This window comes from Stappia sp. MMSF_3263 (genome assembly GCF_030733745.1).
Taxonomy (GTDB): domain Bacteria; phylum Pseudomonadota; class Alphaproteobacteria; order Rhizobiales; family Stappiaceae; genus Stappia.
The window spans coordinates 56808-102500 of record NZ_JASHIK010000003.1 but is presented as its reverse complement, the minus strand read 5'-3'; the positions used below and the strand labels follow the sequence as shown (position 1 = coordinate 102500).

The window sequence follows — 45693 nt, the reverse complement described above, 5'->3', positions numbered from 1 at the left end:
CCATTCCCAAAAAAAATCGCACAACTCGAAAATTCACCCAAAATCCAAAACACCCCTGTGCAAAAACAACCCCCGACAAACCACAAACGCAAACAATATCAACATACTAAACTATCCACACCACACCCAAACCCAACCAAGGCGCCCCTCAAGCCGCCCCAATCCAACAGCCGAAAACCCGAAAAACAGCCAGAACCAGCCGGCTTCGTCACACGGACGTCGCCGAAACTCCTCACAGTGACCGATCCTCCAGACATCCCAGAGCCCCGCCAGCGGCCCGGTTTCCGCGTTTTTCTTGAACGCGGGCGAGCCCGTTCCCACATTTCCGCTGTTGAAGTACGTGAGAGAGGAGCGCAGATGAGCTACGGATCCACTACCCAAACCGCCGGGGCCGCGTGCCGACCCGCCATCCGGCCCGGCTGGTCTCCCGTGACCATCGCACTGATGGTTCTCGGCTTTGTCGTCTTCTGGCCACTGGGACTGGCGATGCTCGCCTATATCCTGTGGGGCGACCGGCTTCCCGGTCTTGCCCGCGAAGCACGCGCGCAGTGGGACGCAAATCCCGTTCGCCGCGGCTTCGAGACGGGCATGGCCCGCAACACCGGCAATGCGGCGTTTGACGACTACAGGAACCGCGAGCTGGAACGGCTCGAGGAGGAACGTGCCCGGCTCGACCGGATGCGGGCCGAGTTCGACGACTTCCTGCGCGAGTTGCGCCGGGCGCGCGACCAGGAAGAGTTCGACCGTTTCATGGCCAACCGCGGCCGCGGACCGGCAAGCGAGGCGACCTGAACCGGCGGGACGTTCCCTGAAGACATGAAAAAAGCCGCGAACCTCAGGGTTCGCGGCTTTTTCGTTTCATCGATGACCGGCAGTCGGATCAGTTCGGCTTCTGCTCGGCCGCCGCCTGTGCCTGATCGGCATTCTGCCGGTAAAGCGCGGCGAAATCGATCGGGTCCAGCATCAAGGGCGGGAAGCCGCCATTGCGCGAGGCCTCGGCAAGGATGTTGCGGGCGAAGGGGAACAGCATGCGCGGGCACTCGATCAGGACGAACGGATGCAGGTGCTCCTGCGGCACGCCGAGAACGCGGAACAGGCCGGCGTAAACCAGCTCGATGGCAAAGACCGCCATCGTCGAGGTCTTGGCGCTGGCATTGAGCGTCAGGACGACCTCGAACTGGTTCTCTCCCATCGGCTGGGCCGAGACATTGACATTGATGTCGAGCTTCGGCTGCTCCTGCGGCTGCAGAGAGCCGGGCGCGTTCGGGTTCTCGAAGGACAGGTCCTTGATGTACTGGGCGATGATGCTCATGCCCGGCGCACCGCCGGCTTCGTTGCCCTGGCCAGCGGCCGCGTCGTTGGTATCGCTCATTCGTCGGTATCCTGTCTCGGCAGTGATGCAATGTCTGGCGCGGACAAGCCGGACCGGCAAAAGGCCCTGCTCCCCGCGCGGGATCGAAGGTTCCGCTAGCATGCCGGGACGGCGCAGCACAAGGCCTGATTGGCCGTAACCCGGCCGCGCGGCGACCCGCGCGCCCCTCTTCCAGGGCATTTGACGTTGCCTGTCCGGCGCGCCACAAGGTGCAAGGGCAGGCACTTGCCGCCCTGACAGGACCTTGAAGGACATGATGCCGGAAACAGACACGCACGAACTGGGCTCGCCGCACCGCCGGTTGAAACTCGACACGCTGGTGCGGCTGCGGTGGCTGGCGATCGCCGGCCAGACGGCGGCCCTGCTCTTCGTGCATTTCTATCTGGCCTATCCCCTGCCGCTGTCGCTTTGCGCGGCGCTGGTCGCCGCATCCGCCTGGCTCAACATCTTCCTGAAGGTCCGCTCGCCGCAGTCGCAGCGGCTTTCGGAACGCTCGGCCACACTGCAGCTCGGCTACGACCTTGCCCAGATGGGCGGGCTTCTCTACCTCACCGGCGGATTGGGGAACCCTTTCGCGTTCCTGCTCCTGGCCCCCGTGATGGTGTCCGCCACGGGCCTTTCGGCGCGCAAGACGGTCTATCTGGGTTTGCTTGCCGCCGGCATCGCCACCGTGCTCGCCGTGTTCCACCTGCCGCTCCCCTGGCCGGATGACCAGACGTTCCGGCTCCCGCCCGTCTATGCGACGGGCGTGTGGATCGCGCTGGTCTGCTCGCTGTCCTTCATGGGCGCCTATGCCTTCCGGGTGGCCGAGGAGGCGCGGCAGCTGTCCGACGCCCTGACCGCGAGCGAGCTTGTGCTGGCCCGCGAGCAGCATCTCCACGCCCTCGACGGACTGGCGGCCGCAGCGGCCCACGAGCTGGGCACCCCGCTGGCAACCGTCTATCTGACCGCCAAGGAACTGGCGCGCGATTTCGACAGCGCCGCGGGGGACCTGCCCACCCCCGACGCGCTGCGCGAGGATCTGGCACTGATCCTGTCGCAAGCGGAGCGTTGCCGCGACATCCTTTCGAAGCTGTCGTCGCTGCCCGACGACCGCGACCGCCATTTCCGGGGCGAGAAGCTGTCGCACCTGATCGAACAGGTGATCGAACCGGCCCGCGCCTTCGGCACGCGGATCGAGGTCGATGCCGGCGGCGAGGGAGCCGAGCCTCTGGTCTGGCGCAATCCAGCCATCCATTACGGGCTCGGCAATCTTCTGGAGAATGCCGTCGACTTCGCCGACAGCCTTGTCACCATCACCGCCCGCTGGACCGCTGCAAGCGTCGTGATCGAAATCGCCGATGACGGAAACGGTTTTGCGGCCGACGTGATCACCCGCCTTGGCGAGCCCTATGTCACGGCACGAGGCAATCGCGAGGGCCGTCCGGGCCAGGGCGACATTGCCGGGGGCCTGGGGCTGGGTTTCTTTATTGCCAAGACGCTGCTGGAACGCACCGGGGCGGACCTGCGCCTGCGCAACCGTCCCCCCCCCGGGCGCGGCGCCATCGTCCGCGTGGCCTGGCCCCGCGACGGCCGCTCCCCGTGGCAGGAAGGCGCGGGCGCAAATGCCGCAGACATAGGCAGCCACGCGGATTTGCCGCCCGCGCAAACGCACATATAAAGACAGCAGAACAGGATCCGGCATCAGTCGGACCGATACGGGAAAACGCAGGACGGCGGCATGAACGAGCGGTCACAGACAGAAGACGCGACACCGAGAACCCTGCTGATCGTCGATGACGACCGGCCTTTTCAGCAGCGTCTGGCGAGAGCTATGGAAAAGCGGGGCTTCGTCACCGAAACCGCGGACAGCGTGCGCGAGGCGCTGGACAAGCTGAGGATCGCCGCGCCGGAATTCGCCGTCGTCGACATGCGGCTTGAGGATGGCAGCGGTCTCGACGTGGTCGAGGCCGTGCGTGCCCGCAGGCCCGATGCCAGGGTGGTGATCCTGACCGGTTACGGCAACATCGCCACCGCCGTCACCGCCGTGAAACTCGGGGCGGTCGATTACCTGGCAAAACCCGCGGACGCCGACGACGTGCTTGCGGCGCTGACATCGACCGACGAGGAAAAGGCGCCGCCGCCGGAGAACCCGATGTCGGCGGACCGGGTGCGCTGGGAGCATATCCAGCGCGTCTATGAACTGTGCGACCGCAACGTTTCGGAAACGGCCCGGCGGCTGTCGATGCACCGGCGCACCCTGCAGCGGATCCTGGCCAAGCGCGCCCCGCGCTGACCCGCGCCGGGTGCAGGGCCCGTTCAACGAGGCCGATCGTTGGCCAGGTCAGCGGCGGGGCTTCGGGCTCAATCCACCGTTTCGCCATGTCCGTAGAACCGGGGCTTCACGCCAAGCAGGCCGACAAGAATGCCGGCGGCCGCCGCCAGGTCGGCGCCGGCACGCCGCGCACGCCAGCCGGCACGCGGCGACCAGAACAGGTGATTGACCGAATAGGCGAGTTTCGCCAGAAACTCGTGCAGGCCCGCCACCGCCACGCCGGCAAGCGTGGCGTTTTCCTTGCGCGCACGATTTCCGAGATAGACGCCGTCGCGCAGGCCCCGCCGCAGGATGTAGCGCAGGGTCGCGCGCTCGGCCGGCACCATGTCGTAGACGCGCGCCGAAAGGACTGTCCCGTAACGCGCGCCGTTCCTTGAAAGCCTGTCAAGAAACTCGAGATCCTCGCCCCCCGTCACGGCATAATCGGGCTGGAACCAGTCGCCCTCGTTTTGTGGCAGGCAGGCCAGGCGCAGGAACAGGTTTGCCGTTGTCGGCGTCTCGCACGCCTCGGCAAAGAAGCCGCCGTCGACGATCCAGCCGGCCGGCCTTTCCGCAAACCGCGGCTCGATGGGTCCGATCTGGATGTCGGCGCCGCTCAGTTCGGCAGCCGCAAGATGCGCCGCGAGCCAGTCTGTGTCCGCGCATTCGTCATCATCGATGGAGGCAAGGAAGTCCGCACCGCTCTCGCGGGCAAGATGCAGGGCGCGGTTGCGGACGGCACTCAGCCCCGGCTCGCGCACCCGCTCATGGACAATGTCGAGCACGGCTTCGAACGCCTCGACCACGGGACGGGCCGCGATGCGGCCGTTGTCGACGACGAACACCCGAAACCCTGCCTCGATGTTCTGGTCCGCAAGGGACTGCAGCGTATTGTGGAGCTGCTGGTGGCGGTCGCAGGTGCACACAGCCACGCAAACCCGCACATCCGTCCGCTCTGCTCCAATTTCTCTCGCCGGAACTTCCATGCCGGTTCCCCAGTACCCCTGCGTCAATTCCAGTTTAGTTGCAAAGGGCGGCGAGGATTGCAACGGGCAAAACGCGGGATCTCAGCCCGGACCGCCAACGGAGATGCGAAGATCGGGATCCAGCGCATCGTGCAAGCGATTGGCCGCGGCCTGGGCAAAGCGGAGCAGCACCGCCTTGCGCGTCGCCGCCGGCAACCTGTGCTCGGGGGCCGATCGCAGGATCTCCGCGAAATAGCCGTCGGACAGGATCAGGCCCGCGTCCTGCGGAAACACCTCCGCGGGAACATCGGCATGACTTGCAAAGAAAAGCCGGTCGCAATGGGCTCGGTAGTCCGGCCACTTGTTGTCGGCGCGAAAATCGGCGAGCGAGGATTTGACCTCGACGATCCACACGTCCCCTTTCGGTCCGACCGCCGCCAGGTCCGCCCGCCGCCCGGAGGCCAGCGTCAGCTCCCCCACACAGGCAAAACCGGCCGCGCGCAGCATCCGCGCCGTTCCGCGCCAGACCCGCGCGGCGGCATCCGACTGACGTCCGTCAGTCAGCGGGTCGTCCAGCAGAATGCGGTTGGTGATCATGGCCTCGGGCGTCCGCTTGCAAATTCGTTCCGTCTTTGTTCCAAAAGAACACTAACCCTGCATGTCCGCATGTGGCAAGGGCCGTACCGGAGATCCGGCACGGCCCTTTTCCTTCACTTGCTGTCGCGATGTCCGCGCTTTGCTCAGCGGCCTTCCAGGAAGCCCATGATGCGACGGGCATCGCGCAGCACCGGGCCGGCGATCTCCGAAGCGCGACCGGCGCCGTCGCGCAGCACCGCATCGATATGGCCGGGGTCGTCGAGCAGGCGGTTCATCTCGCCGGTCATCGGCGACAGCTTGTCGACCGCAAGATCGGCGAGTGCCGGCTTGAAGATCGAGAAGGGCTGGCCGGCGAACTCCGACAGCACAGCGTCCTTCGACTTGCCCGACAGCGCGGCATAGATGCCGACGAGGTTGGCCGCCTCGGGACGCTCAGCAAGGCCGTCCATCTCGCTCGGAAGCGGCTCCGGATCGGTCTTGGCCTTGCGGATCTTCTTGGCGATCTCCTCGGCCGAATCGCGCAGGTTGATGCGCGACAGGTCCGACGGGTCCGACTTCGACATCTTCTTGGTGCCGTCGCGCAGGCTCATGATGCGGGTCGCGGGCCCGGCGATCATCGGCTCGGTCAGCGGGAAGAACAGCTCGTCCGGCAGTTCCGGGCTCGGCGTCGGGTTGGGAATGCCGAGGCCGAGCTCCTTGATGCGATCGGCGAAGTCGTTGTTGAACTTCTGCGCGATGTCGCGGGTCAGTTCCAGGTGCTGCTTCTGGTCGTCGCCCACCGGCACATGCGTGGCGCGATAGGCCAGGATGTCGGCCGCCATCAGCGTCGGATAGGCGAACAGGCCGACCGAGGCATTCTCCCGGTTCTTGCCCGCCTTTTCCTTGAACTGGGTCATGCGGCTGAGCCAGCCGATGCGCGCGATGCAGTTGAAAATCCAGGCAAGCTCGGCATGCTCCCGGACCTGGCTCTGGTTGAAGATGATCGCCTTCTTCGGGTCGATGCCTGCGGCCAGATAGGCGGCGGTCACCTCGCGCGTCGTCCCGGCGAGGAGCGCGGGATCGTGATTGACGGTGATCGCATGCAGGTCGACGACGCAATAGATCGCCGGCATCTCGTCCTGCAGCGGCACGAAACGCGAGATCGCGCCGAGATAGTTGCCAAGATGGAGATTGCCGGTGGGCTGTACGCCGGAGAATACGCGCGGCTGGAACTGATTCAAGAAACTGTCCCCCAGTTTGGACCTCGGGTTGAACGCGGCCGGGCCTTTCCCGTACCGCGCGCGGCAGAGTTGTACCGCGTTTGGCGGGTTATGGCGAAGCCGTTGCCCGAGCGCAAGGCGGAAGCCGGGACGGCGGCGTTTTCCGCAGTTCCCTTGCGTCGACGCCACAATACCGAACTTCCGAGCGCGTCGGCCGGCCCGCGATCCGGCGCGCCTGCGTCGAAACGACCCTTCAGGGATATTCCCAATTCACCTTGACCATGTATATGGGCTATAGACTGGAACGAGACTAAAGTGCGAGCGTTTGAATGCACGCGGGAATCGGCGGACAATCTTCGCCAGGGTGGTAGCAAGAGGTCCCGGAGGCCGGAATGGATTACGAGAGCTTCTTTCGACGCGAGATCGAAGGGCTGCATACAGAAGGTCGGTACCGGGTTTTCGCGGATCTGGAGCGTCATTCCGGAAGCTTTCCAAAGGCGACCCGCTATACACAGGACGGGACCCACGAGGTCGCCGTGTGGTGCTCGAACGACTATCTGGGCATGGGCCAGAGCCCGATCGTGACCGACGCGATGCATGAAGCCATCGACCGCTGCGGCGCGGGAGCGGGCGGCACGCGCAACATCTCGGGCACCAACCACTATCATGTCCTGCTCGAGCAGGAACTTGCCGACCTGCACGGCAAGGAAGCCGCCCTTCTGTTTACCTCCGGCTACGTTTCCAACTGGGCGGCGCTTGGAACCATCGCCGCGCACCTGCCGGGTTGCGTGGTGCTGTCCGATGCGCTCAACCATGCCTCGATGATCGAGGGCATCCGGCATTCGCGTGCCGAAAAGCGTATCTGGAAACACAACGACGTCGCCGATCTGGAGCGCCAGCTCGCCGAGATCGAACCGGGCCGTCCCAAGCTCGTCGCCTTCGAGAGCGTCTACTCCATGGATGGCGACATCGCGCCGATCCGGGAGATCTGCGACGTTGCCGAGAAATACGGCGCCATGACCTATCTCGACGAGGTCCATGCCGTCGGCCTTTACGGCCCGCGCGGTGGCGGCATCGCCGAGCGTGAAGGGCTGATGGACCGGCTGACGGTGATCGAGGGCACGCTCGGCAAGGCCTTCGGCGTGATGGGCGGCTATATCGCCGCCTCCGCGGCGCTTTGCGACTTCGTGCGCTCCTTCGCCTCGGGCTTCATCTTCACCACCGCCCTGCCACCGGCGCTGGCTGCCGGCGCGCGCGCCTCGATCCGCCACCTGAAGTCGGCGGAAGGCGAGCAGTTGCGTGCCCGTCACCGCGAGCGCGTCGCCACATTGCGGCGCAAGCTCGATGCGGCCGGTATCCCGCACATGGTCAACCCGAGCCATATCGTCCCGGTGATGGTCAAGGACCCGGTGAAGTGCAAGATGCTCTCCGACGTCCTGCTCGACACCTACGGGATCTACATCCAGCCGATCAACTATCCGACCGTGCCCAAGGGGCTGGAGCGGCTGCGCATCACCCCCTCGCCGCTGCATGGCGACGGCGACATCGACCGCCTTGTGCGCTCGCTTGAGGCACTGTGGTCGCAATGCGCGCTGGCAAGGGCCGTCGCCTGACACGCCGACATCGCGTTGACGAAACGAAAAAGCGCCGGATCCTCCGGCGCTTTTTCGTTTCAGACATGGCACCGCCTGATCGCAGCGGCATCAGCGGCTATAGGCCGGCATCTGGGCGCATGCGGGCCAGGCGGCCCTGAACGCATCATAGACAAGCATCGGGCCGCTGGCCGACACACGCTCGGGATGCTTTTCGAGATGCTCGATCACGACCTGGCGAAGGCCGTTGGCATCGATGCCGGGCGGGATGCAATTGGCGCGCCCCAGCAAGAAGGCGTCCAGCGTTCCCTGAAGATAACCAAGGCAGAACGTCACCGCGACGGCGTTGGCTCGCGGATCGGCCCGGCAGATGCTGGCGACCTGCGCACCGCTTTGCCATCCGTCGGCCCGCGCCGCAGGCGCATCAACCGCACAGGCGAGCGCGGCGAATGCAAGGCCGAGGCAGGTCCCTGCCGCTCGCAATCCGCCCGCGTCCCGCATCACTTTCCCGCCAATCATCCCGTCTGCCCCGGACCGTTTACCTCCCGGTAACAATCCCGGGAGTCGCCGGATCAGGCAAGCCCGCCCTAAACCCAGCGGAAGACGCAACCGGCATAGACGATCGCAATCGCGAGCGGTGCCCAGAGCGGCGTTCCGACGAGCCCCAGCCATGCAAGGAAAATGAACGCGCTGCCGAGCAGCGAGATGAACAACCGGTCCCCGCGTGTCGTGTCGAGCCCGAGTACCCCGTGACGCGGACCGCCGCCAGGGGCGACGTATTCCCACACGGACATCGCGGCAAAGCACAGCGCGACGAAGATGAAGAAGGCGGCGGTCGGCCCGGTCCAGGCCATCCAGCTCAGTCCCATGACATGTCTCCCAGACGAGCCGCCTAGACGCGGCCGAGCGCGAAGCCCTTGGCGATGTAGTTGCGAACGAAATAGATGACGAAGGCGCCGGGGATGATGGTCAGCGTTCCCGCCGCGGCGAGAAGCCCCAGCTCATAGCCGGACGTACTCGCCGTTCGCGTCATCGTCGCCGCGATCGGTTTCGCCGCGACGGAGGTCAGCGTCTTCGCCAGGAGCAGTTCCACCCAGGAGAACATGAAGCAGAAGAACGCCGCGACGCCGATGCCGGCGGCGATGGTCGGCACGAAGATCTTCAGGAAGAACGACCAGAACGAGTGACCGTCCACATAGGCGGTTTCGTCGAGCTCCTTCGGCACGCCGGACATGAAGCCTTCAAGGATCCAGACCGCGAGCGGAATGTTGAACAGCGTATGGGCCAGAGCCACGGCAACCGGCGTGTCGAACAGGCCGATGGCCGAATAGAGCTGGAAGAAGGGCAGGGCGAAAACCGCCGGCGGCGCCATCCGGTTGGTCAGCAGCCAGAAGAACAGGTGCTTGTCGCCGAGAAAGCGATAACGCGAGAAGGCGTAAGCTGCGGGCAACGCCACCACGACCGAGATCGCCGTGTTGATCAACACATAGGTCAGCGAGTTGACATATCCCATGTACCAGGTCGGATCGGTGAAGATCGTCACATAGTTCTCGATCGTGAACTGTTTCGGGAACAGCGTGAAGGAACCGAGAATCTCGTTGGTCGTCTTGAACGACATGTTGACGAGCCAGTAGATCGGCAACATCAGGAAGAGGATGTAGAGCGCCGGGACGAGGCGGGTCATGCGTTTCATCGGTCGGTCTCCGTCACTGCTGCTCATTGCGCATCATCAGGGTGTAGAACACCCAGCTGAGCAACAGGATGATGAGGAAGTAGATGAGCGACATGGCCGCGGCTGGCCCCAGGTCGAACTGGCCGAGCGCGATCTTGACCAGATCGATCGACAGCAGCGTCGTCGCATTGCCCGGCCCGCCACCGGTGAGGACCGAAAGCTCCGTGTAGATCATGAAGCTGTCCATGAAGCGCAGCAGCACCGCGATCGTCAGAACCCGCTTCATCTTCGGCAACTGGATATAGCGGAAGATGGCGAAGGGCCTTGCGCCGTCGATCTTGGCCGCCTGGTAATAGGCGTCCGGAATCGAAACGAGGCCGGCATAGGCAAGCAGGACCACAAGCGAGGTCCAGTGCCAGACATCCATCAGGATCAGCGTGAACCAGGCGTCTCCCGGCTGGCGGGTGAAATTATAGTCAAAACCGAGCGCGTTGAGGCTGCGACCCAGAAGCCCGATATCGGGCAGGGCAAAGATGTTCCACATCGCACCGACCACGTTCCACGGGATCAGCAGCGGCAGGGCCATCAGCACCAGGCAGACGGGAACCCAGGGCCCCTTGCGCGGCATGGTCAGCGCGATGGCGACCCCGAGCGGCACCTCGATGAGGAGGATCGTGAAAGTGAAGATAAGCTGCCGGGTCAGCGCGTCATGGAACCGCGGGGAGCGCAGGATCTGCTCGAACCAGGTCACGCCCGCCCAGAAGAACACGTTGTCGCCGAAGGTTTCCTGGACCGAATAGTTGACCACCGTCATCAGCGGAATGATGGCGTTGAAGGCGACAAGCGCCACCACCGGAAGGACGAAGAACCAGGCCCTGTTATCGTGTGTCTTGTTCATCTCGCTCTCCCCCTCAGGCCACGATCCAGCCGTCGCGATAGACGGCGGTCCGCTCCGGATCGAAGCGCAGGGCGGTCGCCTCGCCCGGAATGTCGGCACCTTCGGGCACCAGCAGCTTGATCGCATGGTCTGCGGCCTGCGCCTCGACGATGCGATAGCGTCCCGCGTCGCTGACCTTCACGACCCGTGCCGGAAGGACACCGTTTTCGCCCTTGTCCGCGAAGGTCACGAATTCGGGGCGAACCCCGACCTCCAGCCTGCCGGCAGCAGCGGCCAGATCGCCCCCGGATGTCGTTTGCAGGGCCACGCCATTGACCCGGGCGCCGCCGTTCGAAGCATCGCACGGCAGGACGTTCATGCCTGGCGAGCCGATGAAATGGCCGACAAACGTGTGCTGCGGCCGCTCGAAAAGCTCGACCGGCGTGCCGATCTGCACGACCTCGCCCTGGTTCATGACGACCACCTTGTCGGCGAAGGTCAGCGCCTCGGTCTGGTCATGAGTCACGTAGATCATGGTGGTACGCACCCGCTGGTGCAGTTCCTTCAGCTTCGAGCGGAGCTGCCACTTCAGATGCGGGTCGATGACGGTCAGCGGCTCGTCGAACATGATTGCGTTGACATCCGAGCGCACAAGACCCCGGCCCAGCGAGATCTTCTGCTTGCCGTCCGCCGTCAATCCGGCGGCTCGGTTGGCCAGCATATGCGTCAGGTCGATCATCTCGGCGATCTCGCGCACACGGTTGTCGACATGCGCCTCGTCGACGCCGCGATTGCGCAGCGGGAAGGCGAGATTGTCGTAGACCGTCATGGTGTCGTAGACGACCGGGAACTGGAAAACCTGTGCGATGTGACGCTCGTCCGGCGGCAGGTCGGTGACGTCGCGCCCGTCGAACAGCACCCGTCCCCGGCTTGGCCGCAGCAGGCCGGAAATGATCGACAACAGCGTGGTCTTGCCGCAGCCGGAAGGGCCGAGCAAGGCATAGGCACCGCCGTCCTCCCATTCGAGATTGAGCTCCTTGAGTGCCCAATCGCTTTCGGAAGCCGGATCGGCCACATAGGCGTGACGCAGGGTATCGAGTAGGATTTTCGCCATGTCCGCTTCTCCCTAGGCCACGATGCGCCGGCCGTCCGCATCGAAGACCATCGCCTTGGCCATGTCGGCATAGAGGCGCTGCCGCGTGCCCACCTCGAACGGGTGGATGCCATGCGACTGCGAGACCCACGTCTGGCCTTGCACGACGAAATGAATGATGCTTTCCGAACCGGAGAGTTCCGTCACCAGAACCTCGCCATCCACAGCAACCGCCATATCGCCTTGCGGTGCCGGCGCCACATGGTGCGGCCGCACACCGATCGTGTAGGCACCATCGGCGAGCCCGGTATAGGCAGCCGGAACCGCGAAGTCCTCTCCGACGGCAAGACGGAACCTGTCGCCCGTCTTGGTGACCGCCGCGACATTGATCGGCGGGTCGGAAAAGACCTGCGCGCTCGTCAGGTCCAGCGGGTTCCTGTAGATGTCGCCTGTCGCTCCGAACTGCGTGACGCGCCCTTCGAAAAGACAGGCGGTCTGGCCACCGAAGAGCAGAGCCTCGACCGGCTCGGTCGTCGCATAAACCACAATGCAGTCGCGGTTGGAGAACAGGCGGGGCAACTCGTCGCGCAACTCCTCGCGCAGCTTGAAGTCGAGATTGGCGAGCGGTTCGTCGAGCAGGACGAGGTCCGCGTCCTTGACCAGGGCCCGGGCCATCGCCGTGCGCTGCTGCTGGCCGCCGGAGAGTTCGGACGGCCGTCGCTGCAGCATCGGCGAGAGCTTGAGCAGCTCGGCCATGGTCCCGACACGGCGCTTGATCTCGTCTTCCGCGACCCGCGCGACGCGCAGCGGCGAGGCGATGTTGTCGTAGACGGACATGTTCGGGTAGTTGATGAACTGCTGATAGACCATCGAGACGTTGCGATGGCGCACGGAAACACCCGTCACGTTCCTGCCCGAGAACCAGACCTCGCCGGAGGTGGGGCGTTCGAGGCCGGCCATCAGTTTCATCAACGTGGTCTTGCCGGCAAGCGTGGTGCCGAGCAGGATGTTGAAGCTGCCCGGTTCGCACACGAGGTCGGTCGCGTGGATATGGGTCTCGGCGCCAGCGCGCAGGCTCACGCGCCTCAGTTCAAGGGACATCTGTCGGCCGCCCTTTTTGGATGTGACGATGATCGTGCCCGGAAAGCGGTTCGCGTGCCGCGCCGGTTCGTGCGACGGCGGACGAAACTCTCCCGCGTCCCGCCAACGGCCGGGAGCGGACACTTGCATGCCCGAAACGGTGCATGCCGGCGCGATCGCCTCTTTCCGGAAGATGGACCCGGGGTCGCCCCCGGGCCACTCAGTCGCGGAAAGCCGCGGTCAGTTGGAGGCCCACTGCTTGACGAGCTCATCGTAGTTGATGGTCTCGCCCTTGGGCTTCTCGTTCTCCAGCTTCGCCTTGGCGCCGCCCTTGCCGAGCCACTCGGACGGATCCTTCGGCTCGTTCAGGCGCGGTCCGCAACCACCATAGGTGTTGCTCGCCTCGTCGGCGCGCTGCATGCGGGCCATGATGGTGTCCATCTCGCCGGCGAGGCGGTCCATCGCCTCCTGCGGCGTGAAGGCGCCAGAGTTCACGTCACCGATCTGCTGCCACCAGAGCTGGGCAAGCTTCGGGTAATCGGGAACGTTGACACCGGTCGGGGTCCACTGGTCGCGCGCGGGCGAGCGGTAGAACTCGACGACACCGCCAAGCTTGGGGGCACGTTCGGTGAAGGACTCGTGCCGGACCGAGCTGTCGCGGGCGAAGGTCAGGCCAAGATGGCTCTTCTTCAGGTCGACGGTCTTGGAGGTGACGAACTGGGCATAGAGCCATGCGGCCTTGGCCCGGTCGGTCGGCGTGGATTTCAGGATCGTCCAGGATCCGACATCCTGGTACCCGACCTTCTGGCCCTCTTCCCAATAGGGACCGTGCGGGCTCGGAGCGGCACGCCACAGCGGCGTTCCCCCGTCATCCACGGTGTTGTTGCCTTCCGACTTGGGCTTGACCATGTCGGCGAGGAACGCCGTGTACCAGAAGATCTGCTGGGCGACATTGCCCTGGCTGAGCGCGGGAAGCGACTGGTAGAAGTCGTAGTCCGCCGCACCCGGAGGCGCGTATTTGCGCAGCCATTCGTCCCACTTGGCGATTGCGTAGACCGCCGCCGGGCCATTGGTCGCCCCGCCGCGCGCAACCGAGGCACCGGACGGATTGCACGACCCCTCTTCCATGCGGATGCCCCATTCGTCGATGGGACGGCCATTCGGCAGGCCCTTGCTGCCGGCACCGGCCATCGACAGCCAGGCATCGGTCATGCGCCAGCCGAGATCCGGGGCACGCTTGCCGTAGTCCATGTGGCCGTAGATGCGAACGCCGTCGATTTCCTTGACGTCCTCGGAGAAGAATTCGGCGATGTCCTCATAGGCCGACCAGTTGATCGGAACGCCGAGATCGTAACCGTACTTCGCCTTGAACTGCTCCTTCAGGTCTTCCCGGTCGAACCAGTCCTTGCGGAACCAGTAGAGGTTCGCAAACTGCTGGTCGGGAAGCTGGTAGAGATCGCCATCCGGCCCGGTGGTGAAGCTCAGTCCCATGAAGTCGTCGAGATCGAGCGTCGGCGACGTGACATCCTTGGCCTCGCCCGCCATCCACTTGGTCAGGTTGACCGCCTGCTGGAGGCGCGAATGCGTGCCGATGAGATCGGAATCGTTGACATAGGCGTCGTAGAGATTGCGGTTCGTCTGCATCTGCGTCTGAACCGCTTGCACCACCTCGCCCTCGCCGAGAATCTGGTGGTTGACCTTGATGCCGGTGATTTCCTCGAAGGCCTTGGTCAGAACGCGCGATTCATAGTCATGTGTCGGAATGCCTTCCGACAGGACGTTGATCTCCATCCCGCTGAACGGCTCGGCTGCCTTGATGAACCAGTTCATTTCCTCCATTTGCTGATCCTTTGTCAGCGCGGAGGGTTGAAACTCGCTATCAATCCACTTCTTGGCTTCCTCGGGGCCGGCAAACGCCGCACCCGAACCGGCAAGAAGCGCGACGGCCGCAACGGCCGCCAGCATCTTATGTCGCATGTGAAGTCCTCCCTTGCATTGCTGCGGCTTGACTATCAAACGAAAAAAAGCGAACGTCAACCCGAAAATCCGCTTGCCATTTTTTACCCAATCGAGGCAAAATCTGGCTGTTCCTAGCGCCTTACTGCACCTGCGAACGAAATCGATGCAAAACAATCAAGAATATCGAAAAAAAACGAAAGGCCGGTAGATGGAGCCGGTTACCCCTCGCCAAACAGAGATTCTCGACCGCGCGCGACGCGCTGGCCGGGTCGACGTGGACGGGCTGGCGCACGAGTTCGACGTCACCCCCCAGACAATCCGGAAAGACCTCAACGAACTGTGCGAACGCGGCATGTTGCAGCGGGTCCATGGCGGCGCGGTGCTGCCGTCGGGGATCGCCAACTATGCCTATGACGCGCGGCGCCAGCTTGCCGCCGACGAAAAACGTCGCATCGGGCTGAGGGCCGCCGGACTGATCCCCGACAACGCCTCGATCATGCTGAACATCGGCACGACGACGGAGCAGGTCGCACGCGCCCTGCGCCAGCATGACGGGATCATGGCGATCACCAACAATATCAATGTCGCCAATATCCTGCGTGCCGCTCCAGCGATCGAGGTGATCATCGCCGGCGGACAGGTGCGCCCCTCGGACGGTGGCATTGTCGGCGAGGCGACGGCCGACTTCATTCGCCAGTTCAAGGTGGACTACGCGCTGATCGGCGCCTCCGCGATCGACGCGGACGGAACCATCTTCGACTACGACTTCCGCGAGGTGCGCGTGGCCCGCGAGATCATCACCCATGCCAGGCAGACCATCCTGGTCGCCGACAGCATGAAGTTCGAGCGCAGCGCCCCGGTGCGGATCGCCCATATGTCGCAGATCGACATTTTCGTCACCGACAAGATGCCGCCCGGGCCAGTGCTCGACATCTGCCGGGAGCATGGCGTGCGTGTCGAGGTGGCCGGAGAGGGTGCCACGGAGACCGCCGCGGCGGCATTGGAAGACGGGCCGGGAGGCCACATGGAATGAACGAGCCACGAAAACGCAGCGACTTCGACATCCTGATCGTGGGGGGCGGCATCAATGGTTGCGGCATCGCACGCGACGCCGTCGGCCGAGGCTATTCGGTTTGCCTGGCGGAGATGAACGACCTTGCCAGCGGCACATCGTCCTGGTCGACAAAGCTCGTTCATGGCGGCTTGCGCTATCTCGAGCATTACGAATTCCGGCTTGTGCGCGAGGCCCTGAGCGAACGCGAGCTGCTATGGGCAAACGCGCCGCACATCATCCGCCCGCTGCGCTTCGTGCTGCCGCACCAGAAAGGGCTCAGGCCGCGCTGGATGCTTCGGCTCGGGCTCTTCCTCTATGACCATCTGGGCGGCCGCAAACTGCTGCCGGGCACCCGCACGCTCGATCTGCGCCACGATTCGGCCGGAGCCCCTCTCAAGGACGGTTTCTCCACCGCCTTCGAATATTCCGACTGCTGGGTCGACGATGCCCGGCTGGTGGTTCTCAACGCCCGCGACGCGCACGCCCGCGGCGCGCAGATCAACACCCGCACGAAGGTTGTCTCGGCCGAGCGCGTCGACGGGCTCTGGCGCGCGACCCTTCAGGACACGCAGGACAACTCCATGCGAGAGGTGAGCGCGCGCCTCCTCGTCAATGCGGCCGGCCCCTGGGTCGACCGGTTGCTGGAGGGCGCCCTGAAGCGCAACGACGCCCACAATGTCCGGCTGGTTCAAGGCAGCCACATTGTCGTTCGCAAGCTGTTCGAGCACGACCGCGCCTATATCTTCCAGAATGCCGACGGGCGCATCATCTTCGCCATTCCCTACGAGCAGGATTTCACCCTGATCGGCACGACCGACCGCGACTACGACGGCGATCCGGCCGACGTGGCGGCGACAGAAGAGGAAATCGTCTACCTGGCGGATGCCGCCAGTGAGTATTTCCGTCAGCCGATCCCCCGAAGCGACGTGGTGTGGACCTATTCCGGCGTGCGCCCGCTCTTCGACGACGGCGCCTCGAAGGCCCAGGAGGCGACCCGCGACTACGTGTTGCGGCTCGACAACGGAGGCAAGGGGAGCGAAGCGCCCCTGATCAACATTTTCGGCGGCAAGATCACCACCTATCGCCGCCTCGCCCTTTCCGTCATGGAGCAGATCGAAGACGCGATCGGCGGCGGCGGTCCGGCCTGGACGGCAAAGGCCGCACTTCCAGGCGGCGACTTCCCGACCGAGGGCCTGGCGGAGCTGACACGCTCCCTGGCGAAGGGGCGCGAGGCGCTGCCCGCCGGACTTGTCGAACGCCTCGCGCGCAACTACGGCACCCAGGCGCATGCGATCCTTGAAGGCGTCGCCACGCCGGAAGACCTGGGCGAGCATTTCGGCGGCGGCCTCTTCGCCCGCGAAGTGACCCACATGATGGACCACGAATGGGCGCGCGAGGCCGAAGACGTCTTGTGGCGACGCAGCAAACTCGGCCTTCGACTTTCGGAAGGGGAAGTCGCGAAGCTTGGCCACTGGATGAAGGAGCGCTATAGCGGAAAGCGTTCCGCGCGCGACGCACGCCAGGCCTGACAGGCCGGCTTGCCCCAGTCGGCGCGGCGAACCGAAAGGCGCTTCATGGACGCTTCGCCCCCCACTCCACTCTCCGGCATCCGCGTGCTTGACCTGACGAATGTGCTGTCCGGGCCGTTCTGCTGCCATCAGCTTGCGCATTTCGGCGCCGAGGTAATCAAGATCGAAGTACCGGGACGCGGCGATCTTGCGCGCCAGCTCGGCGCCGACCCGGAACTCAACGCCGCGGACATGGGCGTCTCCTTCCTGGCCCAGAACGCCGGCAAGAAAAGCCTGACGCTCAACCTGAAAAACCCGAGCGGCGTGGATCTGCTGAAGCGGCTGACCGCCACGGCCGACGTGGTTGTCGAGAATTTCAGACCCGGTGTGATGGATCGCCTCGGCGTCGGCTTCGACGACCTTGCGCCTCTCAATCCACGGCTCGTCTATTGCGCGATATCGGGATTTGGCCAGGACGGGCCGATGCGGTCCATGCCCGCCTATGACCAGATCGTACAGGGACTGTCCGGCGTCATGTCGGTCACCGGCGATGCCGAAACGGCGCCGTTGCGTGTCGGTTATCCGGTCTCCGACACGATCGGCGGCATGACCGCCGCTTTCGCCATCTGCGCCAGTCTTGCCGGACCGCGCGAGAAGCCGGTCTTTCTCGACATATCGATGCTGGAGGCAACGCTCGCAACGATGGGCTGGGTCGTTTCCAACTGGATGATCGCCGGCCAGCGCCCGGCCGCCCATGGCAACGAGAACACGACTTCCGCGCCCTCCGGAGCGTTCCGGGCGCGCGATGCCGCGCTCAACATCGCCGCCAACAAGGACGAACAATGGCGATTGCTGTGCGAGGAGCTGGAGCGTCCGGACCTGCTTGCCGATCCCGATTACGCCACCCGCGAAACGCGCAAGACAAACCGCCATGCCCTGCGCGCCGAGATCGAGAGGAGCCTTGCCGCCCGCGATGCCGCCGACTGGGTCGCGCGGCTCAGCCGGCGCGGGATCCCGGCCGGCGAGATCCTCACGGTTCCCGAGACGCTCGCCCATCCGCAAGTGGCCGGGCGCGGCATGATTGCCGAGTTCGAGGAGGTGCCGGGGGTCGGCCGGCCCATCCGCACGGTCCGCACCGGCATCAAGGTCAATGGCACGCCGCCGTCCGTCGACACGCCGCCGCCGGTGCTGGGGCGCGACACGGTCGATATTCTGGAAGAGCTTGGCATCACCGCCGAGGAAATCGAGCGGCTGCGACGGGAAGGCGCGATATGAGCGAAAGCAGGGACACGGACCCGGTCGCCGACTGGTGGCACACATCCATCATCGACATGGAACCGGGCCGGATCGCCTTCCGCGGCCATCCGGTGGAAGAGCTGATCGGCACGCTCTCATTCCCGCAGATGATCTGGCACATGGTGATGGGCACACCGCTCGATGCGGGTCGCGCCCGCCTTTTCGAGGCCGCTCTCGTCGCCGCTGTCGATCACGGGCCGCAGGCACCCTCGATCGCCGCCGCACGCATGGCCGCCACCTGCGGCGTCGGTCTCAACAACGCCATGGCGACCGGGGTCAACATGCTCGGCGACGTCCATGGTGGAGCCGGTGAGCAGGCCGTGGCGCTCTACCAGGACATCGATGCGCGCACGCAGACCGCCGGGCTGGAAGAGGCCACAAGCCGGGGCCTTGAAGCGTTTCGCGCGATGAGGGGCAAGTTCATCTCCGGCTTCGGCCACCGCTTCCACAAGCCGGTCGACCCGCGCGCGCCACGGCTTCTCGGCCTTGTCGACGAAGCTGCGGCAACCGGCTCGGTCTCCGGCCGGTTCGCCGCGATCGGCCGAGCGGTCGAAGCGCATCTGGCCAAGGAAAAAGGCAAACCCGTGCCCATGAACATCGACGGGGCCACTGCCGTCATATTCGCCGAACTGGGCTGCCCGGCACCCCTGGCACGCGGCTTTTTCTGCCTGTCCCGATCGGTCGGCATTCTCGCCCATGCGTGGGAGCAGACCTGCCAGGGCGGCCGCAACAAGGGACCGACGCCGCCGGCCCATCGCTGGACCTATGACGGCGTCTGATCCGGCGCCGCCGGCAGTGTGATGCGCACTCGCAGCCCGCGGCCGGTGCCGCCTTCGGACAGTTCAAGCCGCCCCCCCGCCAGCGCGGCGATCTCCGCAACAATGGCAAGACCAAGTCCGGCGCCATCCGCATCCCCCTGCGACGACAGCCGTTCGAACCGCTTGACCGCCCGCGACCGGTCCGCGGGACGGATGCCGGGGCCGTCATCCTCCACCTCGAGAACGGCACCTCCTCCCCGGGGCTCGACGCGCACCGTGGCCGAATGTCCCGGACCGGCATAGGCGATCGCGTTCTCGATCAGGTTGCGCAGCATTTCGCCGATCAGCATGCCGTTGCCGCGCACGGCCGGACCGACGGTGCCGGCAGCCGGCCCCTCATAGCCGAGGTCGAGACCCGAACGCGCCGCGACAGGCTCCATCTCGGCCGCCATCCTGCGCGCCAACCGGGCCAGATCGACGCTTTCCCCGCCGGGCCGGTCGACCGAGACCTCGTCGACCCGCGCGAGCAGCAAAAGCTGGGCAAGCGTGCGTTCGCTCTGCGCCACGGCCAGGTCGGCCGTCCTCAGGGCCGTCAGCATCGCGTCGCGCCCCTCGGCCCGGCGGGCAAGCTCGATCTGCGTGCGGATGATCGTGAGCGGTGTCCTGATCTGGTGCGAGGCGTTGCCGGTGAAGCGCCGAAGCGCTGCCAACGAATCCGACAACCTGGCCATGAACCCGTTGATTGCACCGACGAGCCGGTCGACCTCGCGCGGCACCGAATGACGGATCGGACGCAGGTCGTCCGGGCTGCGGCGGTCGAGCGCCTCCTCGAGCCGCGCCAGCGGACGCAGGCCGCGGCGAATGCCGAGCAGGACGGCGACGGCCGCGATGGCAATCAGCAGCACCTGCCGGGCGGCCGAATTCAGAAGCACGTCGCGGGCAAGGTCGCGGCGCGCGGTGGTCGTCTCCGCCACCGCAACCCGATAGGCGATCGAACTGTTGCCGGAGGAGGCGGCTCCCGTGAGGATCACCATGCGGATCGGTTCGCCGCGAAAGACCGCATCGGCAAACCGCGGCTGATGGGCGATCTGCGCCGCCTCGCCCGCTTCGGGCACCGGCAGGTTTCGGTAGCCGGTGACGAAGGTTCCCGGAGGCCCCTCGACACGGTAGAAGACCCGGTCCTCCGCCGCGCTGGTCAGCATTTCCAGGGCGACGTAAGGCACGTCGATCTCGATCGCACCGTCATTGCCGACGGCCACGCGCTCGGCGATCGCCAGGGCCGAGCCGGTCAACACGCGGTCGAGCACGGTATTCACCGTCTCCCGCGCCTCGCGGTAAGTGTCGAACAGATCGAAGACCGCGAGCAGGCTCAGCGGAGCAAGCAGCCAGACCAGCAGGCGGCCGGAGAGCGAGCGCGGACCGCGGCGGCGGCGAGCACGCGCGTCGCGGACCCCGACCTCCTGTTCCGGCGGCGGCTCAGCCATGCCCGTCGGTCGCCTCGAGCGCATAGCCAAGCCCGCGCGCGGTACGGATCCTGAGGCCGCAGGGCTCCAGCCGCTTGCGCAGACGCGAGATATACTGTTCGACCGCATTGTCGGAGAGATCGGCGTCGAACTCGCTCAGTCGCTCGCTGATATGCTGCTTGGACACGACCCTTTCCGGACGCTGAACAAGGATCTGCAGCACACTCAGTTCCCGCGCCGTCAGGTCGAGCGGCTTGCCGTCCACCGTTGCGATGCGCTCGGTCAGGTCGAAGACAAGACGGCCGCATTCGAGGCGGCCGCCCCGGGCACCGGCATGCCGGCGCAGCACCGCACGGATACGCGCTTCCAGCTCGCCGAACTCGAAAGGCTTGGTCATGTAGTCGTCGGCGCCGAGATCGAGGCCCTTGATCCGCTCGTCAAGCGCGCCGCGCGCGGTGAGCACCAGCACCGCGCAAGGCAGGCCACGCGACCGAATCGTGCGCAACAGCGTCATCCCGTCGGTGTCGGGCAGCGACAGATCGAGCAGCACCAGATCGAAGGCATCGGTCGCAAGCGCCGCCTCCGCGTCCTCGCCTTCATGCACGGCATCGACCGCATACCCCGCCCCGCGCAGCATCTGCGTCAGGCCGTCGGCAAGTGTCCGGTTGTCCTCGACGATCAGCAGGCGCACCCAGGCCACCCTTTCGCAATCCGTTGGCGTTTCCAGCCGAAGGTCTCACGCCCCCGTGCGGCGAGTTTAACCGCAGGCGCGCGATGCAGCGCAAGCAGCGATTGGCGCGGGGTTCGCCGTTCGGCTGCGCCCATGCTTGTTTCGCTACGCCGGATCGCCGCATACTCGCGCCCATGATGCGATCCCTCTCGACTTGGGGCATGGCCCTGCTCCTGCTTGCCGGCGCCCACGGCCTTGCATACGCCGACATGACGGAAGCCCCGTCCGTCAGCCTCACACCGCTCTCCCCGTCCGGGGACGCCCGTGTCCTGCGGATCTACTCCTCGCTCGACGCGAAGATCGCCGCCCCCTTGCTCTCCGCGTTCCAGGCGACACGGCCGGGCATCGGCATCGATTATTTCGAGCTCCAGACACAGGACATCTATGCCCGCATCATCGAGGAGAGCGACGAGGCCGGGCTCACCGCCGATCTGGCCTACTCCTCGGCCATGGACCTTCAGGTGAAGCTGGCAAACGACGGCTATGCCCAGAGTGTCCGGTTGCCCAACGCGGGGGCCCTGCCCGAATGGGCGCAATGGCGTGACACGGTCTATGGCACCACCTTCGAACCGGCGGTGATCCTCTATCACAAGCCGTCCTTCCTCAAGAGCGAGCCCCCCCGGACACGCCCGGACTTCGCCGCCTATCTCAAGTCACGGGAGGCGGAAACCTATGGCCGGGTCGGCACCTATGATGTGGAGCGGGCCGGTGTCGGTCTGTTTTTCCTTGCCCGGGACAGGGAGCACAATCGCGAAATCTGGGATCTTTTCAACGCGCTCGGTGCCAGCGGCGTAAAGCTCTATTCCAACTCCTCGGCGATCGTCGAACGGGTCGCCGACGGACGTTTCGTCCTGGGCTACAACATTCTCGGTTCCTATGCGTCCGCCTGGGCCCGCACCGATCCTGACCTGGGGATCGTGCTGCCGGAGGACTATACGGTCGTCATGTCGCGCACGGCACTGGTGCCGCGCAACGCCGCCGCGCCGGATCTCGGCGCCGCCTTTCTCGATTTCCTCGTCTCGCGCGAAGGCCAGAAGGTGATCGCCGAGCAGGTTGGTCTTCCCGTCCTGCATCCCGACCTTGATGGAGAGAACACCGCCAACGCCATGCGGCGCGCCTTCGGCAGTCGCCTGCGCCCCATTCCCGTCGGGCCCGCGCTTGTCGTCTATCTCGACCAGGTCAAACGCAACCGGCTGATCGAACGCTGGAACCGTGCACTGAAGGTCCAATAGGCTGCGGGACCACATCCGCGCTGCGTTGCACCTTTCCTTTTTGCGACGCAGCGTCAGCTTCGCGTCAGCCAGCCATGTCAGTCTTGCTCCATCGGCGCCGACTACGGAGACGGCATTTGCGATCCGCGGAGACGGGAGGAACCGTTCGCCTGCGCGCATTCGCAGCCGCGACCGCGCCGTTTGTGTTTGCAAGGACAACAGACACCGGCCGCCAGCCGCGGCCAGGTGATCCTGGGAGGAAAGACATGACCAAGACGACACGGCGCGGCCTTGCGGCCGCTGCAACCGCGTTCGGCCTCTTGTTTGCGGCCACCACAACGCAGGCTGCGGATATCGAGAAAATCCATTTCATTATTCCAGGCGGTGCCGGCGGTGGCTGGGACAGCACCGCGCGCGGCACCGGCGAAGCCCTGACCAAGGCCGGCCTCGTCGGCCAGGCCTCCTACGAGAACATGTCGGGCGGCGGCGGTGGCCTTGCCATTGCCCATCTGATCGAGATCGCCGGCAAGGCCGATGACACGATCATGGTCAACTCGACCCCGATCGTCATCCGGTCCCTGCAGAAGGTCTTTCCCCAGTCCTTCCGCGACCTGACGCCGATCGCCGGTACGGTGGGCGACTATGCCGCAATCATCGTGGCCAAGGGCAGCGACATTGCCGACTTCGGCAGCCTCGTGAGCGCAGTCAAGGCCGATCCGACCAAGATGCCGATCGGCGGCGGGTCGGTCGCAGGCGGCATGGACCACGTGGTCGCCGCGATGGTGATGAAGGGTGCCGGCGCCAGCCCCACCTCGGTGAAATACGTGCCCTATGACGCCGGCGGCAAGGCCATGGCGGGCCTGCTCTCGGGCGAGATCAAGGCGCTGTCGACGGGCTTCGGCGAGGCAATCGAGCTCGCCAAGCAGGACCAGGTGCGCATCCTTTGCGTCACCGCGGCGGGCCGTGTCGACGCCGCCAAGGACGTTCCGACCTGCGACGAGGCCGGCGCGACCGGCGTCGAGTTCATCAACTGGCGCGGTTTCTTCGGCGCGCCGGGGCTCAGCGCCGACAAGCAGCAGGCCTATATCGCCGCCTTCGCCAAGATGTACGAGACCCCGGAGTGGGAAGAAGTGCGCGCCCGCAACGGCTGGGTGAACATCTTCAACCCGGGTGAGGACTTCTCGGCCTTCCTGGAAAAGCAGGAAAAAGAGATCGCCGACCTGATGAAGGAACTCGGCTTCCTCTGATCGCGGCAGGACGGGCGCGCGCCGGGCCATTCCGGCTCGCGCCCTCTTTGCATGCCCAACTCGTTTCGACCCTCTCGCACAGATCGGCCCAAGCCATGCTGACCCGCGACCGTATCGGCGCGCTTCTCATGCTCGCCTTTTCCATCGGCTACGGCGTGATGATCTTCCGGATCCCGCTGCTGCCGTTCCAGATGAACGACGCCTTCACCGCCCGCTCGATGCCGCAGGCCCTTGCCATTCTGGGCTGCGTGCTGTCCCTCGTCGTCCTGTTCAAACCGATGAGCGAAAACGACCGGACCGAGAACGCCCGCTGGCGGGATGCCATGAAGCGGCTCTCCCGCCCGATCGCCGGCCAGGGCTTCCCCCTGATGCGGGTCATCGTGCTGTGCGTCCTGATGGTCCTCTACGGCCTGACCGTGCGGCCGTTCGGTTTCCTGATCTCGACATCGCTGTTCCTGATCGCAGGCATGCTAGTGCTGGGCGAGCGCCGCCTGCTGATGGTGCTGCTGTCGTCGGTCGGCATCGTCGTCTTCTTCTGGGTGCTGATGACCCAGTTTCTCGGCGTCTATATCGCGCCGCTGCCCGAAATCCTCGCCGACATGATCGGAGGCTGAGCCATGCTTGACGGTATCCTTGTCGGTCTGTCGACCGCCGCCTCGCCGATCAACATCCTGATGGTGGCGATCGGCTGCTTCGCCGGAACCTTCATCGGCATGCTGCCGGGCCTCGGCCCGATCTCGGCCATCGCCCTGATGATTCCGATCACCTACGGTTTCGAGCCCGCGACCGGCCTGATCCTGATGGCCGGCGTCTATTACGGCGCGATCTTCGGCGGCTCCACCTCGTCGATCCTGATCAACGCGCCCGGCGTCGCCGGCACCGTCGCAACGGCCTTCGACGGCTATCCGATGGCCAAGCAGGGTCACGCCGGAAAGGCTCTTGCGATCGCCGCCTATTCATCCTTTTCCGGCGGCACCATCGCGGCCCTGTTCCTGCTTGTCGCGGCGCCCTCGCTCGCCGTGGTCTCCCTCGCCTTCCAGTCGACGGACTATTTCGCCCTGATGGTGCTCGGACTGACCGCCGTTGCCGCCTTCGCCGGACGCGGCAAGGTGCTCAAGGCCCTGATCATGACCGTGCTCGGGCTGATGCTGTCCACCGTCGGCACCGACGAGACGCAGGGCATGCAGCGCTTCACCTTCGGCATTCTCGACCTGATCGACGGCATCTCCTTCCTGCTCCTGGCCATGGCGACCTTCGCCCTGTCGGAGGCGCTGATGTCGGTCCTCAGGCCGAAAACACCGGAAGAAGCCGCGCGCGAGAAGGACGCCAATGCCAGCCTCGGCTCGATGCGTCTCAACAAGGAGGAAGTGCGCGAAATGGTACCGGTCATCGGCCGGTCCTCGATCCTTGGCTTCTTTGTCGGCGTCCTGCCGGGAGCCGGCGCGACGATCGCATCGTTCCTTGCCTATGGCATGGAGCAGCGGATCGCCGGTCCGATCAAGGGCAAGCTGTTCGGCCACGGCTCGATCCGCGGCCTTGCCGCCCCGGAAACGGCCAACAACGCCGCCTGCTCGGGCTCCTTCGTGCCGCTGCTCACCCTCGGCATCCCGGGATCGGGTACCACCGCGATCATGCTGGGCGCGCTGATTTCCTACGGCGTGCAGCCGGGGCCGCGCCTGTTCACCGACAACCCGGAAGTGTTCTGGTCGGTGATCATCTCCATGTATCTCGGCAACGTGATCCTGCTGGTGCTCAACCTGCCGCTGATCCCCTATATCGCCCGCGTCCTGGCCCTGCCGCATACGGTGCTGGTGCCGATGATCCTGTTCTTCTCGCTGATCGGCGTCTACTTCGTCACCTTCAACACGTTCGACATCCAGCTGATGGTGATCTTCGCGGTCGGGGCAATGGTGCTCAGGCTTCTCGACATGCCGATGGCGCCGATGCTGCTCGGTTTCATCCTTGGCGGCATGATGGAGGAGAACCTGCGCAGGGCGCTGATCATCAGCAATGACAGCTGGGCCTTCGTCTGGGAGCGGCCGCTGACCGCCTCGATCCTGGCGATCGCCGTGCTGATCCTGGTCGTGCCGATGCTGACGCCAATGCTCAGCCGGCTGATGGCGCGCCGCCGGGAGGCCGCCGGCGAAGGCGGCTGAGGCCGAACCGTCGCCAGCCGGGCAACACCGCCAAAGACAGAAAGGCCGCCGGGAACGGATCCCGGCGGCCTTTTTGCTTGTCCAAACGATCGGCAGGCCCGCGAAGCGCTGGACCTTGTCCGTTTTCAGAGCTTGTCGGTCACCGCGGTGGTGGTGGCGCCCGAGGGCTCCTTGGTGATCACCGGGTCGGAACCGCCACCCAGCAGCGTGTTCACCGTGCGCTGGTAGTCCTCCATGTCGAGACGACCGTCGGAGCCTTCCGTCAGCTTGTTGATCTCGCGAACCATGCGCTTCTGGTGGGTCTCGGTCTGCGCGCCGGTGGCATCGTTCTCAAGAACGATGTCCGCTGCCTCGTCCGGATTCTCGCGGGCATAGTCCCAGCCCTTCATGGAAGCGCGAACGAAACGGGCCATCTTGTCGACGAAGGCCGGATCGGAGAGCTTCTCCTCGATCACGTACAGGCCGTCCTCGAGGGTCGCGACGCCCTGGTCCTCGTATTTGAAGAGCACCAGCTCGCTCTCCGGGATGCCGGCATCGATGACCTGCCAGTATTCGTTATAGGTCATGGTCGAGATGCAGTCGGCCTGCTTCTGCAACAGCGGGTCGACATTGAAGCCCTGCTTGAGGACCGTCACGCCGTTGTCGCTGCCGTCGGTCGGAATGCCGAGCTGGCTCATCCAGGACAGGAACGGATACTCGTTGCCGAAGAACCAGACGCCAAGCGTGCGGCCGCGAAAATCCTCCGGCTTGGTGACGCCGGTTTCCTTCAGGCAGGTCAGCATCATGCCCGACTTCTTGAACGGCTGGGCGATGTTGACGAGCGGCACGCCGCGCTCGCGACTGGCCAGCGCCGAGGGCATCCAGTCGACGATCACGTCGGCGCCGCCACCGGCGATCACCTGCGGCGGGGCGATGTCGGGACCGCCCGGCTTGATCGTGACGTTGAGGTCTTCTTCATCGTAGAAGCCCTTGTCCTTGGCGACATAATAGCCGGCGAACTGGCCCTGAGTGACCCATTTGAGCTGCAAGGTCACATCGTCGGCGGCATGGGCCGGCCCGAAGGCAAGGGCAAGCGCTGCCGCGGCAAGCAAAGTCTTCTTCATGTCCTACTCCCTCTGGTGTGGCTTCCGCCGCCCGTTATCCCCGGACTGACGGATGCCAGAACGTGACCGCCCGTTCGACGAGGGTCACCAATCCGTAGAAAAGAGATCCGGCCAGCGCCGCAACGGCGATCGAGGCCCAGACCATGTCGACATTCATCCGCCCCACTTCGGTGGAGATGCGGAAGCCCATACCGACGATGGGCGTGCCGAAGAATTCGGCAACAATGGCCCCGATGAGGGCCAGCGTCGAGTTGATTTTCAAGGCATTGAAGATGAAGGGCATGGCCATTGGCAGCCGCATCTTGGCCAGCGTCTGGCGATAGTTTGCCGCGTAAGTGTGCATCAGGTCGTGCTGGATGCGGTCAGCGGCGGCAAGTCCTGTGACCGTGTTCACCAGCATCGGGAAGAAGGTCATGATGATCACCACCGCCGCCTTGGACGGCCAGTCGAAACCGAACCACATGACCATGATCGGCGCGACGCCGATGATCGGCAGGGCCGAGACGAGATTGCCGATCGGCAGCAGGCCGCGGCGCAGGAACGGCACCCTGTCGACCAGGATGGCCACCAGGAAACCCGACCCGCAGCCGACGGCGTAACCGACCAGCACGCCTTTCAGGAAGGTCTGGCGGAAATCGGCCCACAGGATCGCGGGCGAGGCGAGGAGACGCGTCCAGATGTCGGCTGGCGCCGGCAACAACACTTTGGGAACAGCGAAGCCCACCACCAGAACCTGCCAGAGGATCAGCAGCCAGACGCCGAAGGAGAGCGGAATGGCAAGCGACACGAGCCGTCGCAGCAACGGATTGCGCGGCGACAGCGCCGCCATCTCCTCCACCGAGAGCCAGGCCATCGCCCAAGCGACCGCGACATAGGCCCAGAAGCCGTGGCCGGCCATGCCCGGATGGCGGCCGATCAGGGCAATCAGGGCGAAGGCCAGCCCGTAGGAGACGCCGGCAAGCGCGAGGATCGCCGCCGGGCCATGGAAGAAGCGGAACCTATAGGGGGTGAGCACCAGGACCGCGGCCAGCGCCGAAACGGCCAGGAACGGGCTTTCGAACAGGCCCAGAAACACGGCCTCTCCCGAGATCAGCGGCAGCATGCTCGCCATCACCGCAAGGACGAGGGCGGCAGTCGAGAGGAGCCGCGTCACCGGCGACAATTTCGCGCCCATGCCAAGCGAGTCCGGGCCACCTGGAAGCTGTGCCGTGTTCATTGCCCCATCCCCATGCGCTTCAGGACGATCCGCTCGGCCAGCCCGATCAGCGCCACCAGCGACGCGGCGATGACCGCGGCGAGGATCAGCGCCGACCAGATCTGCACTGTCTGGCCGTAGTAGGATCCGGCGAGAAGCCGGGCGCCGAGACCCGCCACCGCGCCGGTCGGCAACTCGCCGACGATGGCCCCGACGAGGCTCGCGGCGACACCGACCTTCATCGAGGCGAAGAGGTAGGGGGCGGCGGAGGGCAGGCGCAGCTTCCACAACGCCTGGATCCGGCTTGCCGAATAGGTCTTCATCAGGTCGAGCTGGATGGTCTCGGGCGAGCGCAGCCCCTTCACCATGCCGACGGTGACCGGGAAGAAGGAGAGATAGGTGGAGATCATCGCCTTGGGCAGCAGGCCGGAAATGCCGATGGCGTTGAGCACGACGATGATCATCGGCGCGATGGCAAGGATCGGGATCGTCTGCGAGGAGATCACCCAGGGCATCAGGCTCTTGTCGAGCACCCGGCTGTGCACCACGCCGATGGCCAGGACAATGCCGAGCCCGGTACCGAGGACGAAGCCGAGAAGCGTCGAGGAGAGGGTGATCGAGCTGTGATAGATCAGGCTGCGCTTCGAGGTCACCGCCTTGTTGGCCGTGGTGTCCCAGAGCTCGACCGCCACCTGGTGCGGGGCAGGTAGCACAGGGCGATCCTGCGACAGCGTGTCGGCGACAAGCTGCGCGAGCGGTGCATTCTCGACCCCGCCGCGCTTGTAGATGTCGCGCTGGAACGGCGTGTTGAGCATCACCGCCGCCAGATACCAGATGGCGATGATCGCCGCGACGACCACGATCACCGGCCCGGCCGTGCCCTGCAGCAGGCCGGCGAAGGGCGAGCGGGGAGAAACGGAAAGCGCTGCCGAACTCATGGGGCCTCCTCCTCCCGTTCCATCCGCGCCAGAATCGCGCCGCGCAGGGTCTCGGCCTGTTCCAGCGTCACACCGGACACCAGCCGCCGCGCCGCAGCCTCGCCGACCTTCACTTCAAGGCCGTAGCCCGGCCAGTCGACCGGCTTGGTCTTGGCCTTGCCGTATTCCGTTTGCCCCATCGAGACGCTCGACACCGCGTCGAGCGGCCATCTTCGTGCCGGCCCGAGCGGCACGGCGCCGAGGCCCGGGAATACCAGCATCGAGGTTGCCTCGATCTCCCGCCCGACGCGTAGCAGGACCATGCCGAAATTCGACCGCGCGAGTTCGTAGAGCATGTAGCCGAGCAGGCCCGCCATCACGAGCGTCACGATATCGAGATGCGCCATGGCATAGGTCACCGTCGCAAGGGCAAGAATGGCAACCGGAAGTCCGGCCAGCAGCGTCGCGAGCGGCGTCTGATGCGAGGTGATGGTGAAGCGGTCGACCTCGCCGTCGCGCGTGCGCGTCATCTCCGTCGCGCGCCAGCCGATACGAAACCGCACGGTCTCAGTCATCATAGCTGTGCCCCGCCCGAAGTCCCTCGCGAACGCGGTGGGCGATCTTCAGGAATTCCGGCGTCTCGCGGATGTCGAGGGTGCGTTCGCGCGGCAGGTCGCTCTCGATCACGTCGTAGATGCGGCCCGGGCGCGGGCACAGCACCACGATCTTGGTCGACAGGAACACCGCTTCGGGGATCGAGTGGGTGACGAAAACCACCGTCTTGCTGGTCTTGGCCCACAGCTTCAGCAGCTGCTCGTTCAGGTGGTCGCGGACGATCTCGTCGAGCGCGCCGAAGGGCTCATCCATCAGCAGCAGGTCCGGATCGAAGGAGAGCGCACGGGCGATGGAGGCGCGTTGCTGCATGCCGCCCGAGAGCTGCCAGGGATACTTGCGCTCGAAGCCGGAAAGGTTGACCAGCTCCATGTTGCGGCGGATGCGCTCCTCCCGGTCAGCCTTGGAAAAGCCCATGATTTCCAGCGGCAGGGCGATGTTGTCGGCGATGGTGCGCCAGGGATAGAGGGCGGCCGCCTGGAAGATATAGCCGTAGGCACGCTTCAGCCTGGCCTCGTCCGGCGTCATGCCGTTGACGGAGATCGAGCCGCCGGTCGGCGTCTCGAGGTCTGCGATCACCCGCAGCAAGGTCGTCTTGCCGCAACCGCTCGGCCCGATGAAGGAGACGAAATCGCCGGCCCCTATCTCCAGGTCGATGTCCGACAAGGCATGGACCGGACCGTCATTGGTCTCGAAGGTCAGCGAAAGCCCTGAAATGTCGATGACCGGCGCGACCGCCTCTTCCGCTGGCTGTGCTTGCATCGTCACCCCGTCTCCCTCTCATGTCGCACGCCAAGGCGGATCAGTTTCGCGCCCTTGAAACCCTTTGGATAAGCAAGGAGCCGGCCATTTGACCCGCGTCCCGCCCCTCCCCCTTACACGCCGCTGCGGGGAATGCCCGAGCGTTCCACCTTGCGCGGCGCGGTCAGATCCTTCCAGGTCGACAGCGCCCTGTTGACCGCCTGGAACGGCTCGCGGGCGACGAACTGCCCATGGCCCTCGCGGGTCTTCACCGCGCCGTCGTCGATCGCCACCTCGCCGCGGGTCAGCGTGAAGCGCGGCAGGCCCTTCACATGCTTGCCCTCGAACACATTGTAGTCGATGGCCGACTGCTGGTTCGACGCGGAAATCGTCTTTTCCCTCGCCGGATCCCAGACGACGATATCGGCATCCGCCCCCACAAGGATCGCACCCTTCTTCGGGTAGATGTTGAGGATCTTGGCGATGTTGGTCGAGGTCACGGCGACGAACTCGTTCATGGTCAGCCGGCCGGTGGCAACGCCTCGGGTCCACAGCATCGGCATGCGGTCTTCCAGACCGCCGGTGCCGTTGGGGATCTTGGTGAAATCGCCAAGGCCGGTGCGCTTCTGCTCCGTGGTGAAGGCGCAGTGGTCGGTCGCCACCACCTGCAGCGTGCCGGCCTGCAGGCCGGCCCAGAGACTGTCCTGGTGCTTCTTGTCGCGGAAGGGCGGCGACATCACCCGTCGCGCGGCATGGTCCCAGTCGGCGTTCCTGTATTCGCTGTCGTCAAGCGTCAGGTGTTGGATCAGCGGCTCGCCATAGCAGCGGATGCCATTCTGCTTGGCCCGGCGGATCGCCTCATGCGCCTGCTCGGACGAGGTGTGCACCACATAAAGCGGCACGCCGGCCATGTCGGCGATCATGATCGCCCGGTTGGTGGCCTCGCCCTCCACTTCGGCCGGACGTGAATAGGCATGCGCCTCGGGGCCGTTGTTGCCCTCGGCCATCAGCTTGGCCTGCAACTGGGCGACCACGTCGCCGTTCTCCGCATGCACCATGGGCAGCGCACCAAGCTCGGCGCAGCGCTGGAACGAGGCGAACATCTCGTCGTCATCCACCATCAGCGCGCCCTTGTAGGCCATGAAGTGCTTGAACGTGTTGATGCCCTTGTCGCGAACCACCGTCTCCATCTCGTTGAAGACCTGTTCGCCCCACCAGGTGACCGCCATGTGGAAGGAATAGTCGCAATTGGCCCGTGTCGACTTGTTGTCCCACATGGTCAGTGCCTCGAGCAGCGACTGTCCGGGCGCCGGCAGGCAGAAGTCGACCACCATCGTGGTGCCGCCGGCAAGGCCGGCGCGCGTGCCACTCTCGAAGTCGTCGGCGGAATAGGTGCCCATGAAGGGCATTTCCAGATGCACATGCGGGTCGATGCCGCCCGGCATCACGTAGCAGCCGGTGGCATCGAGCACTTCGTCGCCGGAGAGACCTGCGCCGATCTCGACGATGCGGCCGCCCTCGATCTTCACATCCGCCTTGTAGCTGAGGTCGGCTGTGACGACCGTACCGCCCTTGATCACTTTGCTGGCCATGTCTGGTTCCCTCTCGTGTTCCGGTGTGTCTGGTCGCCGGGATCCGCCGGTTCCCGGCCGTTCCTTCCGTTTATGTCCCTACGGCTCGATGGTCGCCAGTTTCGCGCCGAAGCCGAGGAACACGACCCCCGTGACGCCCTTGATCCAGCGCTGGAACGTCCCGCCCCGCGCCGCCGCCGCAAGCCGCGAGAAAGCCATTACCATCAGGCTGAACCAGACGAGATTGAGCATCGAATGGATGAAGACCAGCGTGAACGTGTTGGCCGGCGTCGCCAGTCCAGGCGGAAGGAATTGCGGGAAGGCCGCCAGGTAGAACATCGACACTTTCGGATTGAGCGCGTTGGTCAGCAACCCCTCCCAGTAGGCGATGACGAGCGTACGCCGACGCCGCGCCGGGGAGATATCGATCGGGGCAATGGCGCCGCGCCATGCGTCCCGCAGGGCCTTGAAGCCGATCCAGCACAGATAGGCGGCGCCCAGCATCTTGACCGCGAAGAACAGTTCCGCCGAGCGAACCAGGATGACGGAAACACCGAACACCACCAGCGCCCCATGCAGGTAGAAGGCGGTGATGAAGCCGGCGATATTGGCGAAACCGGCGAGCCGACCGGAAGTCGGCACCGTGCGCGCGATGAGCACGCCGTTGGGACCTGGCGACATCACCAAAAGCCCCGCAACGGCGACGAAGGAAAGCACTGTCGAAAGATCCATTCACCTGTCCCCGGTTGGCTGTGACTGACGTCTATTCCACGATCTCCGCCGCTTCCAGTACCGCGTGCAGCAGCACGTCGGCGCCGGCCCGCGCCCAGTCCCTCGTGATGTCCTCCGCTTCGTTGTGCGACAACCCGTCGACGCAGGGACACATGATCATCGCCGTCGGCGCGACCTTGTTGACCCAGCAGGCATCGTGGCCCGCCCCCGAGATGATGTCCTGATGCGAGTAGCCGAGCTTCTCGGCCGCATTGCGCACGGCCCTGACGCAGGTCTCGTCGAAGGTGACCGGATCGAAATGACCGACCGCCTCGATCGTGACGGACAGGCCCAGATCCTCGGCAATCCCCGGCGCCTTCTCCTCGAACTCCGCCTTCATCGCATCAAGCGTTTCCTGATCAGGCGAGCGGAAGTCGATGGTGAAGACCACCTTGCCCGGGATGACGTTGCGCGAATTGGGATGGACGTCGCAGTGGCCAATGGCGCCGACGGCGCGCGGCTGGTGCTTCATGGCGATCTCGTGCACGAGCTCGGTCATGCGCGCCATGCCGAGCCCGGCATTCCTGCGCATCGGCATCGGCGTCGAACCCGTGTGGCTGTCCTTGCCGGTGACGGTGACCTCCAGCCACCACAGGCCCTGGCCGTGGGTGACGACACCGATGTCCTTGCCCTCGGCCTCCAGGATCGGTCCCTGCTCGATATGCAGCTCGAACATGGCGTGGATCTTGTCCTTGCGCGCGCCTACCTCCTCCTCGCCGACCCAGCCGACACGCTTCAGCTCCTCGCCGACAGTCTTGCCGTCCGCGTCCTTGCGGGCATAGGCCCAGTCGAGGTCATGCACGCCGGCAAAGACGCCGGAGGCGAGCATGGCGGGCGCGAAACGCGTGCCTTCCTCGTTGGTCCAGTTGGTGAGCACGATCGGCCGGCGCGTCCTGATGTCGAGGTCGTTGAGGGCGCGGATCACTTCCAGTCCGCCCAGAACGCCGAGCACGCCGTCATATTTGCCGCCGGTCGGCTGAGTGTCGAGATGCGAGCCCATATAGACCGGATCGGCGTCCGGATCGGTGCCGGGCCGCGTCATGAACATGTTGCCCATCGTGTCGACACCCATGGTCAGGCCCGCCGCCTCGCACCAGGCCTGAAACAGCTTGCGGCCTTCATTGTCGGCATCGGTCAGCGTCTGGCGGTTGTTGCCGCCGGCAACGCCAGGGCCGATCTTCGCCATCTCCATCAGGCTGTCCCAGAGCCGGTCGGGATCGATCCTGAGATTCTGGCCCGGTGCTGCTGCCATGGTGCGCGCTCCTATTTCAGTTCGGTTTCGATGAAGGACATCGTCGCCGAGCCCTCGTTGATGACGTTGTGCTCGACGCCCTCGTCGCGGCGGTAGACCGTGCCGGCCGGGATCAGGACCGAGCGACTCTCGCCGCCCGGCTCCTCCAGCAGCATGTGGCACTCGGTCAGTGTCGTGATCACATAGTCCAGGCCGTGGCGATGCCAGCCCGTCTCCGCGCCGGGCACGAAGTCGAAGCGGGTGACGCGTACCCTAGCGTCATCGATCAGGGTCGTGGCCTTGGCCGTGGCACGGTGCATCCCGGTTCACTCCATATTCGGGAAGGTGTAGACCGCGCCGTCCTTGATGCCGGCCGGCCAGCGCGTCGTCACGGTCTTGAGCCGTGTGTTGAAGCGCACGCCTTCCGCACCGTAGATCGCGTGGTCGCCGAACAGCGACCGCTTCCAGCCGCCGAAGGAGAAATAGGCGACCGGCACCGGGATCGGCACGTTGATGCCGACCATGCCGACTTCGATCCGGTCGGCGAAGGCCCGCGCGGCATCGCCGTCACGGGTGAAGATCGCGGTTCCGTTGCCATATTCGTGCTCGTTGATCAGCGACAGGGCCTCCTCGTAACCCTTGGCGCGCACCACCGAGAGAACCGGACCGAAGATCTCCTCCTTGTAGATCGTCATGTCCTTCGTCACCCGGTCGAACAGGGTGCCGCCGACGAAATAGCCATTCTCGTAACCCTGCAGGGAGAAGCCGCGACCGTCGACGAGAAGCTCGGCACCCTCCTTCTCGCCCTGGTCAATGTAGCCAAGCACCTTGCGCATGTGCTGCTGTGTGACGACCGGCCCCATCTCGGCGTCCTTGTCGGTCGCCGGCCCGATCTTCAGCGCCTGGACGCGCGGCACGAGTTTTTCCACCAGCCGGTCGGCGGTCTCCTCGCCAATGGGAACGGCGACGGAGATCGCCATGCAGCGCTCGCCTGCGGAGCCGTAGCCCGCACCCATCAGCGCGTCGGCGGCCTGGTCCATGTCGGCATCCGGCATGACGATCATGTGGTTCTTGGCGCCGCCCAGCGCCTGAACGCGCTTTCCGTGCGCCGTACCTGTCGAATAGACGTACTCGGCGATCGGCGTGGAGCCGACGAAAGACACCGCCTTGACGTCCGGATGGGTCAGCAGGACGTCGACCGCCTCCTTGTCGCCATGCACCACATTGAGCACGCCGTCGGGAAAGCCCGCCTTCTGGAAGAGGTCGTAGACCACCATCACGGCGGACGGATCTCGCTCCGACGGTTTCAGAATGAAGGTGTTCCCGCAGGCGACCGCGATCGGATACATCCACAAGGGCACCATGGCGGGGAAGTTGAACGGCGTGATGCCGGCAACCACGCCGAGCGGCTGGCGGTCGGAGTAGCTGTCGATGGCCGGGCCGACATTGCGGGCGAACTCGCCCTTCAGCAGATGCGGAATGCCACAGGCAAACTCCACCACCTCGATGCCGCGCGCGACTTCGCCGAGCGCATCGTCATGGGTCTTTCCGTGCTCGGCCGAGACCGCCCGGGCGATGTCGTCGGCATGGGCGGTGAGCAGTTCCTTGAAGCGGAACATCATCCGCGCGCGCTTCAAGGGAGGTGTGTCACGCCAGGCCGGGAAGGCGGCCTTCGCGGCGGCGATCGCCTCGGCGACTTCGTCAGCCGTCGATAGCGGCAGCGTCGCCGACTGCTCTCCGGTGGCGGGGTTGAACACGCCTTGCGTGCGGGTCGATCGGGAGACGGCACGCTGGCCGCCGATGGCATTCTCGATGGTGGTCATGGTCTGTCCCGGTCGGAGCTTGCTCCGGTTTCAGTCTAGGCTCTCCAGCACGTCGCGGATCGTGTCGACGAGCTGGTCGATATGGCCCTTCTCGATGATCAGAGGCGGCGAGAGCGCAATAATGTCGCCGGTGGTGCGGATCAGCACGCCCGCCTCGTAGGCCTTCAGGAAGGCGGAGAAGGCGCGCTTGGTCGGCTCGCCGGCAATCGGCTGCAGTTCGATCGCCCCGATCAGGCCGATATTGCGGATGTCGATGACATGCCGGGCGCCCTTCAGCGAATGCAGCGCGTCGGCCCAATAGGGCCCGAGCTCCGCCGCCCGGGTCAGCAGGCCCTCTTCCTCATAGGTGTCGAGCGTGCCGAGCGCCGCGGCGCAGGCGACCGGATGGCCGGAATAGGTGTAGCCGTGGAAGAACTCGATCAGGTGCTCGGGCCCCGTCATGAAGGCCTCGTGCACATGGCTGGCGCAGAAGACGGCCCCCATCGGGATGACGCCGTTGGTGATGCCCTTGGCCGTCGTGACGAGATCCGGCGTGACGCCGAAATGATCGACGGCGAAGGGCGAACCGAGACGGCCGAACCCGGTGATGACCTCGTCGAAGATCAACAGGATGCCGTGCTGGTCGCAAATCGCCTTGAGCCGCTCAAGATAGCCCTTCGGGGGGATCAGCACGCCGGTGGAACCGGCCACCGGCTCGACGATCACGGCGGCGATGGTCGAGGCGTCGTGCAACTGGATCAGGCGGATCAGGTCCTCTGCATATTCGGCGCCGCTCTCCGGTTGTCCGCGCGTCCAGGCATTGCGGGAGAGGTCGTGTGTATGGGGCAGGTGGTCGACGCCGCCGAGCAGCGTGCCGAACATCTTGCGGTTGGCGACGATGCCGCCAACGGAAATGCCGCCGAAATTGACGCCATGATAGCCGCGCTCGCGGCCGATCAGCCGGGTCCTGGCGCCTTCGCCGCGCACCCGGTGATAGGCGATCGCCATCTTCAGCGCGGTCTCGACGGATTCCGATCCGGAGTTGGTGAAGAACACATGGTCGAGGGGCGAGGGCATCAAGGCCGAAAGGCGGGCGGCAAGCTCGAAGGCGTGCGGATGCCCCATCTGGAACGCCGGCGCGTAATCGAGTTCGGCGATCTGGCGCTGCACGGCTTCGGTAATACGGGGCCGCGCATGGCCGGCATTGCAGCACCACAGGCCGGCGGTGCCATCGAGCACGTCGCGCCCGTCCGCCGTCTTGTAGAACATGCCTTCGGCGCCGACGAAAAGCCGCGGGTTCTGCTTGAACTGGCGGTTGGCCGTGAACGGCATCCAGAAGGCGTCGAGATTGTTGCTGGTAAGCGCCGGCTTCGACATGCTGGTCCTCCCCCCAATCGCCCGCCCCGGTCGCGGGACGCGGCGCGCCTATAGTGACTGCATTCGGACGGGCGGATCCGCTGCCGGAGGCCTGGCGGGCCAGGCCCGCATGGCGTCCGGACGGCTCGTCACCGCCGGCCGGTTCCCGTACCCGGATATCGCGAGAGGACATGCGCCGTGCCTCGACGCGAATGCGTCCGGCGCGGCTGCGCGTTTCTGTTGCCCGGGCGGCCGGCTGCCCTGCCTGCGCATCGTGGCGATCCGGCCGGAATCTGGAAGTGCGCGGCCACCGGTCTTGTTGCTTGGCGCCGAAGGTCCGCTGCGTCTTTGCCATTGCGCCAGGCTGAAAAACCTGACCAAATGGTCAAATCGAGCCTAGGAAGGCTTGACCATCCGGTCAAGATCAATTTTCGGCCCGCCTGCCGAATTGGCAGTCACGGGCGAAACGGTCTAAGCAATGGGCCAAGCAACGGCCAGGAGCGATGCGCGGCAGCGACAGGACACACAAGAGCGCCATCCGGGCGGAAAACGAGCGCGCGATCCTCAAGGCGGCCGAGGAAATCTTCGCCGAAAGCGGCTTTCGTGGCGCCACGACCGGTATGATCGCCGACCGTGCCGGCATCCCCAAGGCCAACCTGCACTACTACTTCCCGACCAAGGAGGCGCTCTACCGCCGCGTCGTGGAACATATCTTCAACATCTGGCTGGATGCCGCCAACACGTTCGACGAGAGCGACGATCCGGTCGAGGCGCTGACCGCCTATATCTCCAAGAAGATGGACATCTCCCGCGAGCACCCGATGGGGTCCAAGGTCTGGGCCAATGAGATCCTGCACAAGGCTCCGGTGATCCAGGACTACCTTGAAACCACCTTGCGCGACTGGACGGCCTCGCGCGTTGCCGTGATCGAGCGATGGATCGCGGACGGCAAGATCGCCCCGGTCAATCCGCAATATCTGCTCTACATGATCTGGGCGACCACACAGCACTACGCCGATTTCAACCACCAGATCGATACGCTGAACGGCGGCCGGGCGCTCGGCGCGACCCAGTTCGAGGAGGCGAAGCAAACGGTGATCGGCATCATTCTGGCGGGAATCGGCGCCACCTCCCCCGCGCTTGGCGGCGCAGTGGCACGGACCGCCCCCAACGGCGACGCAACCGCGCCGGGAAGATAGGCAGGGACCATGGACAGCACCGCCCCGCAACAGGACACGCCGCGCACCCGTATCCAGGAGAAGAACCGGGCGCGGATCCTCGATGCGGCGCTTTCCGTGTTTTCGCGCTTCGGCTACCGCGGCGCCCGCGTCGATCAGATCGCCGAGGATGCGGGCATGTCGAAGTCGAACCTTCTGTACTATTTCGGTTCCAAGTCGGAGATCTACAAGGCGGTGCTGGCCGACCTGCTCGACCGATGGCTGGCGCCCTTGCGCACCCTCGACCCCGACGGCGATCCGCGCACCGAACTTGCCGCCTATATCGAACAGAAACTGCGCTTTTCAGCCGAGCATCCGGAAGCCTCTCGGCTCTTCGCCAGCGAGGTGATGCAAGGCGCGCCAATGATCCGCGACGTGTTGGAAGGCCCTTTGAAGGCGCTTGTCGACGAGAAGTCCGAGGTGTTGCGCCATTGGGCGGAGCGCGGCCGGATACGGCCCGTCGATCCGCATCACCTCATTTTCCTGATCTGGGCGACAACCCAGACCTATGCCGATTTCGCCCCGCAGATCGAGGCGATCACCGGCACCGGCATCGACGATCCGAAATTCCGCAAGGAGGCCCTGGCCTCGCTCACCGACCTGATCTTCGGCGGCCTGCTGCCGCGCGCTTGATCTTGGCCTTGCGGCTTGTATCCTGCATTCCGATGGCTGGCGTGCGGTCGCGGATCCGGTTGGCGGGTTGCGCGGCGCCATGCCACAGGACGGGAGATTCCATGCGCAAGGCCCTTCTCATTGCCGGTTTAATTATGCTTGCGAGCGGAACCGCGGAAGCCGCCAAGTGCGGCAACAATGCCCAAGGCTTTCCCAAGTGGCTTGCCGCGTTCAAGCGCGAGGCGGTCGCGTCGGGCATCTCCAGCCGCACGGTCGAGGCCGCGCTCGGGAACATGACCTACAACCGCAAGGTCATCCGCCTCGACCGCAACCAGAAATCCTTCAAGCTTTCGTTCGAGCAGTTTCTCGCCCGTCGCGCGCCACCCTCCACGATCGCCATGGGCAAGCGCCGGATGCAGCAGCATGCAAGAGTACTCGACCGGGTCGAGCGCAAGTACGGCGTCCCCAAGGAAGTCATCGTTTCGATCTGGGGGCTCGAATCCGGCTTCGGCGGCTTCATGGGCAACATCCCGATCTTTTCCTCGCTCTCCGCGCTCGCCTATGACTGCCGCCGCTCGGCATTCTTCACCAACGAACTGATGAGCGCCTTGCGGATCGCCGATCGCGGCCAGATGCGGATTGCCGACATGAAAGGTGCCTGGGCGGGCGAGATCGGCCAGACGCAATTCCTGGCCTCCAGCTACGAACGCTACGCGGTCGACTTCGACGGCGACGGACGCCCCAACCTGATCCGGAGCACGCCGGACGTCTTTGCCTCGACCGCGAACTTCCTGCGCCAGCACGGCTGGAGCAAGGGGGGCGACTGGTCGCCGGGCAGCCGCAACTACGGGGTGCTGAGGGACTGGAACAGAGCGGAAGTCTATCGCAAGACCATCGCCCATTTCGCAACGCAGCTCCGTCGCTAGCGACAGGAGAACAGACTAGCGGCCGGTCCGGCGCTGCAGGAGGACGGTCGCGACGGCCGTCACCAGCACGCCGGCAACGGTCCACAGGCCCGGCCAGGATGCGCCCAGCGCCAGCGTCTCGGCCAGCACGAAGGACGGCAGCAGATAGGTGTAGGCCATCACCGGGCCGGAGGGCAGGCGCAGGCTGGCATAAGTGGCGCAGAAGAAACTGGTCGCCGTCGGAAACACCGCCAGATAGGCGATCCCGAGATAGACGGCCGGCGGGACCGCGATCCAGTCCGTCGCCGCCAACTCCTTCCGGCCGTAGGCCAGCAACATCACGGCCCCGCAGACCAGGATCCAGAAATTGAAGTGCTCGAGCGGCTCACCCTTGTTGAGCAGCCGCATCAGCGGCGCATAGAAGGCATAGGCGGCGACACCTAGGAGGTAGATCCGCTCCCCTTCGCCGAACTCGAGCCTTGCGAGCCGCGAGAGGTCCGAGCCGAACAGGACAAGCAACGCACCTCCAGCCCCAACCGCCAGGCAGACCGTCTGAAAGCGCGAGATCCGCTGGCCGAGCAGCATCAGGCCGGCAAGGGCTGTAAACGCCGGCAGCAGCGTGAAGACCGCTCCGGCATTGAGCGCGCTCGTCAGTCGCAGCGCCTCGAACATGGTCACGAAGAATATGTCGAGCAGCAGCGCGATCAGAAAATAGACCGGCAGCCGCGCAAGCTTCGGCCGATGCCATTGCCGCTTGGCGGTGGCCATGCCGGCAAAGATCGCCGCGGCGATGCAGAAGCGCAAGGCCGTGAGCACGGCCGGGTCGAGCGCGGCCGTGATCGCGTGTCCGACAGGGAAGGACGTGGAGACGAGAAACACGAAACCGAGCATCGCCACATGAGCGCGCCCGGTTTCGTCCTCTGGAGGTGCGGTGCCGACCGTCACCGCACCCGCCGTTTCGTGCAAGAAGTCATTCAGCCGCGTCCTGCACCCGGTTGGGGTTGTTCGGATGGGTCGTCCAGTTGGCGTAGTCCGGATTGATCGGCTTGCCGGTGCGCGGATCGGTGCCCTCGGCAATGTGTTCCATGGTGATGCAATCCTCGACCGGGCAGACCGATACGCACAGGTTGCAGCCGACACATTCCTCGTCGATCACCTCGAAGTGCCGCAACCCGTCCTTCATCGCGGTGATCGCCTGGTGCGAGGTGTCCTCGCAGGCGATATGGCATCGGCCGCACTGGATACAGGCGTCCTGGTCGATGCGCGCCTTGACCACGTAGTTCAGGTTGAGCTGCTGCCAGTCGGTGACATTGGGCACGGCGCGGCCGACAAACTGGTCGACCGAGGTATAGCCCTTCTCGTCCATCCAGTCGGACAGGCCGTCGATCATGTCTTCGACCACACGGAAGCCGTAGACCATCGCCGCGGTGCAGACCTGCACCGTTCCGGCGCCCAAAGCCATGAACTCCGCCGCGTCGCGCCAGTCGGTGACGCCGCCGATGCCGGATATGGGCAGGCCGCGCATCTGCGGATCGCGGGCGATCTCCGCCACCATGTTGAGCGCGATCGGCTTCACCGCCGGCCCGCAATAGCCGCCATGGGCACCGCGCCCGTCGATTGTCGGATTGGGCGCCATCTGATCGAGATCGACCGAGACGATGGAGTTGATCGTGTTGATCAGCGAGACCGCATCGGCACCGCCAGCATGCGCGGCACGGGCCGGATTGCGGATATCCGTGATGTTCGGCGTCAGCTTGACGATCACCGGCATGCGGGTGTTCTGCTTGCACCAGCGGGTGACCATCTTGATATATTCCGGCACCTGGCCGACTGCCGAGCCCATGCCGCGCTCCGACATGCCGTGCGGGCAGCCGAAATTGAGCTCGACGCCATCGGCCTCGGTCTCCTCTACGCGCCTCAGGATGTCGATCCAGTTCTGTTCCTCGCAGGGCACCATCAGCGAAACCACCAGCGCCCGGTCGGGCCAGTCTCGCTTAACCTGCTTGATTTCGCGCAGGTTCACCTCAAGCGGGCGGTCGGTGATCAGTTCGATGTTGTTGAACCCGATGACGTTGCGGTCGCGGCCGTGGACGGCGCCGTAGCGCGGGCCGTTGACATTGACCACCGCCGGGTCCTCGCCGAGCGTTTTCCACACGACACCGCCCCAGCCCGCCTTGAAGGCGCGCACGACGTTGTATTCCTTGTCGGTCGGCGGCGCGGAGGCGAGCCAGAACGGATTGGGCGACTTGATGCCGAGAAAATTGGTGCTGAGATCGGCCATTTCGAAAACCTCCCCACATGTTCGGGGGTGAAAGGAAAAGCGGGACTGCGGGCGGCGCCTCAGGCGCTCAGTGCCGCATGGATGGCGGCGGCGGCGATCTTGCCGTCCTCGACCGCGGCGACCGTCAGGTCCTCGCCGCCCTCGATACAGTCGCCGCCGGCCCACACGTCGGGCAGCGACGTGCGGCGGTCGGCATCGACGTCGATCCGCCCGCCATCGAGCCGGAGTGCGTCCGCCCCGCCGAGCCCGTCCGGCACGAAGGTCTGCCCGATGGCCTTGAAGACCTGGTCCGCTTCCAGCGTCACTGTCTCGCCGGTACCGGCAAGCCGGCCGGAACTGTCTGCGACGACCCGCTCCAGTTCGATGGCGCGCACATGTCCGGCCTCGCCGATCAGGCGCCTGGGCGCCAGACACTCGCGAATGACGACACCATTGGTGAGCGCGACTTCCTGCTCGTAGGCGCTGGCCTTCATCGCCTCCCGGTCGCGCCGGTAGGCGATCGTCACCTCCTCGGCGCCAAGGCGCTTGGCCTGCACGGCGATGTCGATGGCCGTCATGCCGCCACCGATGACCACGACCTTGCGGCCGATGGGCAGGGTGGAAAGGTCGCTCGCCTGGCGCAGGTCGGCGATATAGGCAACGGCATCGATGACGCCGGCAAGATCCTCACCCTCCGCCCGGAGCGCATTGACGCCGGCAAGCCCCACTCCAAGGAACACCGCGTCATGGTCGCGGCGCAGGGCCTCGAGCGTGATGTCGCGCCCGAGCGCCTTGTTACACTCCACCGAGATGCCGCCGATGGAGAGGACGAAATCGACCTCGTCCTGGGCGAAATCGTTGGTGGTCTTGTAGGCGGCGATGCCGAACTCGCTGAGACCGCCGAGCTTCGGCCGGGCCTCAAAGATGGTGACATCGTGACCCTGGCGCGCCAGGGCATGGGCACAGGCAAGACCCGCCGGACCGCCGCCGACGACGGCGACATGCTTGCCGGTCGAAGCGGCTCGCTCGTAGGGGTGCTTTTCATCGCGTTCAAAATAGGTGTCCGTCGCGTGCCGCTGCAGCAGGCCGATGGCGACGGGCTTGTCCTCCGCGAGATTGCGCACGCAGGCTTCCTCGCACAGCGTCTCCGTCGGACAGACGCGGGCGCACATCCCGCCAAGGATGTTCTGCTCGAAGATCGTCTTCGCCGAGCCGAGCGGATTGCCGGTCGAGATCTGCCGGATGAATTTGGGAATGTCGATCGATGTCGGACAGGCGATCGTGCAGGGCGCGTCGTAGCAGAAATAGCAGCGATCCGCCTCGACCCGCGCCTCGTGCACGCCGAGCGGCGGGTGCAGGTCGTCGAAGTTCTCCAGATAATCGTCCGCCGTCAGGCGCCCCGCGCGAATGTCGGGACTAACGAGCGCGTCAGCCATGGCTGCACCTCCGCATTGGCCGGGCCGTCTCTGGCGGCTCCCGGCGCTGATTTACCCCTCTGGGTCAGCCGACGCTCAATCGTGACGATCGAGCGTGCGAAAACTGACCGGCCTCAATGCTGGAGCAACGTTTCCGTCTCCGGCGAAAGCCGGATGCTCCAGGGCGCGGGACGTGCGGTTTCGCGGTTTTTCTCGGGTCCGGAAGGAGGCCCGTTTTCGTCCAGCGCCATCTCTGGCGATTGCATGCGGCACGCGCCTCGTTTCTCGGGTGCGGGTCCGCCGAATGTCATTGGGCCGAATTTTGACCAAATAGTCAAATTTTTTGTCGCAATGGCCGAAAGCCGGGCTGCCGCTGCGGCAACCACGCAAGGCTTGGCCCCGGGTTCCGGCCGTGCGATATCGGGCCGGCGGCGCCACCGACAGGCGCCCTTCAGATCCAGGGAGAGACCCGTGACCCGACCCGTCCTTTACGACTACTGGCGCTCTTCGGCGAGCTACCGGGTGCGCATCGCGCTCAACCTGCTTGGCATCGAGCACGACACGGTCGCCGTCAACCTGCTGACCGGCGCGCACCGGGCCGACGACAACCTTGCGCGCAATCCGCAAGGCCTCGTTCCGACACTGGCGGTCGACGGCCACGACCTCACCCAGTCGCTGGCGATCATCGAGTATCTCCACGAGACCCACCCTGAGACATCGTCACTGATGCCGGGTGATGCCGGCGGCCGGCACCGGGTGCGGGCGCTTGCCCACGCCATCGCCATGGAGATCCACCCGGTCTGCAACCTTTCGGTCGCCTCGCACGTGGCCGATCTCACCGGAGGCGGCGATGCCGCCAAGGCGACCTGGATGCAGACCTTCATCTCGAAGGGGCTTTCGGCTCTGGAGCGGATGCTCGACCATCCCGCGACCGGGCGCTTCTGCCATGGCGACACGCCGACACTGGCAGATCTCTGCCTTGTGCCGCAGATGTACAATGCCCGGCGCTGGGGGATCGATCTCACGCCCCTGCCGCGTCTCGTCGCCATTGACGCTGCATGCAACGAAATGGCGGCCTTTGCCGACGCCCATCCGGATCGGATCGGCCCGCCACAGGCGTAAGTCACCCCGCGTCGCATCCGCTGTTTCGAATTCGTGCAATTTCGGCGCAGCGGGTGCTTTGCCAGATGCGGCGAGAGGGCTAGTCTGCGCTGCATGAACGACACTGTCCCGCCCCTTGGCGCGCAACCGGTCCCACCTGTCGTGCCCTTCTCCTTCCTGCTTGCCGCGCAGTTCCTCGTTGCGGCCGCCGGTCTTGTGGTCGAGATCGTCGCCGGCCGAATGCTGGCGCCCTACGTCGGCATGTCCCTCTATACATGGACGGCCGTCATCGCGGTGGTGCTCGCCGGCTTTTCCGCCGGTCACTGGGCCGGCGGGCTCGTCGCCGACCGGCCGGCCCGCTCCGGTCTCGGCTGGCTGGCGATCTCCGGCGCACTCGGCGCTGTCGCCACCATCGCCGCGCTGCCGCTGCTCCGCTATCTTTCGGGTCCGGTCCTGTCGACACTCACGGATCCGGTTGCCGGCATTGTCGCACTGACCGGCCTTTTGTTCTTCCTGCCCTCCTTCGCCGCGGGCATTCCCTCACCGATCCTGGCGCGGCTCGCCATCGAGGGCCGCGAACAGAGCGGCCGCGCGCTCGGAGCCCTGCATGCCGTCTCCGCCATCGGCGCCATCGCCGGCACGCTGGCCGCCGGCTACCTCTTCATTTCCTGGATGGGAACCGCCTGGACGCTGATCGCGGTGGCAGCCGCCTATGCCTGCTTCGCGCTGGTCTGCCTGTGGATGGCGCGCCGCGAACCGGAA

The 45693-nt window shown here is 65.3% G+C and carries 44 protein-coding genes (1 of these 44 cut by a window edge); 17 read left to right on the top strand and 27 right to left on the bottom strand.

The features are described 5' to 3' along the window. The first annotated feature begins 444 nt into the window (after positions 1-444). Positions 445-792 carry a DUF2852 domain-containing protein gene (locus RBB46_RS05125; protein ID WP_336623136.1) on the top strand — a complete coding sequence of 116 codons (348 nt, stop codon included), beginning with the start codon at positions 445-447 and terminating at the stop codon, positions 790-792. Between the two features lie 88 nt (positions 793-880). Here RBB46_RS05125 and secB read toward each other — a convergent pair whose 3' ends face one another. After that, complete coding sequence (secB, locus tag RBB46_RS05120) at positions 881-1372, bottom strand: protein-export chaperone SecB (protein ID WP_306027824.1); 492 nt, start codon at positions 1370-1372, stop codon at positions 881-883. A 253-nt stretch (positions 1373-1625) separates the two neighbouring features. Between secB and RBB46_RS05115 the strand changes: the two genes are divergently transcribed. Then, positions 1626-3032 (top strand): ActS/PrrB/RegB family redox-sensitive histidine kinase, encoded by a 1407-nt coding sequence (locus RBB46_RS05115; protein ID WP_336623133.1) that lies wholly within the window; start codon positions 1626-1628, stop codon positions 3030-3032. A gap of 60 nt (positions 3033-3092) precedes the next feature. Beyond that, entirely contained in the window at positions 3093-3647 is a 555-nt protein-coding gene (locus tag RBB46_RS05110) for an ActR/PrrA/RegA family redox response regulator transcription factor (protein ID WP_306027823.1), read from the top strand. A gap of 68 nt (positions 3648-3715) precedes the next feature. Here RBB46_RS05110 and RBB46_RS05105 read toward each other — a convergent pair whose 3' ends face one another. From RBB46_RS05105 to trpS, 3 genes are all read right to left on the bottom strand, one after another. Continuing rightward, a complete protein-coding gene (locus tag RBB46_RS05105; protein WP_306027822.1) occupies positions 3716-4597 on the bottom strand; it encodes a glycosyltransferase family 2 protein in 882 nt (293 codons plus the stop codon). Positions 4598-4732: 135 nt separating this feature from the next. Then, positions 4733-5227, bottom strand: coding sequence for an MmcB family DNA repair protein (locus tag RBB46_RS05100; protein WP_306027821.1), 495 nt, complete (start codon positions 5225-5227; stop codon positions 4733-4735). Between the two features lie 143 nt (positions 5228-5370). Beyond that, entirely contained in the window at positions 5371-6447 is a 1077-nt protein-coding gene (trpS, locus tag RBB46_RS05095) for a tryptophan--tRNA ligase (protein WP_306027820.1), read from the bottom strand. 371 nt (positions 6448-6818) lie between these two features. Here trpS and hemA point away from each other — a divergent pair, with 371 nt between their 5' ends. Beyond that, the gene (gene hemA / locus RBB46_RS05090; protein WP_306027819.1) at positions 6819-8039 is read left to right on the top strand and encodes a 5-aminolevulinate synthase; all 1221 of its coding nucleotides are present in this window, start codon (positions 6819-6821) and stop codon (positions 8037-8039) included. A 90-nt stretch (positions 8040-8129) separates the two neighbouring features. Here the strand turns inward: hemA and RBB46_RS05085 are convergent, their stop codons facing one another. The 7 genes from RBB46_RS05085 to RBB46_RS05055 all read right to left on the bottom strand — a co-directional run bounded on the left by RBB46_RS05085 (position 8130) and on the right by RBB46_RS05055 (position 14717). Next, positions 8130-8501 (bottom strand): Rap1a/Tai family immunity protein, encoded by a 372-nt coding sequence (locus tag RBB46_RS05085; protein WP_306027818.1) that lies wholly within the window; start codon positions 8499-8501, stop codon positions 8130-8132. Between the two features lie 104 nt (positions 8502-8605). After that, positions 8606-8887 (bottom strand): DUF2160 domain-containing protein, encoded by a 282-nt coding sequence (locus tag RBB46_RS05080; protein WP_306027817.1) that lies wholly within the window; start codon positions 8885-8887, stop codon positions 8606-8608. A gap of 23 nt (positions 8888-8910) precedes the next feature. Beyond that, positions 8911-9738: a carbohydrate ABC transporter permease gene (locus tag RBB46_RS05075; RefSeq protein WP_306027816.1), complete on the bottom strand. Its 828-nt coding sequence runs from the start codon at positions 9736-9738 to the stop codon at positions 8911-8913. Beyond that, positions 9725-10588, bottom strand: coding sequence for a carbohydrate ABC transporter permease (locus tag RBB46_RS05070; protein WP_306027815.1), 864 nt, complete (start codon positions 10586-10588; stop codon positions 9725-9727). The genes RBB46_RS05075 and RBB46_RS05070 overlap by 14 nt, the downstream gene beginning before the upstream one ends. A gap of 13 nt (positions 10589-10601) precedes the next feature. Then, a complete protein-coding gene (locus tag RBB46_RS05065) occupies positions 10602-11681 on the bottom strand; it encodes an ABC transporter ATP-binding protein (protein ID WP_306027814.1) in 1080 nt (359 codons plus the stop codon). Between the two features lie 12 nt (positions 11682-11693). After that, on the bottom strand, positions 11694-12761 hold the full coding sequence (locus RBB46_RS05060; protein WP_306027813.1) for an ABC transporter ATP-binding protein: 1068 nt from the start codon (positions 12759-12761) through the stop codon (positions 11694-11696). 219 nt (positions 12762-12980) lie between these two features. Then, positions 12981-14717 carry an ABC transporter substrate-binding protein gene (locus RBB46_RS05055; RefSeq protein WP_306027812.1) on the bottom strand — a complete coding sequence of 579 codons (1737 nt, stop codon included), beginning with the start codon at positions 14715-14717 and terminating at the stop codon, positions 12981-12983. A gap of 190 nt (positions 14718-14907) precedes the next feature. On the opposite strand from RBB46_RS05055, the gene RBB46_RS05050 reads away from it, so the two are divergent. The 4 genes from RBB46_RS05050 to RBB46_RS05035 are packed head-to-tail and all read left to right on the top strand — an operon-like array spanning position 14908 to position 19336. Next, on the top strand, positions 14908-15732 hold the full coding sequence (locus RBB46_RS05050) for a DeoR/GlpR family DNA-binding transcription regulator (protein ID WP_306027811.1): 825 nt from the start codon (positions 14908-14910) through the stop codon (positions 15730-15732). After that, positions 15729-17282, top strand: a complete 1554-nt coding sequence (gene glpD, locus RBB46_RS05045; RefSeq protein ID WP_306027810.1) for a glycerol-3-phosphate dehydrogenase — start codon at positions 15729-15731, stop codon at positions 17280-17282. The genes RBB46_RS05050 and glpD overlap by 4 nt, the downstream gene beginning before the upstream one ends. A 45-nt stretch (positions 17283-17327) precedes the next feature. Next, on the top strand, positions 17328-18536 hold the full coding sequence (locus RBB46_RS05040) for a CaiB/BaiF CoA-transferase family protein (protein ID WP_306027809.1): 1209 nt from the start codon (positions 17328-17330) through the stop codon (positions 18534-18536). Then, complete coding sequence (locus tag RBB46_RS05035; protein WP_306027808.1) at positions 18533-19336, top strand: citryl-CoA lyase; 804 nt, start codon at positions 18533-18535, stop codon at positions 19334-19336. The genes RBB46_RS05040 and RBB46_RS05035 overlap by 4 nt, the downstream gene beginning before the upstream one ends. Here RBB46_RS05035 and RBB46_RS05030 read toward each other — a convergent pair. Continuing rightward, positions 19321-20799: a sensor histidine kinase gene (locus tag RBB46_RS05030; protein WP_306027807.1), complete on the bottom strand. Its 1479-nt coding sequence runs from the start codon at positions 20797-20799 to the stop codon at positions 19321-19323. The genes RBB46_RS05035 and RBB46_RS05030 overlap by 16 nt on opposite strands. Continuing rightward, complete coding sequence (locus tag RBB46_RS05025; RefSeq protein ID WP_306027970.1) at positions 20792-21469, bottom strand: response regulator transcription factor; 678 nt, start codon at positions 21467-21469, stop codon at positions 20792-20794. The genes RBB46_RS05030 and RBB46_RS05025 overlap by 8 nt, the downstream gene beginning before the upstream one ends. A 173-nt stretch (positions 21470-21642) precedes the next feature. Between RBB46_RS05025 and RBB46_RS05020 the strand changes: the two genes are divergently transcribed. The 4 genes from RBB46_RS05020 to RBB46_RS05005 all read left to right on the top strand — a co-directional run bounded on the left by RBB46_RS05020 (position 21643) and on the right by RBB46_RS05005 (position 26122). Further along, positions 21643-22740 carry an ABC transporter substrate-binding protein gene (locus RBB46_RS05020; protein ID WP_306027806.1) on the top strand — a complete coding sequence of 366 codons (1098 nt, stop codon included), beginning with the start codon at positions 21643-21645 and terminating at the stop codon, positions 22738-22740. 245 nt (positions 22741-22985) lie between these two features. Further along, positions 22986-23966: a tripartite tricarboxylate transporter substrate binding protein gene (locus tag RBB46_RS05015; protein WP_306027805.1), complete on the top strand. Its 981-nt coding sequence runs from the start codon at positions 22986-22988 to the stop codon at positions 23964-23966. A 95-nt stretch (positions 23967-24061) separates the two neighbouring features. After that, a complete protein-coding gene (locus RBB46_RS05010) occupies positions 24062-24580 on the top strand; it encodes a tripartite tricarboxylate transporter TctB family protein (RefSeq protein ID WP_306027804.1) in 519 nt (172 codons plus the stop codon). A 3-nt stretch (positions 24581-24583) separates the two neighbouring features. Continuing rightward, positions 24584-26122 carry a tripartite tricarboxylate transporter permease gene (locus tag RBB46_RS05005; RefSeq protein ID WP_306027803.1) on the top strand — a complete coding sequence of 513 codons (1539 nt, stop codon included), beginning with the start codon at positions 24584-24586 and terminating at the stop codon, positions 26120-26122. Between the two features lie 125 nt (positions 26123-26247). Here RBB46_RS05005 and RBB46_RS05000 read toward each other — a convergent pair whose 3' ends face one another. The 11 genes from RBB46_RS05000 to RBB46_RS04950 form a co-directional block, all read right to left on the bottom strand. Beyond that, a complete protein-coding gene (locus tag RBB46_RS05000) occupies positions 26248-27225 on the bottom strand; it encodes an ABC transporter substrate-binding protein (protein ID WP_306027802.1) in 978 nt (325 codons plus the stop codon). A gap of 34 nt (positions 27226-27259) precedes the next feature. Continuing rightward, positions 27260-28441 (bottom strand): ABC transporter permease, encoded by a 1182-nt coding sequence (locus tag RBB46_RS04995; RefSeq protein WP_306027800.1) that lies wholly within the window; start codon positions 28439-28441, stop codon positions 27260-27262. Next, positions 28438-29358: an ABC transporter permease gene (locus RBB46_RS04990; RefSeq protein ID WP_306027799.1), complete on the bottom strand. Its 921-nt coding sequence runs from the start codon at positions 29356-29358 to the stop codon at positions 28438-28440. The genes RBB46_RS04995 and RBB46_RS04990 overlap by 4 nt, the downstream gene beginning before the upstream one ends. Further along, a complete protein-coding gene (locus RBB46_RS04985; protein ID WP_306027798.1) occupies positions 29355-29915 on the bottom strand; it encodes a hypothetical protein in 561 nt (186 codons plus the stop codon). The genes RBB46_RS04990 and RBB46_RS04985 overlap by 4 nt, the downstream gene beginning before the upstream one ends. Continuing rightward, complete coding sequence (locus tag RBB46_RS04980) at positions 29905-30711, bottom strand: ABC transporter ATP-binding protein (RefSeq protein WP_306027969.1); 807 nt, start codon at positions 30709-30711, stop codon at positions 29905-29907. The genes RBB46_RS04985 and RBB46_RS04980 overlap by 11 nt, the downstream gene beginning before the upstream one ends. A 113-nt stretch (positions 30712-30824) precedes the next feature. Beyond that, positions 30825-32282 carry a dihydropyrimidinase gene (hydA, locus tag RBB46_RS04975; RefSeq protein WP_306027797.1) on the bottom strand — a complete coding sequence of 486 codons (1458 nt, stop codon included), beginning with the start codon at positions 32280-32282 and terminating at the stop codon, positions 30825-30827. Positions 32283-32360: 78 nt separating this feature from the next. Continuing rightward, positions 32361-32993 (bottom strand): LysE family translocator, encoded by a 633-nt coding sequence (locus RBB46_RS04970; protein WP_306027796.1) that lies wholly within the window; start codon positions 32991-32993, stop codon positions 32361-32363. A 31-nt stretch (positions 32994-33024) separates the two neighbouring features. Further along, positions 33025-34284 (bottom strand): Zn-dependent hydrolase, encoded by a 1260-nt coding sequence (locus RBB46_RS04965; protein WP_306027795.1) that lies wholly within the window; start codon positions 34282-34284, stop codon positions 33025-33027. Between the two features lie 11 nt (positions 34285-34295). Further along, a complete protein-coding gene (locus tag RBB46_RS04960) occupies positions 34296-34583 on the bottom strand; it encodes a cupin domain-containing protein (RefSeq protein WP_306027794.1) in 288 nt (95 codons plus the stop codon). 6 nt (positions 34584-34589) lie between these two features. Then, entirely contained in the window at positions 34590-36086 is a 1497-nt protein-coding gene (locus RBB46_RS04955; RefSeq protein ID WP_306027793.1) for a CoA-acylating methylmalonate-semialdehyde dehydrogenase, read from the bottom strand. Between the two features lie 30 nt (positions 36087-36116). Continuing rightward, positions 36117-37442, bottom strand: coding sequence for an aspartate aminotransferase family protein (locus RBB46_RS04950; RefSeq protein WP_306027792.1), 1326 nt, complete (start codon positions 37440-37442; stop codon positions 36117-36119). 482 nt (positions 37443-37924) lie between these two features. On the opposite strand from RBB46_RS04950, the gene RBB46_RS04945 reads away from it, so the two are divergent. The 3 genes from RBB46_RS04945 to RBB46_RS04935 all read left to right on the top strand — a co-directional run bounded on the left by RBB46_RS04945 (position 37925) and on the right by RBB46_RS04935 (position 40176). Next, on the top strand, positions 37925-38620 hold the full coding sequence (locus RBB46_RS04945) for a TetR/AcrR family transcriptional regulator (protein WP_306027791.1): 696 nt from the start codon (positions 37925-37927) through the stop codon (positions 38618-38620). A 9-nt stretch (positions 38621-38629) separates the two neighbouring features. Further along, positions 38630-39271 (top strand): TetR family transcriptional regulator C-terminal domain-containing protein, encoded by a 642-nt coding sequence (locus tag RBB46_RS04940; protein WP_306027790.1) that lies wholly within the window; start codon positions 38630-38632, stop codon positions 39269-39271. Positions 39272-39372: 101 nt separating this feature from the next. Then, on the top strand, positions 39373-40176 hold the full coding sequence (locus tag RBB46_RS04935; RefSeq protein ID WP_306027789.1) for a lytic transglycosylase domain-containing protein: 804 nt from the start codon (positions 39373-39375) through the stop codon (positions 40174-40176). 15 nt (positions 40177-40191) lie between these two features. On the opposite strand, the gene RBB46_RS04930 is transcribed toward RBB46_RS04935, so the two are convergent. From RBB46_RS04930 to RBB46_RS04920, 3 genes are read right to left on the bottom strand one after another with little or no spacing between them, the layout of a single operon-like run. Then, positions 40192-41121 carry a DMT family transporter gene (locus tag RBB46_RS04930; protein WP_306027788.1) on the bottom strand — a complete coding sequence of 310 codons (930 nt, stop codon included), beginning with the start codon at positions 41119-41121 and terminating at the stop codon, positions 40192-40194. A 4-nt stretch (positions 41122-41125) separates the two neighbouring features. Next, positions 41126-42436, bottom strand: a complete 1311-nt coding sequence (gene preA / locus RBB46_RS04925; protein ID WP_306027787.1) for an NAD-dependent dihydropyrimidine dehydrogenase subunit PreA — start codon at positions 42434-42436, stop codon at positions 41126-41128. A gap of 59 nt (positions 42437-42495) precedes the next feature. Beyond that, the gene (locus RBB46_RS04920; RefSeq protein ID WP_306027786.1) at positions 42496-43851 is read right to left on the bottom strand and encodes an NAD(P)-dependent oxidoreductase; all 1356 of its coding nucleotides are present in this window, start codon (positions 43849-43851) and stop codon (positions 42496-42498) included. 450 nt (positions 43852-44301) lie between these two features. On the opposite strand from RBB46_RS04920, the gene maiA reads away from it, so the two are divergent. Next, positions 44302-44952, top strand: coding sequence for a maleylacetoacetate isomerase (gene maiA, locus RBB46_RS04915; RefSeq protein ID WP_306027785.1), 651 nt, complete (start codon positions 44302-44304; stop codon positions 44950-44952). A 93-nt stretch (positions 44953-45045) separates the two neighbouring features. Next, on the top strand, positions 45046-45693 hold the beginning of the coding sequence (locus tag RBB46_RS04910) for a fused MFS/spermidine synthase (RefSeq protein WP_306027784.1). Its footprint extends 921 nt past the window's final position; 648 of the gene's 1569 nt are visible here — the first part of the coding sequence; its start codon is at positions 45046-45048; its stop codon lies beyond the right edge, outside the window.

Bases quoted from the DNA above. Each gene is read 5' to 3' on its own strand.
- RBB46_RS05125 (WP_336623136.1), top strand. From the start codon at position 445: ATGGTTCTCGGCTTTGTCGTCTTCTGGCCACTGGGACTGGCGATGCTC.
- secB (WP_306027824.1), bottom strand. From the start codon at position 1,372: ATGAGCGATACCAACGACGCGGCCGCTGGCCAGGGCAACGAAGCCGGC.
- RBB46_RS05115 (WP_336623133.1), top strand. From the start codon at position 1,626: ATGATGCCGGAAACAGACACGCACGAACTGGGCTCGCCGCACCGCCGG.
- RBB46_RS05110 (WP_306027823.1), top strand. From the start codon at position 3,093: ATGAACGAGCGGTCACAGACAGAAGACGCGACACCGAGAACCCTGCTG.
- RBB46_RS05100 (WP_306027821.1), bottom strand. From the start codon at position 5,227: ATGATCACCAACCGCATTCTGCTGGACGACCCGCTGACTGACGGACGT.
- hemA (WP_306027819.1), top strand. From the start codon at position 6,819: ATGGATTACGAGAGCTTCTTTCGACGCGAGATCGAAGGGCTGCATACA.
- RBB46_RS05080 (WP_306027817.1), bottom strand. From the start codon at position 8,887: ATGGGACTGAGCTGGATGGCCTGGACCGGGCCGACCGCCGCCTTCTTC.
- RBB46_RS05075 (WP_306027816.1), bottom strand. From the start codon at position 9,738: ATGAGCAGCAGTGACGGAGACCGACCGATGAAACGCATGACCCGCCTC.
- RBB46_RS05070 (WP_306027815.1), bottom strand. From the start codon at position 10,588: ATGAACAAGACACACGATAACAGGGCCTGGTTCTTCGTCCTTCCGGTG.
- RBB46_RS05065 (WP_306027814.1), bottom strand. From the start codon at position 11,681: ATGGCGAAAATCCTACTCGATACCCTGCGTCACGCCTATGTGGCCGAT.
- RBB46_RS05060 (WP_306027813.1), bottom strand. From the start codon at position 12,761: ATGTCCCTTGAACTGAGGCGCGTGAGCCTGCGCGCTGGCGCCGAGACC.
- RBB46_RS05055 (WP_306027812.1), bottom strand. From the start codon at position 14,717: ATGCGACATAAGATGCTGGCGGCCGTTGCGGCCGTCGCGCTTCTTGCC.
- RBB46_RS05050 (WP_306027811.1), top strand. From the start codon at position 14,908: ATGGAGCCGGTTACCCCTCGCCAAACAGAGATTCTCGACCGCGCGCGA.
- glpD (WP_306027810.1), top strand. From the start codon at position 15,729: ATGAACGAGCCACGAAAACGCAGCGACTTCGACATCCTGATCGTGGGG.
- RBB46_RS05040 (WP_306027809.1), top strand. From the start codon at position 17,328: ATGGACGCTTCGCCCCCCACTCCACTCTCCGGCATCCGCGTGCTTGAC.
- RBB46_RS05035 (WP_306027808.1), top strand. From the start codon at position 18,533: ATGAGCGAAAGCAGGGACACGGACCCGGTCGCCGACTGGTGGCACACA.
- RBB46_RS05030 (WP_306027807.1), bottom strand. From the start codon at position 20,799: ATGGCTGAGCCGCCGCCGGAACAGGAGGTCGGGGTCCGCGACGCGCGT.
- RBB46_RS05020 (WP_306027806.1), top strand. From the start codon at position 21,643: ATGATGCGATCCCTCTCGACTTGGGGCATGGCCCTGCTCCTGCTTGCC.
- RBB46_RS05015 (WP_306027805.1), top strand. From the start codon at position 22,986: ATGACCAAGACGACACGGCGCGGCCTTGCGGCCGCTGCAACCGCGTTC.
- RBB46_RS05010 (WP_306027804.1), top strand. From the start codon at position 24,062: ATGCTGACCCGCGACCGTATCGGCGCGCTTCTCATGCTCGCCTTTTCC.
- RBB46_RS05005 (WP_306027803.1), top strand. From the start codon at position 24,584: ATGCTTGACGGTATCCTTGTCGGTCTGTCGACCGCCGCCTCGCCGATC.
- RBB46_RS05000 (WP_306027802.1), bottom strand. From the start codon at position 27,225: ATGAAGAAGACTTTGCTTGCCGCGGCAGCGCTTGCCCTTGCCTTCGGG.
- RBB46_RS04995 (WP_306027800.1), bottom strand. From the start codon at position 28,441: ATGAACACGGCACAGCTTCCAGGTGGCCCGGACTCGCTTGGCATGGGC.
- RBB46_RS04990 (WP_306027799.1), bottom strand. From the start codon at position 29,358: ATGAGTTCGGCAGCGCTTTCCGTTTCTCCCCGCTCGCCCTTCGCCGGC.
- RBB46_RS04985 (WP_306027798.1), bottom strand. From the start codon at position 29,915: ATGATGACTGAGACCGTGCGGTTTCGTATCGGCTGGCGCGCGACGGAG.
- RBB46_RS04980 (WP_306027969.1), bottom strand. From the start codon at position 30,711: ATGCAAGCACAGCCAGCGGAAGAGGCGGTCGCGCCGGTCATCGACATT.
- hydA (WP_306027797.1), bottom strand. From the start codon at position 32,282: ATGGCCAGCAAAGTGATCAAGGGCGGTACGGTCGTCACAGCCGACCTC.
- RBB46_RS04970 (WP_306027796.1), bottom strand. From the start codon at position 32,993: ATGGATCTTTCGACAGTGCTTTCCTTCGTCGCCGTTGCGGGGCTTTTG.
- RBB46_RS04965 (WP_306027795.1), bottom strand. From the start codon at position 34,284: ATGGCAGCAGCACCGGGCCAGAATCTCAGGATCGATCCCGACCGGCTC.
- RBB46_RS04960 (WP_306027794.1), bottom strand. From the start codon at position 34,583: ATGCACCGTGCCACGGCCAAGGCCACGACCCTGATCGATGACGCTAGG.
- RBB46_RS04955 (WP_306027793.1), bottom strand. From the start codon at position 36,086: ATGACCACCATCGAGAATGCCATCGGCGGCCAGCGTGCCGTCTCCCGA.
- RBB46_RS04950 (WP_306027792.1), bottom strand. From the start codon at position 37,442: ATGTCGAAGCCGGCGCTTACCAGCAACAATCTCGACGCCTTCTGGATG.
- RBB46_RS04945 (WP_306027791.1), top strand. From the start codon at position 37,925: ATGCGCGGCAGCGACAGGACACACAAGAGCGCCATCCGGGCGGAAAAC.
- RBB46_RS04940 (WP_306027790.1), top strand. From the start codon at position 38,630: ATGGACAGCACCGCCCCGCAACAGGACACGCCGCGCACCCGTATCCAG.
- RBB46_RS04935 (WP_306027789.1), top strand. From the start codon at position 39,373: ATGCGCAAGGCCCTTCTCATTGCCGGTTTAATTATGCTTGCGAGCGGA.
- preA (WP_306027787.1), bottom strand. From the start codon at position 42,436: ATGGCCGATCTCAGCACCAATTTTCTCGGCATCAAGTCGCCCAATCCG.
- RBB46_RS04920 (WP_306027786.1), bottom strand. From the start codon at position 43,851: ATGGCTGACGCGCTCGTTAGTCCCGACATTCGCGCGGGGCGCCTGACG.